55 protein-coding genes and 1 pseudogene (2 of these 56 cut by a window edge) are annotated in these 55,998 nt (G+C 66.0%); 23 read left to right on the forward strand and 33 right to left on the reverse strand.

What is annotated here, in order from left to right; translation table 11 throughout:
• Nucleotides 1-1,271, forward strand: partial view of a polysaccharide biosynthesis protein gene (locus AR323_RS01345; RefSeq protein ID WP_161808701.1) — the 3' portion only. 586 nt of this gene lie to the left of the window's left edge; the window shows 1,271 of its 1,857 coding nt (coding positions 587-1,857); its start codon lies off the left edge, out of view; it ends in the stop codon at nucleotides 1,269-1,271.
• A gap of 16 nt (nucleotides 1,272-1,287) precedes the next feature.
• A complete protein-coding gene (locus AR323_RS01350; RefSeq protein ID WP_057882142.1) occupies nucleotides 1,288-2,301 on the forward strand; it encodes an NAD-dependent epimerase/dehydratase family protein in 1,014 nt (337 codons plus the stop codon).
• Between the two features lie 17 nt (nucleotides 2,302-2,318).
• Here AR323_RS01350 and wecB read toward each other — a convergent pair.
• The 8 genes and pseudogenes from wecB to rsfS all read right to left on the reverse strand — a co-directional run bounded on the left by wecB (nucleotide 2,319) and on the right by rsfS (nucleotide 8,722).
• A pseudogene (gene wecB / locus AR323_RS01355) lies at nucleotides 2,319-3,437 on the reverse strand (non-hydrolyzing UDP-N-acetylglucosamine 2-epimerase).
• Nucleotides 3,438-3,494: 57 nt separating this feature from the next.
• Nucleotides 3,495-4,076, reverse strand: a complete 582-nt coding sequence (locus AR323_RS01360) for a hypothetical protein (RefSeq protein WP_057882143.1) — start codon at nucleotides 4,074-4,076, stop codon at nucleotides 3,495-3,497.
• 100 nt (nucleotides 4,077-4,176) lie between these two features.
• The gene (locus AR323_RS01365; RefSeq protein WP_057882144.1) at nucleotides 4,177-4,674 is read right to left on the reverse strand and encodes a demethoxyubiquinone hydroxylase family protein; all 498 of its coding nucleotides are present in this window, start codon (nucleotides 4,672-4,674) and stop codon (nucleotides 4,177-4,179) included.
• Between the two features lie 10 nt (nucleotides 4,675-4,684).
• Entirely contained in the window at nucleotides 4,685-5,137 is a 453-nt protein-coding gene (locus AR323_RS01370) for a disulfide bond formation protein B (RefSeq protein ID WP_057882567.1), read from the reverse strand.
• Nucleotides 5,138-5,157: 20 nt separating this feature from the next.
• Nucleotides 5,158-6,495 carry a S41 family peptidase gene (locus AR323_RS01375; RefSeq protein ID WP_057882145.1) on the reverse strand — a complete coding sequence of 446 codons (1,338 nt, stop codon included), beginning with the start codon at nucleotides 6,493-6,495 and terminating at the stop codon, nucleotides 5,158-5,160.
• Nucleotides 6,496-6,602: 107 nt separating this feature from the next.
• Nucleotides 6,603-7,811 (reverse strand): murein hydrolase activator EnvC family protein, encoded by a 1,209-nt coding sequence (locus AR323_RS01380; protein ID WP_083495184.1) that lies wholly within the window; start codon nucleotides 7,809-7,811, stop codon nucleotides 6,603-6,605.
• A gap of 19 nt (nucleotides 7,812-7,830) precedes the next feature.
• Entirely contained in the window at nucleotides 7,831-8,253 is a 423-nt protein-coding gene (locus AR323_RS01385; protein ID WP_057882147.1) for a 23S rRNA (pseudouridine(1915)-N(3))-methyltransferase RlmH, read from the reverse strand.
• Nucleotides 8,254-8,293: 40 nt separating this feature from the next.
• Nucleotides 8,294-8,722, reverse strand: a complete 429-nt coding sequence (gene rsfS, locus AR323_RS01390; RefSeq protein WP_057882148.1) for a ribosome silencing factor — start codon at nucleotides 8,720-8,722, stop codon at nucleotides 8,294-8,296.
• Between the two features lie 392 nt (nucleotides 8,723-9,114).
• Between rsfS and rfbA the strand changes: the two genes are divergently transcribed.
• The 3 genes from rfbA to rfbB are packed head-to-tail and all read left to right on the forward strand — an operon-like array spanning nucleotide 9,115 to nucleotide 11,638.
• Entirely contained in the window at nucleotides 9,115-10,026 is a 912-nt protein-coding gene (gene rfbA, locus AR323_RS01395; protein WP_235510413.1) for a glucose-1-phosphate thymidylyltransferase RfbA, read from the forward strand.
• Nucleotides 10,017-10,571, forward strand: coding sequence for a dTDP-4-dehydrorhamnose 3,5-epimerase (gene rfbC / locus AR323_RS01400; RefSeq protein ID WP_057882149.1), 555 nt, complete (start codon nucleotides 10,017-10,019; stop codon nucleotides 10,569-10,571). The genes rfbA and rfbC overlap by 10 nt, the downstream gene beginning before the upstream one ends.
• An 11-nt stretch (nucleotides 10,572-10,582) precedes the next feature.
• Entirely contained in the window at nucleotides 10,583-11,638 is a 1,056-nt protein-coding gene (gene rfbB / locus AR323_RS01405) for a dTDP-glucose 4,6-dehydratase (RefSeq protein ID WP_057882150.1), read from the forward strand.
• Here the strand turns inward: rfbB and AR323_RS01410 are convergent.
• The 3 genes from AR323_RS01410 to AR323_RS01420 all read right to left on the reverse strand — a co-directional run bounded on the left by AR323_RS01410 (nucleotide 11,628) and on the right by AR323_RS01420 (nucleotide 14,860).
• Nucleotides 11,628-12,257, reverse strand: a complete 630-nt coding sequence (locus AR323_RS01410; protein WP_057882151.1) for a nicotinate-nucleotide adenylyltransferase — start codon at nucleotides 12,255-12,257, stop codon at nucleotides 11,628-11,630. The genes rfbB and AR323_RS01410 overlap by 11 nt on opposite strands.
• Nucleotides 12,258-12,260: 3 nt before the next feature.
• A complete protein-coding gene (locus AR323_RS01415) occupies nucleotides 12,261-13,316 on the reverse strand; it encodes an aldo/keto reductase (RefSeq protein WP_057882152.1) in 1,056 nt (351 codons plus the stop codon).
• 272 nt (nucleotides 13,317-13,588) lie between these two features.
• Entirely contained in the window at nucleotides 13,589-14,860 is a 1,272-nt protein-coding gene (locus AR323_RS01420) for a glutamate-5-semialdehyde dehydrogenase (protein ID WP_057882153.1), read from the reverse strand.
• Between the two features lie 235 nt (nucleotides 14,861-15,095).
• Here AR323_RS01420 and AR323_RS01425 point away from each other — a divergent pair, with 235 nt between their 5' ends.
• The 3 genes from AR323_RS01425 (at nucleotide 15,096) to AR323_RS01435 (ending at nucleotide 17,731) form a co-directional block, all read left to right on the forward strand.
• Complete coding sequence (locus tag AR323_RS01425; RefSeq protein WP_057882154.1) at nucleotides 15,096-16,247, forward strand: M23 family metallopeptidase; 1,152 nt, start codon at nucleotides 15,096-15,098, stop codon at nucleotides 16,245-16,247.
• Nucleotides 16,195-16,662 (forward strand): bactofilin family protein, encoded by a 468-nt coding sequence (locus AR323_RS01430; RefSeq protein WP_083495185.1) that lies wholly within the window; start codon nucleotides 16,195-16,197, stop codon nucleotides 16,660-16,662. Before AR323_RS01425 ends, AR323_RS01430 begins: the two co-directional genes overlap by 53 nt.
• Nucleotides 16,663-16,729: 67 nt before the next feature.
• Nucleotides 16,730-17,731: an NAD-dependent epimerase/dehydratase family protein gene (locus tag AR323_RS01435; RefSeq protein WP_057882156.1), complete on the forward strand. Its 1,002-nt coding sequence runs from the start codon at nucleotides 16,730-16,732 to the stop codon at nucleotides 17,729-17,731.
• Here the strand turns inward: AR323_RS01435 and AR323_RS01440 are convergent.
• The 4 genes from AR323_RS01440 to AR323_RS01450 form a co-directional block, all read right to left on the reverse strand.
• Nucleotides 17,728-19,416: a long-chain-fatty-acid--CoA ligase gene (locus AR323_RS01440; RefSeq protein WP_057882157.1), complete on the reverse strand. Its 1,689-nt coding sequence runs from the start codon at nucleotides 19,414-19,416 to the stop codon at nucleotides 17,728-17,730. The genes AR323_RS01435 and AR323_RS01440 overlap by 4 nt on opposite strands.
• A gap of 91 nt (nucleotides 19,417-19,507) precedes the next feature.
• Nucleotides 19,508-20,212, reverse strand: coding sequence for a DUF1013 domain-containing protein (locus AR323_RS01445; RefSeq protein WP_057882158.1), 705 nt, complete (start codon nucleotides 20,210-20,212; stop codon nucleotides 19,508-19,510).
• A gap of 88 nt (nucleotides 20,213-20,300) precedes the next feature.
• Nucleotides 20,301-20,456, reverse strand: a complete 156-nt coding sequence (locus AR323_RS14800) for a hypothetical protein (protein ID WP_161808702.1) — start codon at nucleotides 20,454-20,456, stop codon at nucleotides 20,301-20,303.
• A gap of 105 nt (nucleotides 20,457-20,561) precedes the next feature.
• Nucleotides 20,562-21,539, reverse strand: a complete 978-nt coding sequence (locus AR323_RS01450; protein ID WP_083495225.1) for an NAD(P)H-quinone oxidoreductase — start codon at nucleotides 21,537-21,539, stop codon at nucleotides 20,562-20,564.
• Nucleotides 21,540-21,680: 141 nt separating this feature from the next.
• On the opposite strand from AR323_RS01450, the gene AR323_RS01455 reads away from it, so the two are divergent.
• From AR323_RS01455 to AR323_RS01465, 3 genes are all read left to right on the forward strand, one after another.
• Nucleotides 21,681-21,881, forward strand: coding sequence for a DUF1192 domain-containing protein (locus AR323_RS01455; RefSeq protein ID WP_057882160.1), 201 nt, complete (start codon nucleotides 21,681-21,683; stop codon nucleotides 21,879-21,881).
• Between the two features lie 143 nt (nucleotides 21,882-22,024).
• A complete protein-coding gene (clpA, locus tag AR323_RS01460; protein WP_057882161.1) occupies nucleotides 22,025-24,400 on the forward strand; it encodes an ATP-dependent Clp protease ATP-binding subunit ClpA in 2,376 nt (791 codons plus the stop codon).
• 70 nt (nucleotides 24,401-24,470) lie between these two features.
• Entirely contained in the window at nucleotides 24,471-25,475 is a 1,005-nt protein-coding gene (locus AR323_RS01465; protein ID WP_057882162.1) for a ligase-associated DNA damage response exonuclease, read from the forward strand.
• A 1-nt stretch (nucleotide 25,476) separates the two neighbouring features.
• Here the strand turns inward: AR323_RS01465 and AR323_RS01470 are convergent, their stop codons facing one another.
• On the reverse strand, nucleotides 25,477-25,824 hold the full coding sequence (locus AR323_RS01470; RefSeq protein WP_057882163.1) for a hypothetical protein: 348 nt from the start codon (nucleotides 25,822-25,824) through the stop codon (nucleotides 25,477-25,479).
• Between the two features lie 84 nt (nucleotides 25,825-25,908).
• On the opposite strand from AR323_RS01470, the gene AR323_RS01475 reads away from it, so the two are divergent.
• Entirely contained in the window at nucleotides 25,909-27,501 is a 1,593-nt protein-coding gene (locus AR323_RS01475; protein ID WP_057882164.1) for a cisplatin damage response ATP-dependent DNA ligase, read from the forward strand.
• 24 nt (nucleotides 27,502-27,525) lie between these two features.
• A complete protein-coding gene (locus AR323_RS01480) occupies nucleotides 27,526-28,191 on the forward strand; it encodes a YoaK family protein (protein WP_235510415.1) in 666 nt (221 codons plus the stop codon).
• Here AR323_RS01480 and AR323_RS01485 read toward each other — a convergent pair.
• The 6 genes from AR323_RS01485 to AR323_RS01510 are packed head-to-tail and all read right to left on the reverse strand — an operon-like array spanning nucleotide 28,176 to nucleotide 34,473.
• Nucleotides 28,176-28,457 (reverse strand): DUF167 domain-containing protein, encoded by a 282-nt coding sequence (locus AR323_RS01485; protein ID WP_057882166.1) that lies wholly within the window; start codon nucleotides 28,455-28,457, stop codon nucleotides 28,176-28,178. The genes AR323_RS01480 and AR323_RS01485 overlap by 16 nt on opposite strands.
• A 7-nt stretch (nucleotides 28,458-28,464) precedes the next feature.
• On the reverse strand, nucleotides 28,465-29,034 hold the full coding sequence (locus AR323_RS01490; RefSeq protein ID WP_235510416.1) for a gamma carbonic anhydrase family protein: 570 nt from the start codon (nucleotides 29,032-29,034) through the stop codon (nucleotides 28,465-28,467).
• Complete coding sequence (locus tag AR323_RS01495; protein ID WP_057882569.1) at nucleotides 29,031-31,229, reverse strand: spermidine synthase; 2,199 nt, start codon at nucleotides 31,227-31,229, stop codon at nucleotides 29,031-29,033. Before AR323_RS01495 ends, AR323_RS01490 begins: the two co-directional genes overlap by 4 nt.
• Entirely contained in the window at nucleotides 31,226-31,786 is a 561-nt protein-coding gene (locus AR323_RS01500; protein WP_057882168.1) for a GNAT family N-acetyltransferase, read from the reverse strand. The genes AR323_RS01495 and AR323_RS01500 overlap by 4 nt, the downstream gene beginning before the upstream one ends.
• 2 nt (nucleotides 31,787-31,788) lie before the next feature.
• Entirely contained in the window at nucleotides 31,789-32,784 is a 996-nt protein-coding gene (hemB, locus tag AR323_RS01505; protein WP_057882169.1) for a porphobilinogen synthase, read from the reverse strand.
• Nucleotides 32,785-32,829: 45 nt separating this feature from the next.
• Nucleotides 32,830-34,473 carry a M23 family metallopeptidase gene (locus AR323_RS01510; protein ID WP_057882170.1) on the reverse strand — a complete coding sequence of 548 codons (1,644 nt, stop codon included), beginning with the start codon at nucleotides 34,471-34,473 and terminating at the stop codon, nucleotides 32,830-32,832.
• 167 nt (nucleotides 34,474-34,640) lie between these two features.
• Between AR323_RS01510 and AR323_RS01515 the strand changes: the two genes are divergently transcribed.
• The 6 genes from AR323_RS01515 (at nucleotide 34,641) to AR323_RS01540 (ending at nucleotide 39,982) form a co-directional block, all read left to right on the forward strand.
• Complete coding sequence (locus AR323_RS01515; RefSeq protein ID WP_407701062.1) at nucleotides 34,641-37,160, forward strand: helicase-related protein; 2,520 nt, start codon at nucleotides 34,641-34,643, stop codon at nucleotides 37,158-37,160.
• Nucleotides 37,157-37,468 (forward strand): RNA-binding S4 domain-containing protein, encoded by a 312-nt coding sequence (locus AR323_RS01520; RefSeq protein WP_057882171.1) that lies wholly within the window; start codon nucleotides 37,157-37,159, stop codon nucleotides 37,466-37,468. Before AR323_RS01515 ends, AR323_RS01520 begins: the two co-directional genes overlap by 4 nt.
• Complete coding sequence (gene fdxA, locus AR323_RS01525) at nucleotides 37,465-37,803, forward strand: ferredoxin FdxA (RefSeq protein ID WP_057882172.1); 339 nt, start codon at nucleotides 37,465-37,467, stop codon at nucleotides 37,801-37,803. The genes AR323_RS01520 and fdxA overlap by 4 nt, the downstream gene beginning before the upstream one ends.
• A gap of 271 nt (nucleotides 37,804-38,074) precedes the next feature.
• A complete protein-coding gene (locus tag AR323_RS01530) occupies nucleotides 38,075-38,608 on the forward strand; it encodes a CarD family transcriptional regulator (protein ID WP_057882173.1) in 534 nt (177 codons plus the stop codon).
• 127 nt (nucleotides 38,609-38,735) lie between these two features.
• On the forward strand, nucleotides 38,736-39,566 hold the full coding sequence (locus AR323_RS01535; protein ID WP_057882174.1) for a head GIN domain-containing protein: 831 nt from the start codon (nucleotides 38,736-38,738) through the stop codon (nucleotides 39,564-39,566).
• Between the two features lie 65 nt (nucleotides 39,567-39,631).
• Entirely contained in the window at nucleotides 39,632-39,982 is a 351-nt protein-coding gene (locus tag AR323_RS01540; protein ID WP_057882175.1) for a hypothetical protein, read from the forward strand.
• Here AR323_RS01540 and AR323_RS01545 read toward each other — a convergent pair.
• On the reverse strand, nucleotides 39,979-40,920 hold the full coding sequence (locus tag AR323_RS01545) for an L-threonylcarbamoyladenylate synthase (RefSeq protein WP_057882176.1): 942 nt from the start codon (nucleotides 40,918-40,920) through the stop codon (nucleotides 39,979-39,981). The two genes, AR323_RS01540 and AR323_RS01545, sit on opposite strands and share 4 nt — an antisense overlap.
• Nucleotides 40,921-40,986: 66 nt before the next feature.
• Here AR323_RS01545 and AR323_RS01550 point away from each other — a divergent pair, with 66 nt between their 5' ends.
• Both AR323_RS01550 and AR323_RS01555 read left to right on the forward strand, forming a co-directional pair.
• Nucleotides 40,987-42,723 (forward strand): acyl-CoA dehydrogenase family protein, encoded by a 1,737-nt coding sequence (locus AR323_RS01550; protein ID WP_057882177.1) that lies wholly within the window; start codon nucleotides 40,987-40,989, stop codon nucleotides 42,721-42,723.
• A complete protein-coding gene (locus tag AR323_RS01555) occupies nucleotides 42,720-43,538 on the forward strand; it encodes a DUF815 domain-containing protein (protein ID WP_057882178.1) in 819 nt (272 codons plus the stop codon). Before AR323_RS01550 ends, AR323_RS01555 begins: the two co-directional genes overlap by 4 nt.
• Before the next feature lies 1 nt (nucleotide 43,539).
• Here AR323_RS01555 and AR323_RS01560 read toward each other — a convergent pair whose 3' ends face one another.
• Nucleotides 43,540-45,000, reverse strand: coding sequence for a PQQ-dependent sugar dehydrogenase (locus AR323_RS01560; protein WP_057882179.1), 1,461 nt, complete (start codon nucleotides 44,998-45,000; stop codon nucleotides 43,540-43,542).
• A gap of 62 nt (nucleotides 45,001-45,062) precedes the next feature.
• Here AR323_RS01560 and AR323_RS01565 point away from each other — a divergent pair, with 62 nt between their 5' ends.
• Together AR323_RS01565 and AR323_RS01570 are read left to right on the forward strand one after the other, a co-directional pair.
• Nucleotides 45,063-45,545, forward strand: coding sequence for a GAF domain-containing protein (locus AR323_RS01565; protein ID WP_057882180.1), 483 nt, complete (start codon nucleotides 45,063-45,065; stop codon nucleotides 45,543-45,545).
• Nucleotides 45,546-45,666: 121 nt separating this feature from the next.
• Nucleotides 45,667-46,533 (forward strand): hypothetical protein, encoded by an 867-nt coding sequence (locus AR323_RS01570; RefSeq protein ID WP_152980279.1) that lies wholly within the window; start codon nucleotides 45,667-45,669, stop codon nucleotides 46,531-46,533.
• On the opposite strand, the gene AR323_RS01575 is transcribed toward AR323_RS01570, so the two are convergent.
• The 9 genes from AR323_RS01575 to mnmE all read right to left on the reverse strand — a co-directional run.
• Entirely contained in the window at nucleotides 46,520-49,021 is a 2,502-nt protein-coding gene (locus AR323_RS01575) for a fimbria/pilus outer membrane usher protein (RefSeq protein ID WP_083495186.1), read from the reverse strand. The genes AR323_RS01570 and AR323_RS01575 overlap by 14 nt on opposite strands.
• Nucleotides 48,993-49,676, reverse strand: a complete 684-nt coding sequence (locus tag AR323_RS01580; protein WP_164461537.1) for a fimbrial biogenesis chaperone — start codon at nucleotides 49,674-49,676, stop codon at nucleotides 48,993-48,995. Before AR323_RS01580 ends, AR323_RS01575 begins: the two co-directional genes overlap by 29 nt.
• 105 nt (nucleotides 49,677-49,781) lie before the next feature.
• A complete protein-coding gene (locus tag AR323_RS01585) occupies nucleotides 49,782-50,237 on the reverse strand; it encodes a Csu type fimbrial protein (protein WP_057882184.1) in 456 nt (151 codons plus the stop codon).
• A gap of 208 nt (nucleotides 50,238-50,445) precedes the next feature.
• Entirely contained in the window at nucleotides 50,446-50,967 is a 522-nt protein-coding gene (locus AR323_RS01590) for a Csu type fimbrial protein (protein ID WP_057882185.1), read from the reverse strand.
• 81 nt (nucleotides 50,968-51,048) lie between these two features.
• Nucleotides 51,049-52,011: a ParB/RepB/Spo0J family partition protein gene (locus AR323_RS01595; RefSeq protein WP_057882186.1), complete on the reverse strand. Its 963-nt coding sequence runs from the start codon at nucleotides 52,009-52,011 to the stop codon at nucleotides 51,049-51,051.
• Entirely contained in the window at nucleotides 52,008-52,784 is a 777-nt protein-coding gene (locus AR323_RS01600; protein WP_057882187.1) for a ParA family protein, read from the reverse strand. The genes AR323_RS01595 and AR323_RS01600 overlap by 4 nt, the downstream gene beginning before the upstream one ends.
• Entirely contained in the window at nucleotides 52,781-53,356 is a 576-nt protein-coding gene (gene rsmG / locus AR323_RS01605; RefSeq protein ID WP_235510417.1) for a 16S rRNA (guanine(527)-N(7))-methyltransferase RsmG, read from the reverse strand. Before rsmG ends, AR323_RS01600 begins: the two co-directional genes overlap by 4 nt.
• A gap of 56 nt (nucleotides 53,357-53,412) precedes the next feature.
• Nucleotides 53,413-55,263 (reverse strand): tRNA uridine-5-carboxymethylaminomethyl(34) synthesis enzyme MnmG, encoded by a 1,851-nt coding sequence (mnmG, locus tag AR323_RS01610; RefSeq protein ID WP_057882189.1) that lies wholly within the window; start codon nucleotides 55,261-55,263, stop codon nucleotides 53,413-53,415.
• Nucleotides 55,264-55,327: 64 nt separating this feature from the next.
• Nucleotides 55,328-55,998: the 3' portion of a tRNA uridine-5-carboxymethylaminomethyl(34) synthesis GTPase MnmE gene (gene mnmE / locus AR323_RS01615; RefSeq protein WP_057882190.1), read on the reverse strand. Its footprint extends 598 nt past the window's final position; 671 of the gene's 1,269 nt are visible here — the last part of the coding sequence; its start codon lies off the right edge, out of view; it ends in the stop codon at nucleotides 55,328-55,330.

The following is a 55,998-nucleotide window of genomic DNA, read 5'->3' on the forward strand; positions in this document are numbered from 1 at the left end:
GCGTATCCGACATCCTCCTGTCGCTTCCCGAGCTTTCGCGCGCCGAACGCCGGACGATTGTCGACCGCCTGTCGCGATTGCAAGTGCACGTCCAAGTCCTTCCTCCGTTCGTGGATTTGGTTTCCGGCCAGGTTTCGATCAGCGACATGCGCGAGCTCGACATCGACGACCTTCTCGGTCGCGAGCCGGTGCCGCCCATGGAGGATTTGATCGCGGATACATTGGCGGACAAGCGCGTGCTGGTGACAGGAGCCGGCGGATCGATCGGCAGCGACCTCTGTCGGCAAATTCTCGCTGCTAGGCCATGCACGCTGATCCTGGTCGAAAGATCGGAGTACGCGCTGTATGCGATCGACAACGAATTGCGAGCGAACGCGAAGGAAAGCGGAAACGAAGGCATCGTTATCGTTCCTATCCTGGCCTCTGTGACCGACGCGGTTTCGATGGACGAAATTTTTGCCCGCCATCTTCCCGAAACTGTGTTTCACGCCGCAGCGTACAAGCATGTCCCGCTCGTGGAGGCCAATCCCGTGGAGGGCGTCCACAACAACGTCATCGGTACGCGGGTCGCAGCCGAGTGCGCTGGTCGCCACGGAGCCCGGAATTTCATTCTCATCAGTACCGACAAGGCGGTTCGCCCGACAAACGTCATGGGTGCAAGCAAGCGAGCGTCGGAGCTGATCATCCAGGCGCTCGCCGCAACCGATACCGATACGATATTTTCGATGGTTCGTTTCGGGAACGTGCTTGGGTCAAGTGGCTCGGTGGTTCCGCTATTTCGCGCGCAGATAGTCGCCGGCGGTCCGATTACGCTGACCCACCGCGAAGTGATGCGATACTTCATGACAATCCCGGAAGCGGCTCAGCTGGTGTTGCAGGCAGCCGGCTTGGCCCGGGGGGGAGAGGTCTTCGTCCTCGACATGGGGGAATCGGTGAAGATCGGTGACCTCGCGAGATCGATGGTCAATCTGTCCGGGCTTTCGATCCGTGACGAGAACAATCCTACTGGCGATATCGAAATCGTCGAGGTCGGCCTTCGCCCAGGCGAGAAAATGTACGAGGAGCTGCTGATCGGAGACAACCCCGAAGCCACGGCTCACCAGCGTATTCTCAAGGCGACCGAAGCCTCGCTTCCCTGGGACGAGCTCAGGCCGATCCTGGACGAGTTGGCAAAGACACGTGATGAGGGGCGCCTTATCGCGATCCTTCATTGTCTCGTGCCCGGTTTTGCGCACGACGAAACACGCAAACGCTTGCGAGCGCCGGGTTAACAAGACAGGGGGCCGCATGGCCAAAGTTTTCGTCACCGGCAGCGCCGGGTTTATCGGCTATCACTTGTCCCAGCTGTTGCTCGACGAGGGCTTCGCGGTCGTCGGCTACGATGCGATGACCGACTACTACGATGTCCGGATCAAGGAGCGGCGTCACCAGATGCTGCTGCAGAACGAGCGGTTTTCGTGCCACGTCGGCAGGCTGGAGGACTTCGACACCCTCCACGCGCTGATGTTGGTCGAGAAGCCCGACGTGATCGTCCATCTGGCGGCGCAGGCGGGGGTCCGCTACAGCCTAGAGAACCCGCGCGCCTATCTCGACGCGAACATCGTCGGCACGTTCAACGTGATGGAATGCGCACGCGAGCTGGCTGTCGACCACCTTCTGATGGCAAGCACCAGCAGCGTCTACGGCGCCAACGAGGACATGCCGTTCGATGAACTCGAACGGGTCGAGACGCAGATGACTTTCTACGCGGCGACCAAGAAGGCCAACGAATCGATGGCCCACAGCTATGCCCATTTGTGGAACCTGCCGACCACGATGTTCCGCTTCTTCACGGTCTACGGCCCGTGGGGCCGGCCCGACATGGCGCTGTTCAAGTTCACCAAGGGTATTCTCAGCGGAGATCCGATTGACATCTATAACCACGGCGAGATGTACCGCGACTTCACCTACGTCACGGACCTCGTTCGAGGCATCCGCCTGCTGATCGACGTGCCGCCGGTGCGCCCCGAAAGCCGCGAGGACATAGAGCCGGGCGACAGCCTGAGCCCGGTGGCCCCGTTTCGCGTGGTCAACATCGGCAATGGCGACAAGGTCCGCCTGCTCGATTTCGTCGAGGCGATCGAGGAGGAATGCGGGATGTCCGCAAACCGCAACTGCATGGACATGCAAAAGGGCGACGTGCCCGCCACCTGGGCAAACGCCGACCTGCTTAAGCGCTTGACCGGATACGCTCCAAAGACCGACTACCGCGAAGGCGTGAAACGGTTCGTCGGGTGGTATAGGGATTATTACGGCGTGTGACTGCGCCGCTTGGAGCCTCACAATCCCGCATGAAGCGCTACCATGCGCTCGCTAGCCCTGCCGTTGCCGAACGGGTTGTGCGCGCGGGCCATCTCTTCGTAGGCCTTGGCGTCATCGAGAAGTTGCTCCCCCTCGGCGACAATGAGGTCGGCTTCAGTGCCGACCAGTTTCGTGGTGCCCGCCTCGACCCCCTGGGGCCGTTCGGTGGTCTAGCGCATGACCAACACCGGCTTTCCGAGCGCGGGCGTCTCTTCCTGCACCTCGCCGCTGTCCCTTAGCATCGGGGTGCAGATGTGGAGCAGGCGCACGAAGTGCGGGTAATCCAGTGGCTCGATGAGCGCGACATTCTCCTGACCCGCGAGCTGGTCGTTCATCACCGCGCGGACATTCGGGCTGAGGTGGACCGAAAAGATCACCGCGACGTGGTCGAGCGCGGCAAGGCGGCGGACGGCGGACGCAATCGCCTCGATCTGTTCGCCGAAGTTCTCGCGCCGATGGGTGGTCATGCCGTTGATCCGCTTGCCTGCGAACCGTGCTTCGAGCCCGGTGAGCCCTGACGGGAGCGCAGGCTCGCGCTCGATCCGCGCGATCACCCAGTACACGCGACCATACCGGTTTTGCAGGTGACATGGATCGTCGCGAGATGGACGTTTTCGCGCCGCAACGCAGCGACTGCCATTTCGGTCGTTGCGAGGTGCAGAGCGGACAAAGCTGCAGACGATCTTGCGACTCACCTCTTCGGGCCAAGGATGATGGATGTCCCCGCTCCCGAGACCCGTTTCGACGTGGGCTACCCGTTTCTTGCCATAGTGGGCGGCCAGCGCCCCGGCAATCGCGGTTGCCGTGTCACCCTGGACGACCATCCAACCGGGCTTCTCTTCGTCGAGCACGCGGCCGATGCCGGTCAGCAGGTTCGCGGTCAGCCTGTCTAGGTCTGGTCGGGCTGCATCCGATCGAGATCGTGATGCGGCCTGGCACCCGCGATCGCAAGCACCTGGTCGTGCGTGCCGCGGCGCTGACGCGAGATGCACACGCGGCTGGCGAAAGCGAGCATCGACGTCGAGCGCGTGAACCAGCGGGAAGAGCTTGTTTGCCTCGGGATGCGTTCCGAAAACGTGAGGCCCTTGCGCGCGGATGTCATGCGCTGCGCATTAACCAAGAATCGTTAAGGCGCGCCTATCCCTCGCGAAAAATCACCCTTGCGGAGGAACCATGATCGGCTCAGCATCGCCCGGCGTGGTTCGACCGGCTTCGCCGGGAAGCCTACCGGCGCGCTCACGCTCGAGCCGCTCCATGTATTGACGTTCGAGTTCCTCTACCCGCGCCTGCTCTTCAGCCGAAACCGCGTCGATCGTCGACAGGCGCTCTGCGCGCGCGGCCGCGATCAGCTCGGAAAAGCGCACGTCGGCACCTTCGCGTCGGTCGGCGTAGAAGGCGTCGATTAGTTGCTGAGTGCACCCGGTGAACCCGCCCGCACCGGCGGTGGAGCACGACATCGTGCCGAATCTGCCGACCAGGTCGAGCTTCTCGACCCGACGCGCCCAGGCCATGTTCTCGGGGTCGTCGCTGAACCGCAGCGCCTCAGGAATGCGATAACGGTCGTTCTCGGGCATGCGCGCCACGACGAGGATTTCGTCGCCTTCGGCCTGCGGGGCGGGATCGTCGCCATAGACGATGATCATGCGCACCTTGTCACCGCCTTGGTCCTGGGCCGCAGCGGGGGTCGCCAGCACGGCAGCGGCAGCAAGAAGCGGAAAAACAATCTGGCGGATCATCGGGTTCGTCCTCGTGAAAACTGGCATGGAATTGGCCACAACGGCGCTGAACTGCCTATGAAGTGCACGACCATAGCGCATTGATCTGCGGCAGGGTTCCTCAAATCCGCTCCGCCAGCCGGATGGCAACGCGGCAGCCCAGCCTGATCGCGCCGGCGAGTAGCGGATAGGCGACGGCCCGTTCCGCGCCGGCGGCTAGGGCTGCGTCGCGGTGCTCGCGCTCGTCTTCACGGAAGTCGGCGATCATCGCGGCGAGTTCGGGATCGCTGCCGTCCGCCTCGAGCGCATCGAGTTGATCCGAATAGTGCCGATCGATCTCTTCCTCGACCGCCGCTGTGCAAGCCATCGCCGCTTGGGGTCCCATCAAGGCGGTCGCTGCCCCGAGCGCATAGCCCGCCACGTGCCAGAACGGCTGCAGCGCAGTCGGGCGTACGCCGCGCGCAGCCATCAGTGCGTCGAACGCCTCGCGGTGGCGGCGCTCTTGCTCGGCCATCGCGGCAATCTCGCCCGAATGCGGGGCGCGGTCGCCCATCACGGCCAGCTGGCCTGCATATATTCGCTGCGCGCCATACTCACCCGCCTGGTCGACACGGATCATGCGCGCTGTGTCAGGCTTCACGGCCGCGTCTCAGCAGCAAGAGGATCGCGACACCGGCCGCGGTAGAAAGCAGGAAATTAAACCCCGCGAGCGAGATGCCGGCAAGCGTCCAGGGAGCGCGGTCGCACCGTATCAGCGGCGCGTTCATGATCGCGTCGAGCGCGTTGCCGCCCTCGAACTGGACCGTGCTGCAGGCCGTCACACCTTCCCACCAGCCGTATTCCACGCCCGCGTGAAAACCGCCGATGAGGCCGGAAACCACGATGGCCAGCGCCGCCAGCGCGATCCAGGCGCGCGATGGAGACAGAACGGTCGACAGGAGCACGAGGCCAACGGCCGCGAAATGCGGATAGCGCTGCCACCAGCACATTTCGCACGGGAAAAGTCCGAAAACGTACTCGCCGACATAGGCGCCGCCGAGCAGCAGTGCTGGCACCCCGAGCGCGAGCCGCCGGGCAAGCATTTCGCGGGGCCCGGACACGATCAGTCGCGGCGCGCGATCGCATTCGGCGAGGTCCGCCGCAAGGTGTCGAGCGCGTAGGTCAGCTGGAAGTCCTCGATGCCCTTGGCCTTGAGCTGTTCGGCGGTCAGCTGGAAGCGTGGGTCGTCCTTGCGGTCTTTCGTCAGCTCCTCGTCCTTGAGTGCCGCCTCGTTCACCAGATGCCCGCGCAGGTCCGATTCGCGCAGGCGAAACTTCTCGCGTTTGGCGAGATCGGGGTCGCTCAACTGCGGGACGATGATGTCCGGTTCGATCCCGCCTTCCTGAACCGAGTGTCCGCGGGGCGTGAAATAGCGCGCGGTGGTCAGCTTGAGCGCGGCCTCCCGACCGAGCGGCAGCAGGGTCTGCACGCTGCCCTTGCCAAAGCTGCGATCGCCCATGACGACGGCGCGGCGCTGGTCCTGAAGCGCGCCTGCGACGATCTCGCTCGCGGATGCCGAACCGGCGTCGATCAGCACAATAATCGGCACACCCTTGGCCATGTCGCCCTTGTACACGGTCTCGGCCTCGTAGCTCAGCGTTTCGCCGCGTGCGCGGCCGCGCTGCGACACGATCTGTCCCTTGTCGAGGAACAGGTCGGACAGCGCGACGGCTTCGTCGAGCGAGCCGCCGGGATTCTGCCGCATGTCGAGCACCAAGCCGTTCACCCGCCCGGATGCCTCTTTCTTGATCGCCTGCCACGCCGAAAAGACGTCCGATCCGACGTCGCGGCTGAACTCGTTGACCGAAATGTAGCCGATGTTGCCCGGCTTCAGTTCGTGCGTAACGGGTTCCAACTCGATCACGCCGCGGCTGACGGTCAGGTCGAACGGTTCCTCGCGGCCCGTGCGGAAGATAGTCAGGCGGATGCTCGAACCCGCCGGGCCGCGCATCTTGGCGACCGCATCGTCGAGGTCGCCGCCATAAATGAGCTGGCCATCGAGGTGCGTAATATAGTCGCCGGCCTTGATGCCCATCTTGTCGGCGGGACTGCCCTTGAACGGGCTGACCACCTTGACCGCGCCATCCTCCATCACGACCGACAGGCCGAGACCGGAGTAGTTGCCGTCGATCATCGTTTCGAGCCGCTGCAGATCGCCGCCGTCTAGGTAGGCAGAATGCGGGTCCAGGCTGGCGAGCATCCCGTCGATCGCGCCCCTGATCAGCTTGTCGTCGTCAACCGGCTCGACATAGCTGGCCTTGATCCGCTGGTAGACCGCGAACAGCTTGGCGAACTCCGGCCCTGCGCGGCTGTCGACCTGGGCAAGACCCGCGGTAGTCGCGGGCACGAGCGCCACTGCGCTGACGAGCGCGGCGGTGCGGAGGAGGGCGGCAAGCTTCATGGCGTGTCCTCGAATAGCGTTTGCGCCAGTTGTATCGCGCGTGGGGCGTTAACGCCAGATGAGGCGTCGTCGCCGGTCCCTTAACGGGATGTGATGCGGCCCACCCGTTAGCGCAAGTGGTCTACCGGGTTCACCGGCTCTCCGTTAATGCGCAGTTCCAACCCGACGCTCGGGCGCCCGACACCGGCGACCCCCAGCGGCGCGCCGCTCACGATCTGGGACCCGACATCGACGTCCACCCGCGCAAGGCCGGTCACTAGGCTGGTGAAGCCACCCGCATGTTCGACGATGACGATCCGGTTGAACCCGCGAAACGGCCCGGCGAAGGCAACCCGCCCTGCCGCCGGAGCGACGACCTGCGCTCCCGCAGCCGGCGCGAGCGCAATACCTTTCGAGCGTGTGCCGCCTTCCGCCACCTGTCCGAAACCTCGGACGACGCGTCCGGCAACGGGCAACTGAAAACGGGGCGCCTGCGGAGCGGCACTCGCGAGCCGCGGCAGGCCCGATTCGGCGACTTCGCTCGCGCCGGGCGTTTGCGGTCGCAGCAACGGACCCGGGAGTGCTGCCAACTCGGCCCGCAAGACGCCTGCCGCGTCCAGACTGGCGACCAAACCGTCGAGGTCGCGTGCCTCCTCCGCCATCGCAAGAGCACGCTCCGCCTCGCGCGCCGCTGCCCCGCCCGCTTCGCGCAGCGCAAGGCGCTGGCGCGTCTCGACCGCGGCGAGCCGGCTTCTCCGTTCGGCGAGCTCCCGCTCTCCCTCCCTGAGTGCGGCAAACGCCGAGCGCGCTTCGACCTCGACCGACTGCGCTCGGTCCATCTCGCTGCGCAGCGCAGCAGTGCGCCGACGCACTTCTGGCAATGTCGTCTCCAGCAGGGCGCGCAGGTACACCGTCTCGCGCAAGGAACCGGGGCGAAGTATTCCCAGGGCGAGCGGACGACGGGCGAGCTTCTGCAGGCCGGCGGTCAAGCGCACCAGCGGGACGCGTCGCTCAGCAAGTCGCCGTTCGAGCGTGGCCAGTTCGGTCTGCGCAATCCCCATCCGCGCGCGCGCCTCGGCAATCCCCGCTTCGGACTGTTGGATGCGTGCAGCGAGCGCGGCGGCTTCGCGCGCAGTCTTGTCGGCCGCCGCCTGTGCAGATCGAGCCTCGACCTCCAGCCGATTGGCTCGCAGGCCCGCCGCACGGGCCTGGGCACGCGCTTCCGCGAGCGCGGCGCGGGTTTCCGCGGGACTCGCATAGCCGCCACCAAGCTGCGCCACCGCACCGGTGGCAGCGAAGAGGCCGAACGCAGCGATCAGTAGAGGTTTGGCATTCACGGGGGTCCGTTTAACCCGATCAACCGCTGCGATGATAGGGGTGGCCTGCTACGATCGTCGTAGCCCGGTAGAGCTGCTCCATTAGCATAGCCCGCGCGAGCAGGTGCGGCCAGGTCATCGCTCCCATGGCGAGGAGAAGGTCCGCCGCCGACCGCTCGGCTTCCGAATGCCCGTCGGCGGCGCCCAGCACGAACCGGGCCTCGCGCACGCCGTCGTCGCGCCACCGCCCAAGGATCGCCGCGAATTCCTCGGACGACAGCGTTTTGCCCCGCTCGTCCAGCAGCACGGTGCGCGACTGGGCGGGCGCATCGGGCACGCGGCCCCCGGTCTCGGGAAGTTCGGTCAGCCTGATCGGCCAGGTCAGCCGCTTTTCGTAGCGGGCGACGAGGTCGGCCTCAGGCGAACGGGCGATCTTGCCGCGCGCTATGACATGGAGCAGCATCGCCTAGCGCAAACGGAGTGACGTCGGCGCGAAGAAGCGGTCAGGCACTCCCGCCGGCGACCTTGTCGTCGCCGAAGCCCCACATCCGTTCCAGGTTGTAGAAGGTGCGGACTTCGGGCCGGAACAGATGGATGACCACGTCCCCGGCGTCGATCAGCACCCAGTCTGCGGCAGGCAGGCCCTCGATGCGGGCCGAGCCGAATCCGGCAGCCTTGACCTTTTCGGCCAGTTTCTGCGCCATCGAGGCCACCTGGCGGGTCGACCGACCCGAGGCGACGACCATGTAGTCGGCGACCGAGCTCTTGCCCGCGAGGGGGATAGAGACGACTTCCTGCGCCTGATCGTCGTCGAGCTGTGCCATGACGAGCGCGTGCAGCAGGTCGCCCTGGCGTTCCGCTTGGGGTTCGGAGGGCGTCACCGCGGCTCCGGTAGCGCCAGCGGTTGCCGGCATGGATTGCGCCTGATGCATAGGCGGGGGTCAAGCTCCTGTATGGGTAATGCGAGCGGCACGATTGCATCAACGCCGGTCATGGCCGCGAAGTTTCCTGCGCGGAGGCAAACGGTTGCGTGGATGCGTCAAGGAGTGTTGCAGCCGTCGGGCGGGCGGTCCGGCACGGAGCCGGCAACGATCGACAATCGGTCCGCGTCAGCACGAGGGGCCGAAGCACTCCGTCAACCCGCTCGGTTTCAAGACCGTCCAGCGCAAGCGGGCTTCCCGCGGACGGACCGGCACGAGAAATCGGGCCGATAGCGCATGATAGCCTGCGCTGACCCCTATCGCAACGGTTTCGACCGACAACCGACAGACTCGGTTGCCGGATCAACTTCCCGCTGCAATAGCGCGCCTGTCAAAGCAACCTGTTGGCCGAAGGGGCAGGCATCATCTTCGCACGCAAGGGCATCATTCTGGCAGGGGGGTCGGGAACCCGCCTTTATCCGTTGACCAAGGCTGTCTCGAAGCAACTGATGCCGGTCTACGACAAGCCGATGATTCACTACCCGCTGTCGGTCCTGATCATGAGCTGGATCCGCGAGGTCCTGATCATTACCACGCCCAGCGACCAGGCCGCGTTCGAAGTTCTGCTCGGAGATGGCAGCGACCTTGGTATGCGGATTTCCTATGCCGTACAATCTGAGCCCGGCGGGCTGGCCCAGGCTTACCACATCGGCGCGAGCTTCGTTGGATCCGATCCCTCGACCCTCGTGCTGGGCGACAACATTTTTTACGGACACGGTCTGACCGACCTTCTCGAAACCGCATCGGCGAGAGCAGAAGGGGCGACGGTCTTCGGGTACCACGTGGACGATGCGCGCGCCTATGGCGTGGTGTCCTTCGACTCGGTGGGGCGCGCAGAGACCATCGAGGAGAAACCGGAAAGACCGAAATCGAACTACGCCGTCACCGGTCTTTACTTCTATGACGGGAAGGCCGCCGAATTCGCCTCGACCCTCACACCGTCTGCGCGTGGCGAGTTCGAGATCACCGACCTCAATCGCCGCTATCTCGAGGAGGGAACGCTCAATGTCGAACTGATGGGGCGGGGTTTCGCCTGGCTCGACACCGGCACGCATAGCGCCCTGATCGATGCCGCGAACTACGTGCGCATTACCGAGGAGCGGCAGGGTTTGAAGATTTGCTGCCCCGAAGAGCTCGCCTGGCGGCAAGGGTTCATCGATGACGCGCAGCTCGAGCGCATCGCGGGTCCGCTACGCAAGTCGGGATACGGCGAATATCTGTTGCGTCTGCTGGAGCGAGGCGACCGGTGGAAGTGACCCCTACCCCGCTCGGCGGCGCCGTCCTGATTCAACCGCAAGTATTCGGTGACGACCGCGGCTTCTTTCTAGAAAGCTTCAACGAGAGGGAATTCAAAGAAGCCGGGCTGCCCACCCAGTTCGTGCAGGACAATCATTCCCGATCAGGCAAGGGCATTCTGCGCGGCCTACATTTCCAGAATCCAGGATCGCAAGGAAAGCTCGTGCGGGTCGTCATCGGGGCGGTGTGGGACGTGATCGTCGATCTCCGACGCTCGTCCGGCACATTCGGGCAATGGTATGGTGTCGAATTGTCGGCTGCTAACAAGCTGATGCTGTGGGTGCCCGAAGGGTTCGCTCATGGCTTTCTCACTCTCGAGGATGGCACCGACTTCCTCTACAAATGCACCGCACCCTATGCTCCCTTGCTTGAGCACACCCTGGCGTGGAACGATTTCGCGGTCGGGATCGAGTGGCCGCTCGATCGCCTTGGCTCCGCTGCCCCCGTGCTTTCCGCAAAGGATAGCGCCGGACTGTCGCTGCAAGCCTTGCCTCTGTTCGATTGAAGGAACCACCATTGACGAATCTCCTCATCACCGGCGGAGCTGGATTCATCGGTGCGAATTTCGTTCATCACTGGCGAACCGCGCATCCCGCTGATGAAGTCGTCGTTCTCGATCTGCTGACCTACGCCGGCAATCGGGCCAGCATCGATCACGTTGCAGGCGTCGATCTCGTGGTCGGCGACATCGGCGACACGGCCTTGGTCGAACAATTGCTGATCGAGCGGCGCATCGACACGATCGTGCACTTCGCGGCCGAAAGCCATGTCGATCGGTCGATCATCGGGCCCGACGCTTTCATCGACACCAACATCGTCGGCACTCACAGCTTGCTGAAAGCGGCGCGCAAGGCGTGGCTCGACAGCGGAAGCGGCCAGCCGCACCGGTTCCATCATGTTTCCACCGACGAGGTTTTCGGCTCGCTCGGGCCGAACGATCCCGCGTTCAGCGAGACCACGCCCTATGCCCCCAACTCGCCCTATTCGGCTTCCAAGGCGGCGTCAGATCACCTCGTCCGGGCCTACCATCACACCTATGGGCTGCAGGTGACCACGAGCAATTGCTCGAACAATTACGGCCCTTACCAGTTTCCCGAAAAGCTGATCCCGCTGTTCCTGATCAACTGTCTGCACGGCCGGCAGTTGCCGATCTATGGCGACGGCATGAACGTTCGAGACTGGCTCCACGTGTCCGATCATTGCCGGGGGATCGAGCTTGTCATCGAGCGGGGACGGGTCGGCGAAGCCTACAATATCGGCGGCGGCGAAGAACTGCCCAATCTTGCCGTGATCGATCGCATCTGTGCGGCCGTCGACGTTGCATTTGCCGCCGACCCCTCCCTCGCAGGCCGGTTCCCCGATGCACCCGCGGCGCGGGGCGTGCCGACCGAAACGCTGAAGACATTCGTCACCGACCGCGCGGGACACGATCGACGCTATGCGATCGACGAGACCAAGGCGCGCAGCGAACTTGACTATGTGCCACGGTTGTCGTTCGAGGAAGGCCTTGCGCAGACCCTGGCGTGGTACCTCGCCAATGAAGACTGGTGGCGCCCGCTGCTTACCCGATAGCCTTGCCCGTCACCCCGTCGCGCACAGCTAGCGAGGCGTAGCGGTCGGCCCAGCGGGGGTCTTCACGGCGCAGCGCGGTGGCTGAGATCGGGTCGGGATCGAAGCGCAGCCAGACGATGAGCGGCAGCGACTGCGCGCGCCTCTCCGAGAGCGCCGAGGGTGCGGCGCGGTAGCGGCGGAGCCAGGCCATCGCCGGACTCGCCATCGCCTTCGCCTCGTAACCGGGCCGCGCAAACACCGCGATCGGCACAGTGCGTGCGATCGCCCGCCAGTCCTTCCAGAGATGGAACTGCGCCAGGTTGTCCGCGCCCATGATCCACACGAAGCGCCGCCGCGGGTAGCGCCGAACGAGGGCGCGCAGGGTATCGACCGTGAACCGGGTGCCCAGCTGGCGCTCGATCGCGGTGACGCGAATCGGACTGCGCCGTGCAGCCTCACGCGCCGAAGAAACGCGTGCGGAGAGCGACGCCATGCCTTCGGCAGGCTTGAGCGGGTTGCCCGGCGATACCAGCCACCACACTTCGCCCAGTCCCAGCCGGTCGATCGCGGCGAGGCTGATCTGTCGGTGGCCGCGGTGCGCCGGGTTGAAACTGCCCCCCAGGAGGCCGGTGGCCAGCATCCGCTATTTCGGATTGCGCCGGGGAGACACCTTCTCGCCCCGGTATCCGCCCTGAAAGCCCAGCATCCAGCCGGGGTACTCGCGCGGCAAGCGGCTGAGCTTGTCAAGCTCGTCCCACTCGCCCTGGGTGAACTCGACCTCGCAGGCGCCGATGTTGTCGGTCAGTTGATCGGCCCGCTTCGCGCCGACGATCACCGTCGATACCGCGGGCTGGTACAACAGCCACGCGAGCGCGATCTGCGCGACGCTTGCGCCCTTGGCGTCGGCCATCGCCTTCATCGCGTCGACAAGCGAGTAGGCGCGGTCCATCTCGACCGGCGGGAAATCGAAAGCGGCGCGCCGCCCTTCGCCCGCGCTGCGGCCGTCGTCGCCGCGGGTGTACTTACCTGACAGGAGCCCGCCGGCGAGCGGCGACCAGACCATCAGGCCGACCCCTTCGCTCAGCAGCATCGGCACGACCTCGCGCTCGAGATCGCGCCCGGCGATGGTGTAGTAAGCCTGCAGCGAGGCGAACTTTTCCAGCCCCAGCCGCTCGCTGGTGCCCAGCGCCTTCATGATTTGCCAGGCGGCCCAGTTCGACACGCCGATGTAGCGCGCGCGGCCCGAGCGGACGATATCGTCGAGCGCGCGCAAGGCCTCGTCCATCGGGGTCTGCGAATCCCAGCCGTGGATTTGGTAGAGATCGACGTGATCGAGGCCCAGCCGGTCGAGGCTGGCATCGATCTGGTGCATCAGGTGATAGCGGCTGACGCCCGCATCGTTGGGTCCTTCGCCCATCGCGCCCATCGCCTTGGTCGCGATCACGACGTCCGACCGCGGCACGCCGAGGTCCTTCAGCGCCTGGCCGACGAACCGTTCGGACTGGCCGCGGGTATAGACGTTGGCCGTGTCGATGAAGTTGATCCCGGCATCGAGTGCCTGCTTGACCATCGCGGTCGACGCGTCCTGGTCCATCCCCGCGATCTCCGCGAAACGCCCCGGATCGGTTCCGAAGGTCATCGCGCCGAGGCACAATTCCGAGACGATCAGGCCGGTCGAGCCGAGACGATTGTAGCGCATGGAGAATTCCTCAGGACAGGGGACTGCGGATGGAGTGTGTCACAATGAACGGGGGTGCTTTTCGAAAACGCACCAGGCGAGCCCGTGTTCGACAAGCCATTGTTTAACAACTCTAAAACGTGGCGGTTTGCGTTTCGCACGTGTATCGGTTGTCACCTTAGCCGCCGCCTCGGCGTGACCAGGATCGAAACGGGAGTGCGGTAGGCAATTGGCCATCGATACGACCTTGCCGCAATTTTCCGGCGTAGGAAATCGAATCCATCCCCATCCGATCAACCGCGGACTTGCCCTGCTCCGTGCACGAGCCACTTGTAGGTCGTCAGCCCCTCGAGCGCGACGGGCCCGCGCGCATGGAGCCGTCCGGTGGCTATGCCGATCTCCGCCCCCAGCCCGAACTCACCACCGTCGGCGAATTGCGACGAGGCATTGTGCATCACGATCGCCGAATCGACCTCGTGCAGGAATCGTTCGGCAACGCCCGCGTCGGAGGTCACGATCGCATCGGTGTGGTGTGATCCGTGCGCGGCAATGTGCGCCAGCGCGTCGTCCGGCCCATCGACCACCGCGACCGACAGGATCGCGTCGAGGTATTCGGTATCCCAGTCTTCGCTGGTGGCAGGCACGATTCGCGGGTCGATCGCCTGCGCGCGCGCATCACCGCGCAGCTCGCATCCGGCATCGAGCAGGGCTGCGAGCAAGGCTGGCGCATCCGGGAACGCGGCGTCCAGCAGCAACGTCTCCATCGAACCGCAGATGCCCGTGCGGCGCAGCTTCGCGTCGAGCGCGATACGGCACGCCATTTCCGGATCGGCGGCTGCGTGGACGTAGGTGTGGTTGTTGCCGTCGAGGTGCGCGAGCACCGGCACCCGCGCATCGGCCTGGACCCGCGCGACAAGGTTCTTGCCCCCGCGCGGCACGATCATGTCGATCAGGCCCGCGGCCGTAAGCATCGCGCCAACCGCCGCGCGGTCTTGCGTGGGCACGAGCTGGACCGCCGCTGCGGGAACCCCGGCGCTTTCGAGTCCGCGCACCATCGCCGCGTGGATCGCAGCATTCGAACGGACCGCTTCGCTGCCGCCGCGCAGGATCACCGCGTTGCCGGCGCGCACGCACAGCGCTGCGGCATCCGCCGTCACGTTGGGCCGACTTTCGTAGATGATCCCGATGAGGCCTATGGGAATGCGCACCCGTTCCATCACGAGGCCGTTGGGCCGCTCGTCGCGCGAAATCACTTCTCCCGCCGGATCGGCGAGCCTGGCGACGGCTCCAACCGCATCGGCGATTCCCGCAAGGCGATCGGGATCGAGCCGCAGCCGGTCGACCATCGCGGCGCTCAGACCTGCTGCTTCTCCCGCGGCGACATCCGCGGCGTTCGCGGACAGGATCGCGCTTTCGTCGCGGCGCAGGGCATCGGCTGCGGCCAGAAGCGCCCCCGCGCGGTCCGACGACGCCATCCGTGCAAGCGACCCTTGCGCGGAACGGCCGTCGATGGCGAGCCGCTGCACCAGCGTGGTTGCGTACGATGCCGTATCACCTTCTGCCATGCGGCAATCTCTAGCACCCGCGCGCCCCGCGGCCAGCGACTAAAACTAGGGACGGTGCAAACCCCCTTGCACCGATCTGGTTCCCGAATTGATTCGAAAATTTCGCAAAAGTGAACGTTTCGTCCCGGGACTCACTCGATTCGCCCCGAGTCGGGCGTACTCGATTCGACTCCGGGAAAACCCGCATGTAGCCGCCTTGCCGGGATAAGAACGGGACATAGGGGTCAGACCTCACATGAACACAGTCGCCGGCGATTGGTTGAATCGCCTGCGCACCTGGTTTCCCGACCGCGAGTTGATCATGCGGTCGCAGGGACAGGTTCGCTTCATCAAGATCACAGGCAGGGTTCAGATGCTCGTCGCGGGCGCCGTCGTGACGGCTCTCGTCGCCTGGGGTCTATCGCTGGCGGTCATGGGCTGGCTGCAATACCGCGCCGCATCCGATCGCCTGTCGCTGCTCGAGCGCGAGGCGACCGTCGCCAAGTCCGAAGAGCGCGTCGGCGCCTATCGCGCGAATATCGAGGCCGTGGCCGACGATCTGGCCGCCCGCCAGGATTTCCTCGAGGAAATGACCGAGGCGCTGCCCGATGACGTGAAAGTCAGCGACACGGTGACCGATTCCACCGGCGAAGCGGCCAAGACCGTTTCCAAGATTTCGGCGCTGATCCCGGAGGCCGCGGCCCTTGCCGCGATCGAAGCGCGCCAGCTTGCCTACGTCGAGAAGCTGACCCGCTATGCCGATCTGCGCGCCGATCGCAGCGCACGGGCGATCCGCCAGTTTGGGCTCGATCCCAACGCCATGATGCGGGCGGCCAGCCGGGGTGCGATGGGTGGTCCGCTGGAACGGCTCGCTTCGGACAGCGACGGGTCGCTCGATCCCAGGTTCGAGCGCCTTGGCCTCAGCCTGGCGCGGATGGAAGCGCTCGATCGCAGCCTGCAGGGCATCCCGCAGTATCGTCCCGCCCGCAATTCGATGACCAGCAGCTTCGGCGCCCGTCGCGATCCGTTCACCGGCGCCACTGCGATGCACGCCGGGATCGATTTCAGCGGTCCCACCGGGGCGCCGATCTATGCCGCCGCAAAGGGCCGGATCAGTTTCGTCGGGCAAAAGTCCGGCTATGGTAACGTGGTCGAGATCGCCCACGGCAACGGAATGGTCACCCGCTATGCCCACATGTCGAAGTTCGCCTCGCGCGTGGGACAGGAAGTCGCCGCCGGCGACGTGATCGGCGCGATCGGATCGACCGGCCGCTCGACCGGTCCGCACCTTCACTTCGAGGTGCGAATCAACGACCGCGCGGTGAACCCGCGCCCATTCCTGGAGGCAGCCCCCCATGTTCTCAAAGAAGCCCGACGAGTACAGCCAGAGCAGCCCCCCCGTGGCTAGACCTTCGGCCGGCGGATCCACCTTTTCGGTCATCGGCAGCGATGTCGTCATTCGGGGCGACATCGAAGCGACGGTCGACCTCCACGTGGACGGACGGATCGAGGGCGACATCAAGTGCGCCAGCCTGGTGCAGGGCGAAGGCAGCCATGTCGAAGGCGCTATCGTCGCCGAGACCGCCCGCCTGGCAGGCAGCGTCAGCGGATCGATCACCGCGCGCGAGCTCGTCGTGCTGCGCACCGCGCGGATCAACGGCGACGTGCACTACGACGCGCTGACTATCGAGCAGGGCGCCGAGGTCGAAGGCCGCTTCGCGCACCGCGTTCCGGGCCGGACCGCCGCCACCGCGCCAGGCGCGGCAAAGCCGGCAACTGCCTCGCTCGACGACGGCGAACCCAAGCTCACCTTGGCGAGCTGAGCGGAGTAGGCTGAGCAGAGCCAGCTGAACGTTGCCAGTGGCTCCGCGCGGCCCTAATCCGCGCGGCATGAGGATACTCGTCACCGGGGCAGCCGGGTTCATCGGCGCGGCCGTCAGCCAAGCCCTGGTCGCGCGCGGGGATGCCGTCTTCGGGATCGACAACCTCAACGATTACTACCCGGTCAGCCTGAAGCATGACCGCCTTGCGCGCGTCGCGGCTGCGGCCGGGGGGCAGCGATTCGAGTTCCGCCATCTCGATTTCTCCGACGACACCGCGCTGAGCGAGGCGCTGGCCGACCAAGAAATCGACGCGATTGTCCATCTCGGCGCGCAAGCCGGGGTGCGCTATTCAATCGATCACCCGATGGCTTATGCCCGGTCCAACCTGGTGGGTCATCTGGCGCTTCTTGAGGTAGCGCGTCGGCGGCAGGTCCGGCACATGGTCTATGCCAGTTCCAGCTCGGTCTACGGCGGCAATGCGAAACTGCCGTTTTCGGTCGCGGATCGTAGCGATCATCCGGTCTCGCTCTACGCTGCGACCAAGCGCGCCGACGAACTGATGAGCGAATCGTACGCTCACCTTTACAGGATCCCGCTCACCGGCCTGCGGTTCTTCACCGTCTATGGACCGTGGGGACGCCCTGACATGATGCTGTGGAACTTCACCCGGCGCCTGCTCGCCGGCGAACCGCTGCCGGTGTTCAACGAAGGCGACATGTACCGCGACTTCACCTTCATCGACGATATCGTCGGCGGAGTGCTCGCCTGCCTCGATCTCCCTCCCGAGGACGACGGCGGCGAGAAGGCCGGTGGCAGCCGCGCCCCGCACGCGCTCTACAATATCGGCAACAACCGCTCCGAACACCTGATGAAAGTCATCGGCCTGCTCGAGGATGCGTGCGGCCGGACCGCGTCGATCGAAATGCTGCCGATGCAGCCGGGCGACGTCCACAAGACCTATGCCGACATCGATGCGCTGACCGATGCGACCGGCTATCGCCCCGGCACGTCGATCGAGACAGGGGTCCCCGCCTTCGTGCGATGGTATCGCGACTATACCCGAACCTAGCCCGGCAGGACCTCCGCCCGCAGCGCCTTGCGGTCGAGCTTTCCGACCATCGTCTTGGGCAGTTCCGCGCGCAGCTCGACCCCGCTGACCCGCTCGTGCTTTCCGACGCGGGCATTGAGCCACTTGGCCAATTCCTCGCCGGTGGCAGGAGGTACGTCGTCGTTGAGCGTCACCCACGCGCGCGGCATCTCGCCGAGATAGGCGTCGGGCATACCGAGCACGAGCGCTTCCTTGACCGCGGGATGTTCCACCAGCACGGCTTCGACCTGGCTCGGGAAAACCTTGAACCCGCCCACCGCGATCATGTCCTTGATGCGGTCGACGATGGCGATGAAACCATCGGCGTCGATCTGGGCAACGTCGCCGGTGCGCAACCAGCGGGTTCCGTCGAAATCGGCAAAGGCGTCCTTTGCGGCATCGGGCCGGTTCCAGTAGCCCTGCATGATCTGCGGACCGGCGATCACGAGTTCGCCCGGCTCGCCTTGGGGCGGAGGCCTGGAAGGGTCTTCCTTGTCGAGCAGACGCACGCGCGTGTGCGGCAGCACCTGGCCGATCGTGCCCTGCTTGCGCTCGCCCTCATAGGGATTGGTCGAGACGACACCCGAGCTTTCGGTCAGGCCGTAGCCTTCGACCAGCCGCGATCCGGTGCGTTCTTCCCACGTTTCGCGCACCGGAGCCGGCAGCGGCGCGCCCCCCGAAATGCACACCTGGAGCGAGGAGAAATCGGTCTTTGCCAGTTGTGGATGGTCGAGCAGCGCCTGGTACATCGTCGGCACGCCGGGAAATGCGGTCGCTCGCACGCGCTGCAGCGTCTTCAATGCCTGCCCCGCCTCGAACCGCGGCAGCATCGCGATGCAGCCCTTGTTCGCCACGGTGCGGTTGAGCACACAGGTGTTGGCGAACACGTGAAACAGCGGCAGCACGCCGAGGATCACGTCGCGCTCGCCCGTACGCGGATCGATCGCCTGGACCTGAAGCGCGTTGGAGGCGAGGTTCGCGTGAGTCAGCATCGCGCCCTTGGGCCTGCCGGTCGTCCCGCCGGTGTATTGCAGCAGGGCGAGGTCGTCGCGCGTCACGGGTGGCAGTTCTGCGCCGGGTTGGGCGAGCAGATCGTTCCAGCGCAGCACGTCCGCCCGCTGCGGGATCGGCGCCAGCGCCTTGCGCCCGAGAACCTTGAGCGCGATCCGCTTCGGCCACGGTAGCATCGCGCCGAGCGAGCCCACCACGAGCGTTTCGAGAGCCGATCCTTCGAGCACCGCGAGCGCAGTCGGCAGCAGGCTGGCGACATCGACCGTCACCAGCAGCCGCGCGCCCGAATCCGCGACCTGAGCGGAAAGTTCGTCGACCGTGTAAAGCGGCGAAAAATTCACGACCACCGCGCCCGCCATCATCGCGCCGTAGTAGGCGGCGGGGTAGATCGGCACGTTCGGCAGGTAGAGCCCGACGCGGTCGCCCTTGCGGATGCCGCGCGCTGCAAGGCCGGCGGCGACCCGGCGCGCATCCTGCTGCACGTGCGCGTAGTTGTAGGTGCGCCCCATGAAGTCGATCGCGGGAGCGCCGGGTGCTTCCCGTGCGGCACGATCGAGCAGGTCCGGCACGGTCAGTTCTGCGAGCGGCACATCCCAGGCACAGGGGTGCGTATACTGGCCGGGGGCGGGATGATCGGGCGCGTTATTTACATCCATGTCAACAGGATGCGCGAACCCACGCGGTTTGACAACACGTGTTCGTCATCCCCGCCACTGCGGGAATAACGTCTGGAAGTACGCCGGGGGCTTAGCCTTCGCTGGCTTCCTCGGCACGCTTGTTTTCGAGCCAGACGGCTGCCTCGGCCTCCTGCGCGGCTTCGACCGCCGCCTTGGCTGCGGCGTCGCGCTCGGCGCGCAGTTCGGTGATCAGCGCCTCGCGGTCGTTGCCGAGACGGGTCTCGCGCGCAGAGGTGTCTTCTTCCAGGCCCGCCTTCTTGGCCGCCTTGGCCACCATCGCGTCCAACTCGCGCTGCGAACACAGGCCCAACGTCACCGGATCCTTCGCGTTGATGTTCTGGATGTTCCAGTGCGACCGCTCGCGAATCGCGGTGATCGTATTGCGGGTCGTGCCGATCAGCTTCCCGATCTGCGCGTCCGAAACCTCGGGGTGGTTGCGCAGGATCCAGGCGATGCCGTCGGGCTTGTCCTGCCGCTTGGAAACCGGGGTGTAGCGCGGTCCCTTGGTGCGGCTGACCGCGATCGGCGCCTTGTGCATCTTGAGCGAGTACGTGGAGTCGGCCTGACCCTTCTCGATCTCTTCGTTGGTCAGTTCGCCGGCATGGACCGGGTCGCGCCCGGTGTACTTCGCACCGGCGAGATCGTCGGCCATCGCCTGCACTTCGAGGATGTGAAGGCCGCAGAACTCGGCGATCTGCTCGAAAGAGAGCGCAGTGTTGTCGACCAGCCAGGTGGCGGTCGCATGCGGCATCAGCGGCTTGGGTTGGTCGGCCATGAACGTGGGTCCTGAAAATAGAAGGGCCGCCCCTCGCGGGGCGGCCATGTGGGACCGATCTAGGCGTTCGAACGCCCGAGGGCAAGCGTTACGCGGCGGACGGCAGGCCTTCGGCAGCCCCGGCCAGCGCGCGGCGTCCGCGCACGAGGTTGATGATCACGCGCGCGGGCGAGGCCTTGCGCGGAAGCCTGGAGGTCGTTCCGGGGTTGTTGCCGATAAGGCCGGCTTCCCAATCCTGCAGCATGGCGGGCAATCTCTTGCTGTTATCCGACGATGCCCTTTTAACGCGCCAGTGCGAAATCTCCGCGACGGTTCGCGGTCGATTGCGCGACAATGTGACGGGCCGGTTTCAGTCCCCGCCCACGCGCAGCACGATCTTGCCGATGTGGTCGCCGCCCTCCATCCGGGCATGAGCCGCGCCGGCATCGGCGAGGGCGAAGGTCCGGTCCATCACCGGTCGCACCGTTCCGTCGACGATCAGCGGCCAGGCGACTTCGGCGATCTCGTCGGCGAGCAAGGCCTTGAAATCGTCCGACCGCGGGCGGAGGGTCGAGCCGGTCAGCGTCAGCCGCTTGCGCATCACCAGCGCCATGTCGAGCGTCGCCTTCAGGCCGCCGAGCACGGCGATCGTGACGTGACGGCCATCCTCGGCAAGGCAAGCGAGATTGCGCGCGACATAGTCGCCCGACACCATGTCGAGCACCACCTGGACTCCGCGACCTTCGGTGAAGCTCTTCACTTCCTCGACGAAATCCTGCACCTTGTAGTCGATTGCGAGATCGGCGCCGAGGTCGCGGCACGCCTGGCATTTGTCTGCGCTGCCCGCGGTCGCGATCACGGTCAGGCCGAACGCCTTGCCGAGCATGATCGCCATCGTCCCGATCCCGCTGGTACCCCCGTGGACGAGCAAGGTCTCGCCCTCCTTGGCCCAGCCCCGCTCGAAGACGTTGTGCCACACGGTGAACAGCGTTTCCGGCAGCGCGGCAGCCTGATCAAGTGGCAGATCGCCCGGAACGTGCAGGCAGTGCCGCACGTCGGCGAGGCAATACTCGGCATAGCCGCCCCCCGACACGAGCGCGCATACCTGCTGGTTGAGCATTTCCGGCGGAGCACCCTTGCCGATGGCGACCACGGTTCCCGAAACCTCGAGTCCGGGAATCGGCGACGCGCCTGGCGGCGGCGGATAGAATCCCTGGCGCTGGATCACATCGGGCCGGTTGACGCCCGCATAGGCCACCCGGATGAGGACCTGCCCCGTCCCCGGCTGCGGCGTCGGCATCGTTTCGGGTCGAAACACGTCGGGACCGCCCGGCGCGTCGTATCCCATGGCGGTCATGGTTACGGGTATGGCTTCGGCCAAAGTCTGCCCCCTGTTGCCCGAATGCGACAGCGTATTGCGTCGGGCGGGGACCTAGCGGGACCGGCCATTGACAGCAAGCGGCTCAACAAGCGATGATTTCCCCCAGACATGGATGACGATCTGCCCCGCCCGCGCGGCGATGCCGCGTCCCTCCTCGCGAAGGAGGACCTCTCCCCCTATTCGCAGGATGAACTGGCCGAGCGTATAGCCCAGCTCGAAGCGGAAATCGCCCGAGTGGAAAGCCACCGGATAAAGGCCGCGGCGCACCGCAGCGCGGCAGACCAATTATTCGGCAAGCCAGCGTCATGACCGGGAGCGGCCTCGCATTTGCTGGGCCGCATCCCATATCGTTGGCAGACTTCCGCAATGGCGAGCGTAAAAACGCCGTTGACCGCTTCCGTTCATCTCATCGTGCAAGCGGATGCACGCATTTTCCACCGAAAGTGACCTGAATGCCCAGTTTCGCCCAGAACCTCGAGAAGACCCTTCACGCCGCCCTCGCCGGTGCGGCAGAACGGCGCCACGAATACGCGACGCTCGAGCACCTGCTGCTCGCGCTGATCGACGACGAGGACGCGGCCGCGGTCATGCTCGCGTGCGGGGTGGACCTGTCCGAACTGGGCGAAGTCGTTCGCCGCTATCTCGACGAGGAGTACCAGAAGCTCGAGACGAGCGAGGACGCCGATCCGCAGCCGACCGCCGGTTTCCAGCGGGTGATCCAGCGCGCGATCCTGCACGTCCAGTCCTCGGGCAAGGACACCGTGACCGGCGCGAACGTGCTCGTCGCGCTGTTTTCCGAACGCGACAGCTACGCGGTCTATTTCCTTCAGCAGCAGGACATGAGCCGGCTCGATGCGGTCAGCTATATCAGCCACGGAATCGGCAAGGGCGGCAAGCAACTCGACAGCAAGCCGCCGCAGGGCGCCGCGGAAGATGCGCAGCAGGACTCCAAGGGAGAGGCGAAGGGGGGCAAGGACCAGTCCGCGCTCGACCAGTTCACCGTCAATCTCAACGAGAAGGCGAAGAACGGGAAGGTGGATCCGCTGATCGGCCGCGGGCCGGAAGTGGACCGGACCATCCAGATCCTGTGCCGCCGCTCCAAGAACAACCCGCTCTACGTGGGCGATCCGGGCGTGGGCAAGACCGCCATCGCCGAGGGCCTCGCCCGCAAGATCATCGAGGGCGACGTGCCCGAAGTGCTGCAGGACGCGGTCATCTATTCGCTCGACATGGGCGCGTTGCTGGCGGGCACGCGCTATCGCGGCGACTTCGAGGAACGGCTGAAGCAGGTCGTCAACGAGCTCGAGAAGATGCCCGAGGCGGTGCTGTTCATCGACGAGATCCACACCGTCATCGGCGCGGGCGCCACCAGCGGCGGGGCGATGGATGCCTCGAACTTGTTGAAGCCCGCCCTTTCCGGCGGAACGATCCGCTGCATCGGTTCGACCACCTACAAGGAATTCCGCAACCACTTCGAAAAGGATCGCGCGCTGCTGCGCCGGTTCCAGAAGATCGACGTGAACGAACCGACGGTCGAGGACACGATCAAGATCCTCAAGGGCCTGCGTTCGGCGTTCGAGGACCATCACAAGGTCACCTACACGCCCGATGCGATCAAGACCGCGGTCGAGCTGTCGGCGCGCTACATCAACGACCGCAAGCTGCCCGACAAGGCGATCGACGTGATCGACGAGGTCGGCGCGATGCAGATGCTCGTGCCACCTTCGAAGCGGAAGAAGAAGATCACCGCACGCGAGATCGAGCAGGTCATCGCCACGATGGCGCGGATCCCACCCAAGAGCGTGTCGAGCGACGACAAGAAGGCGCTCGAGCACCTCGAGCGCGACCTCAAGCAGGTCGTCTATGGCCAGGACTTCGCGGTCAAGAAGCTGTCGACCGCGATGAAGCTCAGCCGCGCGGGGCTGCGCGACCCGGACAAGCCGATCGGCTCGTTCCTGTTCTCGGGCCCCACCGGCGTCGGCAAGACCGAGGTCGCGCGCCAGCTCGCCAGCATCATGGGCATCCCGCTGCAGCGCTTCGACATGTCGGAATACATGGAGCGGCACAGCGTCAGCCGCCTGATCGGCGCGCCTCCGGGCTATGTCGGCTACGATCAGGGCGGCTTGCTCACCGATGCAATCGACCAGCAGCCGCACTGCGTGCTGCTGCTCGACGAAATCGAAAAGGCGCACCCCGACCTGTTCAACATCCTGCTGCAGGTGATGGATAACGGGCGCCTGACCGATCACCACGGCAAGACGGTCGACTTCCGCAACGTCGTGCTGATCATGACCACCAACGCCGGTGCGTCCGACATGGCGCGCCAGGGCATCGGCTTCGGCGACGTGAGCAAGGAAGACGCGCAGGACGAGGCTGTGAAGCGGATGTTCACTCCTGAATTCCGTAACCGGCTCGATGCGATCGTGCCGTTCACTTACCTCGGCCGCGACACCGTGGCTCGGGTGGTGGACAAGTTCATCCTCCAGCTCGAACTGCAGCTCGCCGAGCAGAACGTGCACATCCAGTTCGATACCGATGCGCGTGGCTGGCTGGCCGAGAAGGGCTACGACAAGCTCTACGGTGCCCGGCCGATGGCGCGCCTGATCCAGGAGAAGATCAAGCAGCCGCTCGCCGAGGAACTGCTCTTCGGCAAGCTGTCGGGAGGCGGCGAGGTCCACGTCAGCCTGAAGGACGGACAGCCATCGTTCGAACTGACCCCGACTGCGCCCAAGGTGCGCCCGCCGTCCAGGAAGAAGCCTGCCCCAAAGGCCAAGCCCGCCGCTAAGGCAAACGAGGGCGCAAAGGGCAAGGACGACGGCGAAGGTTGATCTCTTCGACCGACCGAACTGAGGGGCGCGAGGCGGGAACGCTTCGCGCCCCATTTGCTTGAATCGATCTATGGCGCGCGACTTTGCATGGATCCGGCCCGAGCCGCATGGCATCCATGTCGTCCCCGCGGACAGCTGGATCGACCCTTCGCGCCCGGTGGACCACGCATTGGTCACGCACGGGCACGCCGACCATGCGCGCGGCGGCCACGGCGTCACGGTGGCGACGCCCGAGACACTGGCGATCATGGACCTGCGCTACAACACTCGCGAAGGCGCGACCGCGGTGCCGTATGGCGAGACGATCCGGCTGAAGGGCGGTGTCGATGCAACCTACATCCCGGCCGGTCATGTGCTCGGCAGCGCGCAGATCCTGCTGGAACACGCGGGCGAGCGGGTCGTGGTCACCGGCGACTACAAAAGGCGGCCCGATCCCACCTGCCCGCCGTTCGAGGTCACGCCCTGCGACATCTTCATTACCGAGGCGACTTTCGGCCTGCCGCTGTTCACCCACCCGCCGATCGCCGAGGAAATGGCCAAGCTTCTCGACAGGCTGGCGGCACACCCCGAACGCTGCGTGCTGGTGGGCGCCTATGCACTGGGCAAGGCGCAGCGGGTGATCGCCGAACTGCGCGCGGCGGGTCACCACGAACCGATCTACCTGCATGGCGCACTGGAAAAGATGTGCCGCCTCTACGAGGAGTTCGGGGTCGACTTGGGCGAGCTTGGGCTCGTGTCGGAAGCGACGAAGGACGAGATGCGCGGGCGCGTCGTCGTGTGTCCGCCGTCGGCCTTGAACGATCGCTGGAGCCGCCGCCTGCCCGAGCCGATCACAGCGATGGCATCGGGCTGGATGCGAGTGCGCCAACGCGCGCGCCAGCGGAACGTCGAGCTGCCGCTGATCATCTCTGACCACGCCGACTGGGGCGAACTGACCCGCACGGTGGAGGAAGTGAACCCGCGCGAGACCTGGATCACCCACGGCCGCGAAGAAGCGCTCCTGCGCTGGCACCAATTGCACCAGCGCAAGGCGCGCGCCCTCGCCCTCGTCGGATACGAGGACGAGGATGACTGACCTACTGGATCGCTTCGAGGTCCGCCTTGATCTGGGCGAGCGCCTCGGCACTCACCTGACCGTTCGACATCGGCGCGATCTGGTTCAGCGTCATCGCCTTGAACATCGGGTAATGCTCGTGCGTGGTCAGCCCCGGCAGTTGCGCGTCGAGCACCGCCTTGCCCTTCGGGTTCGCGATGATCGCTTCCACCGGGGTATCGAGCGACAGCTTGCCCTGCGCGGCAGCATGACCGGCGTGAGCGGAGTGATCGGCATGGCCGGCGTGCATCGAATGGTCCTGTGCCGGCGCCGTCTGCGCGAGAGCGGGACCGGAGGCGAGCACGGCGGCGGCGGCAAGAATCCTGATCATCGGCAATCCATCTTCCTGTTAGCGAAGGCGCGCGTCGCACCCTCTTGTCGGCGCTGTCTAGCGGCTGCGATGAACGCCGCATAGATGGATGAACTCGCCGCCCTGATCGACGCACTGGTTTATACCCGCAGTCGCAACGAGAAGCTGCGGCTGATCGCGGAATACCTGCGCGCCACATCGGATCCGGACCGCGGATGGGCGCTGGCGGCGCTGACCGACGGTCTCGATTTTCCGGCGGTCAAGTCGAGCACGATCCGCAACCTGCTGATGGAGCGGATCGACCCGGTCCTGTGGACGCTGTCGCGCGATTTCGTCGGTGATACCGCGGAGACGGCCAGCCTGCTGTGGCCGACTCCCGACGACCCGCCCGATCCCCCCAGCGTGAGCGAGACGGTCGAATTGCTCGCCGCCATGAACCGCAAGTCGGTCCTGTCCGACTTACCGCGCCTGCTCGACCGGCTCGATTCGTCGGGCCGCTATGCACTACTCAAACTCGCCACGGGCGCGATGCGGATCGGCATCTCGAGCCGGCTGGCAAAAGTCGCTTTCGCGCAGGCGTTCGAGGTGCCGGTCGAGGAAGTGGAGGAACACTGGCACGGGCTGTCCCCGCCCTACGAGCCGCTGTTCGCCTGGGCCGCGCATGGCGAGGCGCCGCCCGATACCGCCAACCTGCCGACCTTCCGGCCCTTCATGCTGGCCCACCCGCTCGAAGACACGGTCGTCGACCTCGCCGACTATGCCGCCGAGTGGAAATGGGACGGTATTCGCGTCCAGCTGGTGCGGATGGCGGGAGAGACGCGGCTCTATTCGCGCGGCGGCGACGATATCTCGGCGACTTTTCCGGAACTGCTCGACGTGTTGCCGATGGACGCTGTTCTCGACGGCGAACTGCTGGTACGCGGAAGCCATCAGGGCGGCGAAGTTGGCGGCGCGGCAAGCTTCAACGCGCTGCAACAGCGGCTGGGACGCAAGACGGTTGCCAAGACGATGCTCGCCGAATCGCCCGCGTTCGTGCGGCTTTACGATGCGCTGATCGTCGAGGGCGAGGATCTGCGCGAACGGCCGTGGTTCGAGCGACGTGCCCGACTGGAGGCGCTGATGGAGCGACTGCCTTCGTCGCACTTCGATCTCAGCCAAGTGGTCGAGGCGATCGATTTCGTTCATCTCGCCCGCATCCGCGAGGGCGCGCGCGACGACGCCATCGAGGGCCTGATGCTCAAGCGCCGCGATTCGCCCTACATCGCGGGTCGGCGCGTGGGCCTCTGGTACAAGTGGAAGCGCGATCCGCTGCTGATCGACTGCGTGCTGATGTATGCCCAGCGCGGGTCGGGCAAACGCTCGAGCTTCTACAGCGACTACACGTTCGGCTGCTGGGACGGCGATCCGGACGCGGGCGCCGAACTGCTGCCGGTCGGCAAGGCCTATTCAGGCTTCACCGACGAAGAACTGAAGAAGATCGACCGCCACGTGCGGACACACACCACGAACCGCTTCGGCCCGGTGCGCGAGACCGATCGCACCCTCGTGTTCGAGGTCGCCTTCGATTCTGTTCACGAGAGCAAGCGGCACAAATCCGGCCTCGCGATGCGCTTCCCGCGCATCCATCGAATCCGCTGGGACAAGCCCCCGCACGAAGCCGATCGGATCGAAGCGCTGAAAGCCCTGATCCGCGATTGACGCAGGTGCGCGCGGAGGCGCATCGTGGCGGGCGAACGAATGCGCCAGCTCGATCGCCCTCGCCGCCGCCTCGCGATTGCGATCGCCGCGCTTGCCGGCTTCGTCGATGCGACCGGATTCCTCGCTGCTGGAGGCTATTTCACCTCTTTCATGTCGGGCAACACGACCCGGCTGGGAGTCGATCTCGTCACTGCACCCGCAACAGCGATCGTGCCGGCCGGGATCCTCGTCGCATTCGTGGCCGGCGTCACCGTAGGGGCGATCGTTTCCGAACGGGGGGGAGGCCGCCGCAAGACCGCCGTGATGGCGACCACCGCCGGCCTGCTGCTCCTTGCCGCAACGCTCGATGGTCAGTGGCAGGCCGGTTTCATCGGTGCTTCCGTCCTAGCGATGGGAGCGCTGAACAACGTCTTTCGGCGCGAGGGAGAGGTCGCGGTCGGGGTAACCTATATGACCGGCGCGCTCGTGCGCCTCGGTCAAGGCCTTGCCGCCGCGATTACCCAGCAGCCCACGAGCGGACGCCTGAGCGCGGGACTTCTCTGGCTCGGGCTGGGGAGTGGGGCAATTCTCGGCGCATTCGCATTCACCGCATGGCGCGAGGTGACGCCCTGGATCGCGGTCGGGATCGCTCTGCTGCTGACAATCGTCGCCTGGCGCATCGAGCGCGCCGGCGATCAGCGCGCGATCTGAACGACCTTTTCGCGGGAAGTCGCGCCGCGCAACAGGGCAAGCGAACTGCGCGGCACGTTCAGTGCGCGGGCAAGCAGGGCGAGCACCGCCTCGTTCGCTTCGCCGTCCTTCGGCTTTGCACGGACCCTTATGACCAGGCTTCCGCCGGCGATCTCCAACGCCTCGCTGCGTGCACCGGGAGTGACCCTTACGGTCAGTCTGCCGTGCCCATCGAGCAGGCCGATGAGCGCCTCGGGCGGCGGCCAGTCGACCATGCTTCGCGCCATTTCTGGCCTAAAGGTCGATGTCGGCCACCGCTGCCGCGTGTGCCTTCGCGTTCTCGACATAGTGCGCCACGCCCATGCGCATACCCGCGATCGTCATGTCGTCGAGATCGCGCATCTTGCGTGCCGGGCGGCCGCCCCACAGTTCGCGCGGGGCCATCACTTTCCCCTCGGTCAGCATGGCACCGGCCGCTAGCATGGCATCCGAGCCGATCACCGCCTTGTTCATGGCGATCGCCCCGAGGCCGACGAAGCCGCGGTCTTCGATCCGGCAGCCGTGCAGCATGACCATGTGGCCGACGAGCACGTCGTCGCCGATTAGGAGGGGCGACCCATCGGGATCGCCGGGACGCTCGGGATCGCAGTGGAGCACGCTGCCGTCCTGGATGTTCGTCCGCGCGCCGATCACGATGCGGCTCACGTCGGCGCGGAGAACACAGTTGTACCAGACGCTCGATTGCGGGCCGATCGTCACGTCGCCGACGATAGTGCAGCCGGGCGCGATGAACGCGGACGGGTCGATTTGCGGCGACTTGCCGTGGATCGGGACGATGGTCACGCCGGGTCGGGCAAGGGTCACAGGAAATTGCTCCATTGAAGGACCGGCAGGATAGACGCGTAATCGTCGGTCCACAAAGGGCTGTCGGTCCGCTCGAGCGGAGTCCACTCGGCCCGTCCGACGGCTTCGAGGGCGACAAGGCGCGCTTGCGAACGCGACATCGCAATCCACACCGAACCCGTGCGAGGAGCGCGCGCGCCCATGTCGTCGCGGCGAATGGCGGACAGGCCATTCGCCCGCGCCGCTGCGCCCAGCGCAGGGGCCAGATCGACATAGCGGTTGGATATATGCACGAGCAGCAACCCGTCGGGTTTCAGCGCGCGCAGATAGACCTTGATCGCCTCGTCGGTCATCAGGTGCAGCGGCACTGCGTCGGACGAGAAGGCATCGATCGCGAGCAGGTCGTAACGGCCCGGGGGCGCGGCTTCGAGCTCGATCCGCGCATCGCCGATGACCATCCGCGCGTCTGGCGTGCACCGCTGCACGAAAGTGAACTGACCGTTTCGCGAATATTCCAGCACGGCCGGATCGATCTCGTAGAACGTCCAGCTCTGACCCGGCTTTCGGTAGCAGGCAAGCGTGCCGACCCCCAAGCCGACGATGCCGACGTTGGCCCCGGGTCCCAGCAGCGCGTCGCCCGCACCCAGCGCCAGCCCGACGCCCGAAGTTCGCCCATAATACGTCGTCGGCTCGAGCTCGAGTCCGGGCTTGCGTAACTGTATCCCGTGCAACGTCGTGCCGTGGGCCAGAGTGCGCGCGGTCTCGCCTACGTCGCGCACGGTGTAGACGCCGAAGTAGCTGCGGCTGCGCTCTCCGTTCAGGCTCGCCCGCACGGCCTGCGTTCCGCCGAGCGCAAGCATCGTAAGGGCGAGGATCGCGGCGAAGGCGGTCCGCCAGCGGACCAGCATGAGCGCAAGCAGGACAACCGCCGACAGCAGCCCTTGCACCAGCAGGACAGTGGGCGATTCCGCCGCGCTGGCCCGCGCAAGCGCCGCGATCGCCAGCAGCGCTGCGCCGAGGATCGTCGCCATGACCAGCCGCGTGCGCTCGGGTGTCCAGCCGAACCGGGCGGTCCATTGCGCGTAGCCGGGCAGGGGCACGAGCACCGCAGCGGCCACGATCAGCAGCGGATGCTCCCATGTCCAGTCGAACAGGACCGGGGCGATCAGCGCGGTCACCGCTCCGCCAAGAGCGCCGCCCGCCGACATGACCAAGTAGAACAGCGTCAACCGCGAGGGGTGCGGACGGCTTTCGTAAAGCCGTCCATGCAGTGCCACGGCGACGACGAACAGGAGGGCCGCGCTGACCAGCGCAGCCGGGATAGAGCCGCTCTGCGAGATGAGGATGGTGATCGCGCCCAACACAATCACCAGCGCCGCGGCATAGCGCTTGAACTCGCGCGCCACTCGCTGCCGTTCGGAAAACGCGATCGAGAAGGACAGCAGGTAGATGCCCAGGGGGATCACCCACAGGAGCGGCATGGCGACGATATCGGTGGTAAGGTACGTCGTCGTCGAGAGCATCAACCCCGAAGGAACTGCGGCGAGCACCAGCCACAGCGCAATGCGCCGCCAGCCGATCGCTTCGCCCTGATCCTCATCGAGTCTGTCCTCGACCTTCGTCTGGTCCACGGTCGGCAGCGCGCGGCTCGTCAGGACGACCAGAATGACCAGCACGGCGAAGCCGCCGGCCCAGGCCGCGCTTTGCAGGGCGATCGGCAGCAGCGGTTCGAACACCAGCGGATAGGCGATCAATCCTGCGAAGCTGCCGAGGTTGCTCGCCGCATAGAGCGGATAAGGATCGCCCGCGCGCGGGTCGGAAGCGTACCACCGCTGCATCAGTGGGGCCTGCGCCGAGACCGCGAAAAACAGCGGGCCGATCGTGGCGAGGAACAGCAGAGGCACCCAGACCACTTCCGCGCCCGGTGCCGCGGGCGGGAGGTCGGCCAGCGCGATCGGCAGCGTGAGCGCGGCCAGCAGCAGCACAGCCAGATGGACCAGCGCCTGCTTCTTCAGCGCAACTCGGCCCAGCGCATGGGCATAGGCATATCCCCCGAGCAGCAGAGCCTGATAGACCAGCATCGCGCTGTTCCAGACGTTGGGCGCCCCGCCCAGACGAGGCAGCGCCATCCGCGCGACCATCGGCTGCACCAGGAACAGCAGGAAGCTGCCGAGCAGTATCGTGCAGACAAACAGCGTGCGCCGGTTCGCCATCATGCGCGCGCGCTCCACAATGCGCGGTCGATCGAGTGAACGATATGGTCGCGGATCGGCGGATCGAACCGGGTGTCGGCGTAATCGAGGTCCGCCCTGCGGCGCATTCCCAGTCGCTTCATCAGCCCCCAGCTCGCCTCGTTCTCGATGATGGTCAGCGCCACGACTTCATCCGCGCCGAACCGATCGAAGGCCGCATCGAGGGCTGCCACTGCAGCCTCCCTTGCATAACCCTGCCCCCACGCATCCTCGCGCAGGCGCCAGCCGACTTCCATTTCGCCGGTCACCGACGATCCGGGCGCGTCGGCGAGCTTCAGGCCGCAGAAGCCGAGAATTTCGCCATCGATCTTTCGCTCGACCGGCCAGAAGCAGAAGCCGTTGCGCGCTGCGCAGCCCTCCACCCGCGTCCGGGTCGCTGCTTCACCATCCCCATCGAGCACGCCACCCAGCCACCGCATGACAGCCGGCGTATTCGTGCCCGCGAAGAAACGCGGCCAATCCTCCGCGCGCCAATCCCGCAGCACCAGTCGCTCGGTTTCGAGCCGGACCGGGGCCGCCACTGTCAGTTGCCGAGCAACCGCGCCGCGTGCGCGGCATGATAGGTCAGCACGCCGGAGCAACCGGCACGCTTGAAGGCCATGAGAGTTTCGAGAACCAGCGCGTCGCGGTCGCCCGCACCCGCCGCGGCGGCAGCCTCGATCATCGCGTATTCGCCGCTAACCTGATAGGCGAAGACCGGCACCTCGAACCGTTCCTTCACCCGGCGCACGATATCGAGATAGGGCAACCCGGGTTTGACCATCACACTGTCCGCGCCTTCGGCCAGATCCAGCGCGACTTCGCGCAGTGCCTCTTCGCCGTTGGCCGGGTCCATCTGGTAGCTCTTCTTGTCGCCCTTGAGCAGGCCGCCCGATCCCACCGCGTCGCGGAAAGGTCCGTAGAACGCGCTCGCGTACTTGGCCGCATAGGCCATGATCTGGACGTTGGGGTGGCCGTTCATCTCTAGCGCCATGCGGATCGCGCGAACACGCCCGTCCATCATGTCGGACGGCGCGATCACATCGGCTCCCGCAGCCGCCTGGTTGATCGCCTGGTCGACGAGCACGGCGACCGTATCGTCGTTCGTCACGTAGCCGGCCGCGTCGAGCAAACCGTCCTGTCCGTGGCTGGTGTAGGGGTCGAGCGCCACGTCGGTCAGCACCCCGATGTCGCTTCCGCAGGCATCCTTGATCGCCTTGATCGCGCGGCACATCAGGTTGTCGGGGTTGAACGCTTCGGCCCCGTCGTCGCTGCGGCGGTCCGCCTGCGTGTTGGGAAACAGCGCCACGCACGGGATGCCGAGGCTTACCGCCTCTTTGGCGCGCGCAGCAATGCCATCGGCCGACCAGCGCGAGACGCCGGGCAATGATGCGATCGGCTCTTCGACCCCTGACCCTTCGGTAACGAACAGCGGCCAGATGAGGTCGGCGGGGGTGAGCACCGTTTCGCGGTGCAGGGCGCGGCTCCAGCCCCAGGCGCGGGTGCGGCGAAGGCGAAGGTTGGGATAGGCTGCGGTCATGCCCTGCGCTGTTGCCGCAATGCGCGCCGCCGCGCAATCGCGCGCTTAGAGCGCGGGCTTGCCGGCCTCTACCCGGTCGATCTCTCGCAGCGGTTGCGCAGGTCCGGTCTCGGCCCGGCTCGGGACGAGGTCCTCGAGCGCGGCGCCGGTTTCAACGGTCTTCAGCTGGGTCAGCACGGCGCGGAAACGCTGGAGGCTTTCTCCGGACAGTAGCGCGCGGGTGACGAACTGGACCGAAGCCGGATCGACCGCGCGACCGCCGCGATACATTTCATAGTGCAGGTGCGGCCCCGTCGACAGCCCGGTCGACCCGACATAACCGATCACCTGACCGCGCCGAACCGATTGGCCCGTCGACACGGCCATGCGGCTCATATGGCAATAGCGCGTCTGTATGCCCCCGGAGTGATTGAGACGCACCGCATTGCCGCAACCGCCCGCACGCCCCGCCGACGAGACGACACCATCGGTGACGGCGACGATGGGCGTGCCGTGGCCAGCCTTGAAATCCATGCCCGCGTGGCGGCGGAAGAAGCCGAGGATCGGATGTCGCCGCATGCCGAAGCGCGAGCTGACCGCGCCCGGCACCGGAGCGAGAAGCCCGCTGCGCTGTTCGCCCACGCCCGACGCCTCGTAGAAACGGCCATCACTGCCCCAGCGCATCAACTGGGTCTTGGGTTTGCCGCCCCTGTCGATGCCTGCATAGAGCAGCTGCCCCGCCTGCCGCTCGCCCGTCGCGGCGCGCTTGTAGGACAGGATCATGTCGAAGGTATCGGTCGGGCGCACGCCGGATTCGATATCGATCTGCTCGCCGAGCGCCTTCAGATACTGCTGCACGGCGCTCGCCGGTGCACCGGCGGCGCGCATCGACCGGTAAAGGCTGCTGCCCGCCACGCCGCGAATGCGCAGTGGGGTGTTGTCGACCCGGATCGCCTTGCGCTCGAGCGCCAGCCCGCCCTCGCCGCGCTCGATCGCGAGGGCCAGGTCGAACCGCGCGCGGAACGCCAGGGCGTCGAGTGGACGCGGCGCGCCCGGTTCCGGGCGGCGGCCCAGGGTGATGTCGATCTGCGTGCCCGGTGCGATCTCGCCCAGCGGCATCGCCTGCGACACGAGGCCGGATACCCGTGCTAGGTCGGCGCCGCCGATGCCGGCACGCTGAAGCATGCGGGTGAAACTGTCGCCCGAAGCTAGCGTCGCGGTCACCTGGATCGACGGGCGTTCGGGCGCGGACTTGAGCGGCACGACACGGCTCGTCGCGCCCATCTGGCGGCCGCTATCCCCGCCGAGTGCGAGCGGCATGATCATCTGGCTGCGAAACTCATCGCGCACGGCGTCGTCCACGCGGGTTGCGGGTGCAGCTTCCAGCGGGGCAAAACCAGGCCACAGCGCGATGCTGAAGGCGGTCAGGCCGACGAACGTGCCGAGACCCCGGAACCAGCGGCGGCTGCCGATCGCCTGCGCCAGGTCTGGCGCCAGATCGACCGCGGCCAGCTTTTCCTCGGCTTTCCAGCGCAGCGCGTCCCACCGTTCGGCCAATCCGCGAACGCGGCGCAGCACCTGTGGTGCACGCTCCTGCTCGATCTGCGCGTGCGTAAGCGCCGCGGCGCGCCACGCAGGCACGCCATCGGCAGGGCCGTGGCCCGATTCATCGCACTCGCGCGGCTGGAACAACGCGCCCTCCACTTTCATAGGGTCGCGTCCGGAAGATCCCTTTCCCGGTGGCGACCCGTGGCCTGCAACCGGGCCACGCAGGGTCCAGTGCCGGGTTTCCCTGCCCGATTGAAGTTAACGTCGACCTAAAATCGGACGATTCGAGTCTGTTGCGCGGCAAACTGTGGGATCGGCCCGGTGACCGGTTGGCATCAGGCAGGGGCGATGCCACATTGATCGGCGTGACAATCAAGGCGGTCCTCGGGCCGACAAACACCGGCAAGACCCACCTCGCCATCGAGCGGATGTGCGGCCATTCGTCGGGCGCGATCGGATTTCCGCTGCGCCTGCTGGCGCGCGAGGTCTATGACCGGGTGGTCGCGATCAAGGGCGAGAAGTCGGTTGCGCTTATCACCGGCGAGGAACGGATCGAGCCGCGCGACGCTCGCTACCTCTGCTGCACGGTGGAAGCGATGCCGCGCGCGAACGGCTTGCGCGGAGACGGGCTGGCCTTCGTCGCGCTGGACGAAGCGCAATTGGCCGCCGATCGCGAGCGCGGCCACGTGTTCACCGACCGCCTGCTCAACGCGCGTGGGCGCGAGGAGACGATGCTGCTCGGGTCCTCGACGCTGGAGCCGATGGTTCGCCAGCTTCTGCCGAAAGCGGAGATCGTCACCCGACCGCGCTTTTCCACGCTCAGCTATGCCGGAACGACCAAACTCAGCCGTTTGCCACCGCGCAGCGCGATCGTCGCCTTCTCGACCGAGCAGGTCTATGCCGTCGCCGAGATGCTCCGGCGGTTTCGGGGCGGCGCGGCGGTCGTGATGGGTGGGCTCAGTCCCGAAACGCGCAATCGGCAGGTCGCGTTGTTCCAGTCGGGCGAGGTCGATTACATCGTCGCCACCGATGCGATCGGCATGGGCCTCAACCTCGATGTCCGCCACGTGGCCTTCGCCGGGCTGTCCAAATTCGACGGAGTGCGCCAGCGGCGGCTGACTCCGTCGGAGATGGCCCAGATTGCGGGACGAGCCGGGCGCCACCAGACTGACGGCACCTTCGGCACGCTCGCTGGCGCGGCGGGCGAGACGCCGGCCTTCACCGACGAGGAAGTCTACGCAATCGAGGAGCATCGTTTCGCGCCGCTGACGGGCCTTTACTGGCGCGAGGCCGAACCCAGGTTCGATAATGTCGCGACGCTGATCGCCGATCTCGAAGCACCGCCTGCGGAGCCGGGGCTGGTACGCGCGCCCGAGGCGATCGATCTGGCGGTCCTCAAGCGCTTGGCGGAAGATCCGCTGGCGGCCGACATCCGCGGCGCGGCACTCGTAAGGCGGTTCTGGGAAGCCTGCTGCCTGCCGGACTTCCGCCAGAGCGGGGCCGATACCCACGCGCGGTTCGTTGCCAGGCTATGGCAGGACCTGCGCCAAGGCCATCTCGGCGCCGATTTCGTCGCTGCGCGGATCGCGGAACTCGACCGTCCGCAGGGCGATATCGACACGTTGCAGGGGCGAATCGCTGCGATCCGCAGCTGGTCTTACATCGCACAGCGACCCGACTGGGTGCTGGCGCGCGACGAGATGGCTGCTCGCGCCCGCGCGGTCGAGGCGCGGCTGTCCGATGCGCTCCACGCGCGGCTGACCGAACGGTTCGTCAACCGGCGCACGGCGATCCTGATGAAGAGCCTGGGCACCGATCCCGCGCTCCTGCCCGTCGCGCTAGGCACCGATGACGTCGTGACGGTGGAAGGCGAGCCGATCGGCCATCTCGAAGGGTTCCGGTTCGTCGTCGATCCGCTGGCCAATCATGCCGATCGCCGGATGCTGCTCGCCGCGGGTGAGAAGGCATTGCCACGCCTGCTGGCCCAGCGCGCCCGGGCGCTCGCCGCCGACACCTCGGCGCTCGAACTGGCGCAGGGGACCGTCCGCTGGCTGGGGCGCGACCTGGTGCGTATCGAACGCGCAGCCTCGCCCGTCGATCGCGTCCTCGTTCCCGCACGCGACCTAGCTGTCGTGCCCGATGGCGAGCGACGCGGGGTGCTCGAAGCCGTCGATCGGTGGCTGGCGGACCGGCTGGCCGCGCTTGCCCCGTTGGCCACTCTCGAATCGGCATCGCGCGATCCGGCACTTGGCAGCCAGGCCCGCGCACTGCTCCTCAACCTCGTCGCCGGACACGGTACGATCGCGCGCGACAAGGCGGGCATCGAACATTTGCCGCGCGAGCTCCGCCCGGTCCTGCGCCGCCTTGGCGTCATCGTCGGCGCGCTCGACGTGTTCGCGCCAGCCTTGCTCAAGCCGGCTGCACGCCAGGCGTTTCATGCCGCGGGGATCGATCGGCGACCGCTGGCGCCGACGATGCCGCCGGTTCTGGCCTCGCCGCGCAACATCCCCGCTGGATATCGGCCTGCCGGCGCGCAGGCGGTGCGGGTCGATGTCGCCGACAAGCTGGTTCGCGCGGCGCACGATGCGCGCACCGCGACGAGAGCGAGGTCGTTCGTGCTCGACCCGGCGCTGGCGATCTCGACCGGATTGAAGTCGGAGAGCTGGACACGGCTGCTCGGCAGTGCCGGCTTCAGGCTGCAGCGCGCGCGCAAGCTGGCGGCGAACGCATTTGGCCCGCCTGCGCCCGACCGCTGGACCTGGCGACCTTCCCGGCGCGAAGCCCCGGCCCCGCGCCCCAAGGTGCGCGTAGGCAGTGCGTTCGCCGCGCTGGCGGATCTCGTCACTTGAGGATCGACAAGCTGCTGTGGCAGCTGCGGCTGACCAAGACCCGCTCGCAGGCCCAGGCGCTGGTGCTCGCGGGACACATGCGGCGCAACGGGGGGCGCATTTTGCGCGCGAGCCAGGACGTTGCGGTGGGCGATACCCTCACCGTGCCGCTGCCCGGGGGCGTGCGCGTGATCGAGGTTCTCGCCCTGCCCGTCCGGCGGGGACCCGCCGCCGAAGCACAGGCCTGTTACCGCGCGCTTGACCCGCAGCCGTTTCCCGCGATAGCTGCGACCGGACACGAAACGCCTGAGAGGGGCCAGCCGCAATGACCTACGTCGTCACCGACGCGTGCATCAAGTGCAAGTACACCGACTGCGTAGAGGTCTGTCCGGTGGACTGCTTCTACGAAGGGGAGACGATGCTCGTCATCAACCCTTCGGAGTGTATCGACTGCGGCGTGTGCGAACCGGAATGCCCGGCCGAGGCAATCCTGCCCGATACCGAGGACGGCCTCGAGAAGTGGCTCGAGCTGAACACCAAGTTCTCCGCCGAATGGCCGAACATCACCCAGAAGAAGGACCCGCCCGAGGACGCCGACGAGCACAAGGGCGAAGACGGCAAGTTCGAGAAGTTCTTCACTCCCGAGCCCGGCGAAGGCGACTGACCACCCCGGGGGACAGCTGAATTATCGGTTCGTTAGCCATCCCACTCCGCGCGTCGCCGTGCGGGGTGGAAATTTTGTTGCGATTGTGTTATATAATCCGTCAAGCACGCCGGTGAGCGATTCCCGGCGGTGAAGCGAACGGTCAGAAAGGCGTCGGCACACCCGCGAAATAGACTGGTTTTTTCCCGACCGCGCCCGGCAACTCCGGGTCCGGTCGATAGGAAATTCGTCGCTTTTCGCCCGTCCCGTCGCCCGCACGAAAGGAATTTTGATGGCTAGCCAGGCCCCTGCTTTCGAAGTCGGCGATTACGTGGTTTACCCCAAGCACGGCGTTGGCCGTGTGGTCGAGCTGCAGAGCGAGGAAATCGCCGGAATGAAGCTCGATCTCTATGTCCTGCGGTTCGAAAAGGAGCGCATGACGCTCCGCGTTCCGGTCAACAAGATTGAATCGATCGGCATGCGCAAGCTGTCGAGCGACAAGACGCTTCGCGAAGCGATGGAAACCCTCAAAGGCAAGCCGAAAGTCAAGCGCACCATGTGGTCGCGCCGCGCGCAGGAATACGAAGCGAAGATCAACTCGGGCGACCTGGTGTCGATCGCCGAAGTGACTCGCGACCTGTTCCGTCCCGAAGACCAGCCCGAACAGTCGTATTCGGAGCGCCAGATCTTCGAAGCGGCCTCGTCGCGCCTCGCCCGCGAGCTGGCGGCGATGGAAAAGACCGACGAGCCGACCGCGCTCGGCAAAATTCTCGACGTGCTGCGCGAACATGCGCCCCAGTACTACGAGACCACCGAAGAGGCCTGATTCGACCAAGCGTCGATCGGTGCCGACGAAGGGCCGCCCGCAGGGGCGGCCCTTTCTTTTTGCGGGATTGCTCCGGGATGCTTGCTGTATTATGTAGGTAATACGCAATGAAAGCGAGGCAATCGTTATGCTGCACCGACTCATCAAGGGTATCGCACCCGTTTTCGCGATGGCCGCCGCCTTCGCGGCGACGGGTTGCGACGGGAATATCACTGTCAACGGCACCAAGGGCGTGCCTCTGTCCGAGCTCGACCTTACCGGGACCCCGCCCACGGGCATAATCCTGGCAGGTCCCGATTCGGTCGTCGTGACAACGGGCGATACGCTCGCAATCGACGTCACCGGCGATCCGGCTGCGGTCGAAGCGCTGCACTTCTCGATCGAGGACAATACGCTCGGCATCATGCGCGTGAAGGACACGCCGAGCGATGCCGGCAAGGCACGGGTCGCGGTCACGTTGCCATCGCTTGAAAAAGTGACGCTGGCAGGATCGGGCACGATCGAGACGCCTTCGCTGTCGGGCAAGGCCGAAGTGACGATCGCCGGTAGCGGTACCGCTCGCACTGCGTCGGTCGATGCGTCCGCGGTGAAAGTGACGATCGCCGGGACCGGCACCTATGCCGCCGGTGGCCGGGCTGATTCGCTGGAACTGACCATCGCCGGTTCGGGCCAGGCCGACATGGCAGGTCTGCGTGTCGACACGGCCGAAGTCACCATCGCGGGATCGGGCAGCGCAACCTTCGCGTCGGATGGCACGGTCGATGCTACCGTGATGGGCTCGGGCGAGGTCACGGTGTCGGGCAGCGCCCGCTGCACGATCAAGTCGATGGGTTCGGGCAAGCTGAACTGCCAGTCCGGCACGACGACCAGCGCAGCCTCTGGCGAACCCGCGCCGCCGCCGACGCCCGAGGCGCCGGAACCTCCCACCGCGCCCGAGGCACCGAAGGCCCCAGAATAGTTCATCGCAAGGTAACACCCTTCCCCCTAGGGCCGCGCACCTGTGTCACTCCAAAGGAGCGCACGATGCGCGGCCCTACCCTTATCCTCCTGCCCCTCGCGGCATTCGGCCTGTCGGGCTGCCTGGCGAAAACCGCGTTCGACGTAGCGACGGCTCCGGTCCGCGTTGCGTCGAAGGCGGTCGATCTCGCCACCACCAGCCAGTCCGAAGCAGACGAGAAGCGCGGCCGGGAAATCCGCCGGCGTGAAGAGCGTATCGGCAAGCTCAGCCGCCAGCGCGAGAAGTTGCAGCAACAGTGCATCGACGGCAATCGCCGCGCCTGCGACGACGCGGCTTCGATCCATGCGGAAATCCAGGCGATGCTGCCGCAGGTTCCCTACGAACCTGGAATGGATAATCCCAAAGCCGATCGCTAGGACGCAGCGCGGCGCAATCGGTCGTTGATCGCGCGCCCTATCCCAATTCCGGGAATCGGCGCGACGGCCACTAGGGGATGCGCGCTGTCAGCTGCAAGATGCAGGCATTCGTACAGTCGGGCCGCAGCCTCGGCCAGATCGCCGGCTTCCGACAGGGAGCAGTCGCCCCCGACATTACCGAACCCGATCATGAACTCGTCCGATTGCGCCTCTCGCGCTTCGAGCCGCACGGGCTTTCCGGGCGAATAGTGTTGCGCCAACTGGCCCGGCGCCTCGATCCGCGCCTCGGTTATGGCGAGCGGTGCGCCAAGCAACGATTCGATCTCCTCCCACAGGATCGGGCCTTCGCGCAGGAGCTGCCAGCCGGTCTCGCGCAGGGCGACGATCGTCGATTCGAGCCCGCGTGCGGATGGCCCACCGTCGAGGACCGCCGCGATCCGCGCGTCCAGCGTGCGAAGCACGTGGTCTGCGCTCGTCGGACTCACACCGCCGCTCCGATTGGCCGAGGGCGCGGCGAACGGCAGAACGGCTTCGGCCAATACCGCCCGCATCAGCGGATGCGCGGGGCAGCGCAGCGCGATGGTCGGCAGGCCCGCAGTGACCGCAGCGGCCACGGCCGCATCGGGGGCGAGTGGCAAGACCATCGTCAACGGCCCGGGCCAGAACCGCGCCGCAAGCTGTCGCGCCCGATCGTCGAACATCGCGAGCCGCTCCGCCGCGGCGACGTCCGGCACATGGACGATCAGCGGATTGAAATCGGGCCGCCCCTTGGCGCGGTAGATTGCCGCCACGGCCTCCGCACGGTCCGCCCGTCCGGCCAGGCCATAGACCGTCTCGGTCGGCAGCGCGACGAGCCGGCCCGATTCGATCAGCGCAGCCGCGCGGGCGATCCCCGCCGCGTCGCCCGCCAGCCGTTCCGTAGCGTGCTTGTCGCCCATCCCTGCGCGCTATAAGCGAAGGCCCGAACCTCACAAGCCCGCCTGCCAAAACGGAGACCCGCGCGCATGTACCGCCCCGCCACCGCCGACCAGTTGCTCGCGCTTGAGGTCTGCGCCGGGATCGGTGAACTTGCCGAAAGCGAGCGTTTCGCTGCAGCGGAACCCGACATGGTCTCGGCCATCGTCGAGGGCATTGGGCAATTCGCCGCAGGCGAGTGGGCGCCGCTCAACCGGGTGGGCGATCTGGAAGGCGCCCGGCTGGAGAACGGGTTCGTGCGCCTGCCGGACGGTTTTGCCGAAGCCTATGCCCATTACGTCGAGCAGGGCTGGAATGCGATCGCAGCCCCGGCGGAATTCGGCGGGCAGGGCCTGCCGTTTTCGCTCGGCGTCAACGTGCTCGAAAACCTCGGCACCGCCAATTTCGCATTCAATCTGCTGCCGATGCTGACGACCGGGGCGATCGACGCGCTCGAACAGCACGGCTCGGACGCGCAGAAGGCGCTCTACCTGCCGAAAATGATCAGCGGCGAATGGTCGGGGACGATGAACCTCACCGAGCCGCAGGCCGGCAGCGACCTAGGCGCCCTGCGCGCCACCGCGTCACCGATCGAGGACGGCGATCATGCCGGGAAATACCGGATCGCCGGCACCAAGATCTACATCACGTGGGGCGATCACGAACTGGCCCGCAACGTCATCCACCTCGTCCTCGCTCGCCTGCCCGACGCGCCCGAGGGGAGCCGCGGCATCTCGCTTTTCGTGGTGCCGAAATACCTGGTCAATCCGGATGGTTCGCTGGGTCCGCGCAACGATGTGAAGTGCGTCAGTCTCGAGCACAAGCTGGGCATTCACGCTTCGCCCACGTGCGTGATGAGCTACGGCGACAGCAACGAGTGCATCGGCGAACTCGTGGGCGCACCGCACCGAGGGCTGATGGCGATGTTCACGATGATGAACAATGCGCGGATCAACGTCGGAAACCAGGGCGTCCAGATCGGCGAGCGGGCTACGCAGGCGGCGATGGCCTATGCGAAGGACCGCGTGCAATCGGTTCGCGCCGGTTCTCCCGATCGCAGTCCTGTGCCGATCATCGAGCATCCCGATGTGCGGCGAATGCTTCTGCGCATGAGATCGCTGACCGAAGCCGCGCGGGCCCTGCTCTACTACACCGCGGGGCAGGTCGATCGCGGTACGTTAGGCGACGAATCGGCGGCGGCGCGGGGCGAATGTCTTGTCCCCATGCTCAAGGCCTGGGGCACCGACATCGGCGTCGAAGTCGCGAGCATCGGCGTGCAGGTCCACGGCGGCATGGGTTTCGTCGAGGAAACCGGCGCGGCGCAGCACTATCGCGATGCGCGGATCGCGCCGATCTATGAAGGGACGAACGGCATTCAGGCCGCCGATCTCGTCACACGCAAGCTCGGGCTCGATGGCGGCAAAGCACTCGACGCCCTGTTCTCCGATGTCGAGCGCGACGCCGCCAGCGAACCGCGCCTGGCCGAACTCGCGCGCGCCTGCCGCGACACGGCACGGTGGATGCGCGACGACGCTTCGCTCGACGATCGCCTGGTGGGCAGCGTTCCGTTTACCGCGATGGCGGCGGTCGCTGTCGCTGGATGGCAGCTTGCGCGGCAGGCGGACGCCGTCGCGGCCGGTGCCGCACCCTCGCTCACCGCCAGCAAGCCAGTCACCGCGCGATACTTCCTGGATCACGTCGTGCCCGAAGCGATGGGCATGGCAGCGGCGGCGCGCGGCGGTGCGGGCCTGTTCTACGCCCTATCTGCGGAGGCGCTGTCGGCATGACCGATCCGCTGGAGCGGATCGCCGCGGCGCTCGAGCGAATCGCACCCGCGACGCCGTCCGACACCGACTGGATGACCGCCCCCGCCTATGTCTGGGACGGCAACTCGGCGCGGTCCGTTGCTGCCATCGAAGCGCCGCCGCTCGAACGGCTGATCGGGATTAACGCGCAGAAGCAGGCAGTGAGCGAGAACGTCGCCCGGCTGGCCGCGGGCGCGGCGGCGCACGACATGCTGCTGTGGGGAGCGCGGGGCATGGGCAAGAGCGCACTCGTCCGCTCCGCGACCGTTGCCGCGCAGGCGTCTGGCCCGACGCGGCTCGCGCTCGTCCAAGTGGCGGCCGATGCGCTTCCCGGCCTCCCCGCGCTGTTCGCATTGCTTGGTGAGCGCCAACGCAACTTCCTTGTCTACCTCGACGACCTGGGTTTTGCCGAGGGCGACAGCGTCGGCCCGCGTCACTTGCGCTCGTGGCTGGAAGGCGGGGTCGAGGCGCGCCCGGGGAACGTGCGTCTGGCCGTCACCAGCAATCGGCGCGCGATCGTCCCGCGCCATCTGGCGGAACAGGACGATCCGGTGAACCCGCGCGACGCGATCGACGACCTGCAGGCACTCGCCGATCGGTTCGGCCTGTCGGTCGGCTTCCACAACGCGGGGCAGGACGATTACCTCGCGATCGTCGCGGCATATGCCGATCCGCTCGGGCTGACCTGGGAACGGGCCGATGCGCTGGAATGGGCCAAGCGGCGCGGCGCGCGCTCGGGACGCACCGCGTGGCAGTACATTACCGAGCTCGCCGGACGCGCCGGGGTTCGCCTCTGACTTAGGGCACCTGCTCGCGCGCGAAGTCCTCGCCGAAGGTCGCGGTGCCTCCGCGCAGTTCGCGCCGCGGGGGTAGCCTGTCGCCGGTAACGCGTTCGATCGCCGCCGCAGGTGCCGCGCCCGGCGCGGTAACCCGCCAGACGATGCCGGCGGTGTCGTCGGTCACCAGCAGCGAGCCGTCGCCGGCAAAGGCGACCCAGGTCGGCCGTCCGCGCGTGGTTTTGCCGTCGTCCGATAGGAACCCGGTGAGCAGCGGCACAGGCTTTCCGGTAGGGTTGCCGCGCGCGTCGAAGGCGACATAGACGACGTCGTATCCCGACTTGGGCTCGCGGTTCCAGGATCCGTGCCGTGCGATTACCGCGCCGCTGCCAAACCGATTGCCAAGGGTCGAACCGTCGCCGGTGAACGCCAGTCCCAACGCCGCAACGTGTGGGCCGAGCGCGTACTGCGGGATGCGGATGTAATCGGGGTTGAAGCCCTCGGGCGTCGGGTGGTCGACCCGGTCGTCGAAGTTGTTGCGCCACCAGACCCAGGGCCAGCCATATTGCGCGCCGATCGGCACGTTGGTGAGGTAATCGGGTACGAGGTCGGACCCGACCATGTCCCGCTCGTTCACCGTCGTCCACAGCTCGCCGCTCCATGGAGAGATGGCTAGACCGTTGGCATTGCGCAGACCGCTGGCGAACTGGCGCTGCTGCCCGGTTTCTAGGTTGTAGTCCCAGATTGCGGCGCGGCCCTTTTCGATTTCCATGCCCTTTTCGCCGACATTGGAAGCCGATCCGACGGCGATGAATATCCGCTTTCCGTCGGCCGAAAGCGCGATGTTGCGCATCCAGTGATTGCCGCCCGGCGGCAGGTCCATCAGCTTCTTCGGCGTGCCAGTCAGCGCCGTCGCGCCTTCCTCGTACGGGAAGGCGAGCAGCGCGTCGTGATTGGCGACGTAAAGCGTGCCATTCTGCCAGGCCAGGCCCGAGGGCGACGACAGCGCGGAGTGCGAGAGGAGCGTCTTCTGTTCGGCGCGCCCGTCGCCGTCGGCATCCCGCAACAGGGCGATCTTGTTCGCGCTTTCGCCGCCCGCGCCGGCCCGCTTGAACAGCAGCCCGGCGATGAAATCCTCGATGCCGCCCGATCCTTGCGACGGCGGCCGGTTGGTCAGCGCGACCAGTACGTCGCCGTTGGGCATGATATACATCGTCCGCGGATGGTCGAGCCCGTCGGCAAAGCGCGTGACCGCCAAGCCTTCGGCTGCCACAGGCACCGCATTCGCGGGCCAGCCGGTCGGTTCCGCGATCCCCACGGTCGGGAAGGATTCGTAACGCGGCCGCAATAGCACGGGATCGGCGCCGGCGACCTGGGACACCGACTGGCGCGCCCGGTCGGGAGTTAAGAGGTAGGCGAGAAACCCGATACCCACGAGGATACCGAGCAAAACGCCGATGAGGATCTTGCGGCCTGTGCTCATGGACGATTGGTTACGCCACGCGCACGCTTGCGGCAACGCCATGCTTCGCTAGAGCGCGGATCATGTACGATTTTCGCGCCGACGACGCCCTTTCCAAGCCAGAACTGTACCGCCAGCTCGTCCAGGCAGCCGAGGCGCTGACTTCGGGCGAGCCCGATGCGGTCGCGAACATGGCCAACGTGGCCGCGCTGATGTGGGAGTTCCTCCCCGACATCAACTGGGCGGGATTCTACCGGGTGGTCGACGGCGAGCTAGTCCTGGGCCCATTCGCCGGTCGCCCGGCCTGCATCCGGATTCCTTTCGGCGCAGGTGTATGCGGTGCCGCGGCGGCTAGCGGGAGGACCCAGCTCGTCGAAGACGTTCATGCATTCCCCGGCCATATCGCTTGCGATGCGGCGAGCCTCAGCGAACTGGTGGTTCCCATCATCCGCGATGGCAATGTGGTGGCGGTCATCGATCTCGACAGCCCGCAGCACGCGCGTTTCGATATGGATGATGCCGCGGGGATCGAACGGCTCGCCGGGATGCTGGCCGACCGCATCTAGCCGACCCGTTTCGGGACACGACCATCCGGCCCGCTTGGGCGCAAACGTAAGGTAATGCTAAATTTTCCGTTAACGCGCATCGACTCACCCGCAGTCTCGCGCGACAACGGGGAATGAGCGCATGACCGCGAGCCGATCGATCACTCTTACGCTGGCAACAAGCACGCTGGCCTTTACGTCCCCCGCCCTTGCCCAGCAGTATGGAAGTGGCGCGGTGTATCAGAGCAACCCGGTGATCCAGCCGCTACCGGTGCTCGATCCGCCGCCGCCGCCGCCCGCGCCTCCACTGCCTCCGCCGCCACCGGCGCCTGAGCCCGTCGAAACCTTCGAGGAGGAGGCCTACACGGCGCCGCCCATCCGGTCCGATCATGCGAATGGCTATCCGGATCACTACCGGCAGGCACCCTATCCCGGATCGTACCCCGGAGCTTATCCGGGCCAGTATCCCTATCCGATGGCCCAGCATTCGGCGCCGCAGCACTTCGATCGAGAAGCATGGCTGGCCGATTGTCGCGAGCGCACCCGCGGTGTCGACCGCAAGGATCGTGGAGGCGTGATTGGCGGCCTGCTCGGCGCCGTGGCCGGCGGGGTGATCGGCAATCGCGCATGGGGTTCGGAACGGCTTGCTGGCACGCTGCTGGGCGCCGGCGTCGGCGGGCTTGCCGGGATCGCGATCGGAGCGGCAGTCGGGGCGGCGGGCGAGCGTCGCCGCGAAGACGAATGCGCCTGGCATCTCGACCGGCACATGGCCTCGTTCCCACAGGGACCGGCATATGGCTACCCAAGTTACGGCTATGGCTACCCGGCGATCGCGTATGTGCCCGTGCTGGTCCAGGTCCCGCAGCGCGCGATCGTACGCGAGTATGTCACCGAGGAATGGGTCGACGGTCCCGCACGGTCTGAGACGATCACGGAAACCACGGTCGTTCGCCAACCCGCGTCCGCACCGCGGGCGGACAAGCGAATCAAGCTCATCAAGGGGAGATAGCAGCCAGCGCTCCGCGTCGGGGAGAGTCGCGCCGCGCTCGATCGGAGCGTGCCGTCTTGCGCTTCGCTTTGGCAGGGGCGGTGTCGTCTCGCTCGATCTCACCGGCCGCGATCGTCATCGTTCGACATACCAGCGGACCCTGGCCCTCGTCCGTCAGGTCGATCCCGGCAAGATCGACCACGCACCCGCTTCCCGGTGCGCCCACGATCAGCCGGTCGTCGGCAGCGCCGGCGTTGACCTCGACATAACCGTCGAAGCCGGTCAGCGACCTTTCGCCCGATGGCTGGGCCAGTACGCGCAGTCCCGGCGCGAGCGGCGCACCGGCACCGTCCACGATGACCCGCATCACCGGCACGAACCGGATCGCGTCGATCTCGACCAGCGCGAATGCGCGCTCGGGCACGCGAATCACGTGTTCGGTCTCCCGCACCAGCGCGTCGGCCGGCAGTTGCTTGTCGTCGACGTTGATGCGGACCGGAAAGCGCGGCGTGATGTCCTGAACGAGCAGTCGGCCCTTGGCGTTCGTCTTGCCGACATAGCGGTTTTCCAGCGTGATCGGCACCCCGGCGACCTTTCCGGCTTGGACAAGGGCAAAGCCGGTCTGCGAACGGTTGCGCGCATAGACGGTTCCACCAGCAAGCAGCAGCGATCCGCGCGCATTCCCGCGCAGAGCGGCGCGTCCCGAAACCACTTCGGCCTGGGCATCGAGCTGCATCATGCGGCCCCGCCAGCCAACCTGGCCGCTGAATGCGTGATCGCCTTCGTCGGTCCTGGCCGAAAGGCCGAAACCGATGTCGCCTTCTTTCTCCGCGTCACGGGAATAGTAGAGCGCGGCAGACCGCTCCTCGTTACCGTAATTGCCCAGAGCTGCGACTCGGTTGCGTCCACCGAACGAGAAGGAAAGGCCGGCCGATACCGATCTTTCGGTAATGCCGTTCGATCGGCGATAGTCCGCGGCCACGATGGCACGCGCTCCACCCCATACCGGGATTTGCATGCTGGCGACGGCAGAATCGATCTTTCTCGCCTCGCGCGCAAAGCGCGGGTCGGCGCGTTCCTCGGATCGGACCACGCCCACTTGGAGGCGCAAATCGGAGAACGGGCGATAAAACGCGTTCGCAAACATGCGCTTGGGCGGAGCCGGATCGCCCAGTCGACTGGCGACATCGCGGTAATCGGCGTCCGGCAAAGTTGCGCCGGCGACCAGGCCCAACTTCGTGCCGATCGATTCGACGCCGAGATTGAGCAATTTGCCGCTGCCTGCATCCGAATCGCGGCTGTAACGCGCTTCGAAAGTTGCCTTAGCCAACTTCGCGATCAGGAAATCGGCGCGCGCACCCACGTTGACGAGGCCGGCGGTCCATTCACCGCTGGCCTCGATCGTCAGTCCGCTGGACAGACCCTTTCGATAGTAGAGCGAGGCTGCGGCCGGACCGTAGTCCGCGCTGGCCTGCCCGTATCTTCGTCGGACGAAACCGGCATTCACCGCGTAGGCGGAGCGCCCGGGGGCAAGCAGGTCGCGCGAAATGTAGAACCGCGCGGTCTGGATCGTTTCGCGCCCTAGCGAATCGCGAAGGACTGCCGTCACTTCTCCCCGCCCGAGCGGCGCGGGAATGTTCTGGACGGTGAAGTCGCCCGGCTCGAGCTTGGCGATCTCGCGCCGCTGGTCCGCATTGACGAGATCGATCGTCGTGGGAACGGCCACCGAACCGGTAAAGGCGGGCAGCGGCAGCGAAACGAGATCCGGACGCAGGTCGAAATCGGTGCCCAGCTTCACGCCGGCCATCCGTACGGACCTCTGCGACTGGTTGCCGGCGCTGGTAAAGTCACCCGCCGTCGCCACCAGACCCTTGCGATCCCACAGGAATTCGACCCGCGAATCGAGCCGGATGGCATCCATGCCGCCGTTGTTCGACGAACCGAGAACGCGCGCGCTCGTCGATGCCGACAGGTTACCCCTGACGATCGCGGCATCGAACAGACCGCCCACCGTCAAATCGCGGCGGCTGACCGACGCGGTCATGTCGTAATCGAGCCGAAAGGCGGTGAGAGGCGTGCTTTCGCTCGGACCGTAGTTGAGCGCGCTCAGGTCGCGAAAGTTGGCTCCGTCGTTCTTGCGAAAGAGCGCCACGGTAAGCCGCTGACGGAAGGAATCGAATTTCCACTGGTAGAGCTTCAGCGTGTCGAGGCGAATCTGGCCCGTTGCGCCTTCCGGAACCGGCAGCCCGGCCGCGCGGGCATCGTCGGCGTCGATGCTTACGGCGTCGCCGCGTCCTTCGATCGCGACCATGCGCCCCTTGGCGCGCCCGTCGACGATCACTTCGCTCATGAGAGGACCGGTTGGCAGCGCCTGGGCGGCATCCACGGTCATCGTCTTGGGGAGCGCGAACGGATCGCTCTGCGCGTGGGCCGAGGGAGAGGCGAGGCCTGCAAGGCCCGCCGCGAGGGCTAGAAGCGGTCTAGCTGCACGCAGATATGGGCTGCGCATCGACCGTCTGGCCGTCGATCTGCGCAACGATTTTCACCGCGCCGAGAGAACAGCCCCTTCCGATCGGCCAGGCGATCGTCGAACTGCCATGGACGTAGCGCAGGGTGTTTTCGCCCAGTTGCACGTCCTCACCGCCAAGTGTCTGCATCGCCACGTTCGCGATCCGCGCCGTCGCACCGCCGGTATTGGCGAGCTCCAGCCGGTCGTCCTTGAGCCGCCAGGCGAAGCTGGGGGCGCTGGCCGTGTCGCGATCGACGAGCACGGGAAGGGAGAAGCGGATGCGCGTCGCGGCTTGGCCGCTCTGCACCGACTTGGGGTCCGGCAGCTGGTCGACAACCAGCCTGAACCGCTTTTCCCCCGGATTGCTGCCAGCCTTGCGCAGGATGCGCACGATCTGGGTTTCGCCGGGGGGGATCATGGAAATGGACGGGGAAATGGTTAGCTCGCTCGTCGGCGCATAGGCGTCCACGCCATCCACCTGGTTCCAGGCGAAAAGACGAGCCTGGACGGCCATGTCACGCGACGAGGTATTGCTCAGGTAAACAGTCGCCCCCGTGGCGCCGCTATCGATTTCCGTGCGAAGCGGAGCGATCGAAAGGCTGGCGCCACCGGATGCGGCAATTTGCGCGGTCTCGGCCTCGTCGGAGGCCGCCACTGCGGATGGAATCCCAACCAGCGATCCGCCGATCCCCAATGCTGCAGCAAGGCTGAAGACGGTAGTGGATCGGCGAATCATTGGCAGGGGCTTTCCGTAGGTGGATCAGTAGGTCAGCGAGACAACGACGAGGTCGGAATAGCTGCCGGCTGCGACCGGTCCGGTCGGCTGAAGCGTACCCGCCAGAAGCTGGGTCTGGTCTGCACCGGTACCATTGGCGTTGGTGCTCCCGGCCGATCCATTCAGAAGAATGCTGTACGGCACGAAGAGATCTCCGGCGGTATTGACCATGCGGCGCGAACCGCTGGTGCCTTCATTCTCACCCATCCCGACGCTCAGTGCGTACGGAGTGCCGATGGTGCAGTTGACGGTGGCGGCTCCACTCGCGGTGGCAGTGGTCACGTCGGTGACGGTACCGAAATCGAGTACGGCTGGCGTCGTCAGCGTGCAGTTATTCAGCACGTTGAGCGTCACTTCCATGTCCGCGGTCTTCTCGGCGGCGAACGAAGGCGTCGCGGCGAGCGCGGCAGCCAGAGCGGCGGTTACGACAATCTTACGCATGTGAAAGGTCCCCCTAGGTCTCGGCCGATTGGCCGGGGTGCGCCTTAACGCCGTAAGTCTTGAGAATTCGCTAAACCGTTGCGCGGCCGTTAGCTCTCTCGTCCGGTTTCGTACCTAGGGAGTTGATGGTTAATTCGGCGTAAACGCTAACGTTACGTCGGCCTTACGAGCATCTACGGGGCTGGCTTCGGCCGGCCCGGAAGCGATCTCAGTATTCTAGGACCACCGTGACCGTGTCGCGATATTCGCTGGCACGCACGTTCTTTAGGTCGGCCGAGCCATAGACCGGTAGGGTCACCGTGCCGGTGAGAGGCATTATTCCCACCGCGCTGTTCGTGGGCGCGTTGCCCCACGGAACGACGCGGGCCGCATCGCGATAGATGCGATAAGGGACGTACCAAACCTGGCCATTGGCCTGCCCACCCCACATGCGGCGTTCGGTGCCGTCGAAATGGTCGCCGTTATCGATGCCGACGCGGTAGTTCACGCCTGGCGTGCATTGCAGGGTGATCGCCGTCGCGGCTTGCGCCGATTTGGCTCCCTTTACGGGGAATCCGAAATCGAGGCGATCGGTCTGGACCCGGCACGTCGAGACGACGTTGAGGAAAACTTCCACCGTGGCCGTCTTTTCCTTCGCCGCAGCAGGTGTCGCGTGCATCGTCGCCACCGCGCCCACCGCAACGGCGAGCACGCGCAGACGCTTGATGCAGAAAAGACGTTCGGCCCCCATGGAAGCGGGCGTTAGAGGAAAATACTTACCGGCTCTTTAAGCGTGACTGCAAACCTTGTGCCGACACCCGCCCTCGCCTGGTCAAATGTCACCGCCCGTAAGCCTCTGACAAACAAGGTCTAACTGGTCGAGTGTACGATACCTGATGGTCACCGCACCCGACCGCGGATCGTCGTCGGTCTTGATCCGTACCGTCAGACCCAGGAATTCCTCGAGATGGCGCTGGACCGCGGCAATATCCGCGTCCTTGGCAGGATCGCGCGCCACACGCGCCTTCCGTCGGCCCGAGTCCTTCGCGCTCGACCGACGGACTAGCGATTCGACCTCGCGCACCGACAGGTTGTCCCGAGCCGCGCGCGCACCAAGCATCACCGCATCGGGGTGACCGATCAAGGCGCGGGCATGACCCATCGACAGTTTCGATTCCTCGACGAGGTCGAGCACGGGTTCGGGAAGCTGGAGCAGTCGCTGCAGGTTGGCGACGTGGCTGCGCGATTTGTCGACCAACGTGGCAATTTCGGCTTGGCTCATCCCTTCCGATTCGGCGAGCTGGGCATAGGCCCTGCCCTCCTCGACCGGGTTGAGATCCTCGCGCTGCAGGTTCTCGATCAGAGCCAGCGCCATGACCTCGCGCTCGTCGAGCTCGCGGACAAGGGCGGGGATTTCGTGCAGGCGCGCTTTTTGCGCCGCACGCCAGCGCCGCTCACCCGCGACGAGCTGGTAGCGACCGCCACCGAGTGGGCGGACGATGATCGGCTGGATCACCCCGCGCTGCCCAATCGAAGCCGCCAGTTCCTCGAGCGCAGCCTCGTCGAAGCGCCGCCGCGGCTGACCGGGAAGCGGCTCGATCGCCGAAACGGGAAGATTGGCGAGCCCGGTTCTGGACGAATTAGATTTTGAATCAATGCTTTGGTCGATTACGAGCGGCTCTTCCCGGCGCGTTTCGCCCAGCAATGCCCCCAAGCCCTTCCCCAGTCGCTTGCGGGTGTCGTCCTTTGGACGGTCGGGAATCGAGAAGCGAATCGGGTCAGCCGGATCGCTCATGCAGCTTTCCTTTCGGCGGGCAGGCGACCGATCAGTTCGCGCGCGAGCGCCATGTACGCGCGGCTGCCGGTGCAATTATGGTCGTAGACCAGCGCGGGGAGCCCGTGACTTGGCGCCTCCGACAACCGCACGTTGCGTGGGATGACCGATTCGAAGACGAGCGGACCCAAGCACGCGCGCACGTCGTCCGCCACCTGGTCGGTCAGGCGATTGCGGCGATCGAACATCGTCAGCACGACGCCGATGATGCCGAGATCGGCATTGAACCGCTGCTGCACCCGCTCGACGGTGAGCAGCAGCTGCGACAATCCCTCCAGCGCAAAGAACTCGCACTGGAGAGGCACGAGCAGAGTATCCGCGGCGCTCAATGCGTTGAGCGTCAGAAGACCCAGCGACGGCGGACAGTCGATAAAGGCGATGTCGTGCCCGTGATGACCGTCGAGCACGCTGCTGAGCCGAGCGGTGCGGTCTTCCACGTTGACGAGCTCGACTTCGGCACCCGAAAGGTCGACGGTCGCCGGAACGATGTCGAGCAAAGGGATTCCGGTCGGGGCGATACAGTCGGCCAAAGGCGCGCCATCGACCAGTAGATCGTAGCTCGACCGCTCGCGGTCATCGCTTCGGACGCCCATCCCCGTGGACGCGTTCCCCTGCGGATCGAGATCGATTAGCAAGGTTTTCCAACCCGTTGCAGCCATCGCCGTGGCGATGTTGATTGCCGTGGTGGTCTTGCCCACCCCGCCCTTTTGGTTGGCCACTGCGATCGTGATCATTTTCCAGCGGCCTCCGTTAAGTCTCGACCCACGACGATGCCGGCATCTGCATCCGTCACCGACTGTTCCACGTGAAACATATGACGCAACGTCTTCGGCAAGTCAGCGACTTCCTGCGCCCCGGACCGTCCCTTCGGCAACAACCACAGCGTGTCTTTTGTGGAAAAGCGGCGGGCCATGGCAATGAGTTTCGGCAAGGGAGCGAAGGCGCGCGCCGTCAGAATACCTGCTTTGGCATCGGGCAAAGCCTCCACCCGCGCACCGAAAACGGTGCAATTCGCGAGGTTGAGTGCTTCAACGCAGCGATTGAGCCAGTCGATACGGAGTCGGCGCGACTCGACCAATCGGACCTCGATATCCGGGCGCATCGCCGCCAGGACGAGCCCGGGAAAGCCAGCCCCGCTTCCCAGGTCCATCAGAGAACCCGCGGGTGGGTCTGGCATGAGATCGAGGAGCTGGGCACTGTCCGCGATGTGCCGCCGCCAGATCGAATCGACCGAAGTCGCCGAGACGAGGTTTTGGCGGGCGTTTTCTTCCTTGAGCAGCGCTACGAGCCTATCAAGCCGTTCCATCGCTGCTGCGTCACACCGCTGGGAGACGAAATCCCGCGCTTCACCCTCTCCCGATATCATGTCGCGCCCGCAGGCACGCGCCTGACTTGGACCAGCACCGCGGCGAGTGCTGTCGGCGTGACACCCCTGACCCTTGAAGCAGCGGCAATCGTTTCTGGCGACGCGGCGGATAGCCGCTCGATCATCTCGTTCGAGAGGCCGGGTACGCTATCGAAAGCAAACGCAGGGGGGATGCGGACATTCTCAGATGCGCGCAGTTCGCGCAGCTCTCCCTCTTGACGGGCGACGTAGGGGGCATAGGCGGCATCCTCGAGAAGCTCGACCCCCACCTCGTCGTCCAGGAATCCAGCGGGAAGAAAGTCCGACAGCGCGGCGGGGTCGACGTCGTGGTTCAGCCAATCGCGAAGCGGACTGGCGCTTTTGTCGCGCCGCACGCCAAGGCCACGCTCGGCCAGTTCCTTTCCGGTGACCTTGCGATCGAGTTCGCTGTTCCACGTGGAACGCTGCGCGGTGCGGTTTTCGAACCACTGCTCTCGCTCGAGGCCCACGCACCCCGCTGCAATTGCCAGCGGCGTGAGCCGGGTCGAGGCATTGCTAGCGCGAAGCCGCAGGCGATACTCCGCCCGGGCCGTCAACATGCGATAGGGTTCGGTCACTCCGTGAAGGGTCAGGTCGTCGACCATCACCGCGAGGTAAGAATTGGCCCGATCGATAGGAACCGGACCACGCCCCAACACGACGCTTGCGGCTCCCATACCGGCTACCAGGCCCTGCGCCGCCGCTTCCTCGTATCCTGTCGTGCCGTTGATCTGCCCGGCGGTGTAGAGGCCAGGTATCGATCGCACCTGTAGCGTACGGTCGAGCGCGCGCGGATCGATGTGGTCGTATTCCACCGCGTAACCCGGAACGACGATCTCGACCGCCTCCAGCCCGGGCATTGATCGCACCATAGCGTGCTGCACGTCGGTCGGCAGCGAGGTGCTGATACCGTTGGGGTAGACCAGGTGCGTGTCCAGCCCCTCCGGTTCGAGGAAGACCTGATGGCCGTCGCGGTCGCCGAAGCGGTGAATCTTGTCCTCGATCGATGGGCAGTATCGCGGACCCTGAGCGTCGATCGCCCCGCTGAAAAGCGGCGAGCGGTCGAGCGATCCGCGAATGATATCATGCGTTTGCGCGTTGGTGCGCGTGATCGCGCAGGCCAGTTGCGGATTGAGCCGAATGGTTGTCAGAGGCGACATCGTCCATGCATCGGCGTCCGACGGCTGTTCTTCGAGCGCGGCCCAATCGATCGTGCGCCCGTCGAGGCGTGGCGGGGTTCCGGTCTTGAGCCGCGCCATCGGAAGCGCCGCTTCGCGGAGCTGCTCGGCGAGTCGATGGGCCGCCTGCTCACCGATCCGGCCGCCGGTCAGCCGCTCCTCGCCGCGGAACAGCCGCCCCCCCAGGAACGTCCCAGTGCACAGGATGACCGCCCGCGCGGAAAGCTTGGCGCCGTTCGCAAGCACCAAGCCCGAGACGCGCCCGGCATTCAACTGCAGCTCAGCCGCCTCGCCTTCGACGATTGTCAGGTCACCCTGCTCTGCCAGGAGTTGCTGAACCTTGTCGCGAAACAGGCGTCGGTCCGCCTGGATGCGCGGCCCCCATACCGCGCTTCCCTTCGAACGATTGAGCATCCGGTAGTGGATTGCAGCGGCATCGGCGGCGCGCGCGATGATGCCGTCGAACGCGTCGACCTCGCGAACCAGGTGTCCCTTGCCCAGCCCGCCGACCGCCGGATTACAGCTCATCGCGCCGACGGTGTGGCGATCGAACGTCACGAGCGCGACCCGCGTGCCACTGCGCGCGGCGACCGCAGCCGCTTCCACCCCGGCGTGACCGCCGCCAACCACTATGATGTCGAAGTCATTCATTGCGCCGCCGCGCCTTATCGAACCTGTGCTGCGTGGTCAAAAAGGGCGTGTTTCACGTGAAACATCATTTGCCGATGCAGAAGCGACCGAAGAGCGTATCGAGCATATCTTCAGTCGAAGCTCGTCCGGTGATCCCATCAAGCGCCACCCTTGCCCGACGTAGTCTCTCCGCGAGAAGGAGGGGCACGCTTGCCGTTGAGGCCGACAATTCGTCGAAGGCGTCCCGCAACGCCTCGCGCTGCCGATCATGAAGGACAACTTCGCCGGGGATAGGCAAGAGCGAGCGCCCTCGGTCGGCAATCGCGGTCCACAACTCCCCGACGCCCTCTCCGGTCGCAGCGGAGACGACCGCATCGGCGGCCGACTTCATCGTTCCCTCGAGGTCCGACTTGGCGCTCACTTCGAACGCGCCGGCCGGGCCTTTCCCCTCGGGGCCGAGCCAGAGAACGATATCCGCCCGCTGGAACTCGGCTTCGGCCCGCGCGATCCCAAGCGCTTCGATATGGTCCGCGCCCTCTCCCCTGACGCCTGCCGTATCCACCAGGATGAACGGCATTCCGGAAACGGCCACTGGCCGCTCGATCACGTCGCGCGTCGTGCCCGGGGTGGCCGTCACGATCGCCGCATCCGAGCCGATCAAGGCATTGAACAAGCTGGATTTCCCGGCATTCGGCGGGCCACCCAGCACGACACGGATGCCGTCCCGCAACCGCTCGGCGGTCGGTTTTTCCAGCC

It is taken from the genome of Tsuneonella troitsensis (assembly GCF_001441535.1).
Classification (GTDB): domain Bacteria; phylum Pseudomonadota; class Alphaproteobacteria; order Sphingomonadales; family Sphingomonadaceae; genus Tsuneonella; species Tsuneonella troitsensis.

Coding starts and splice junctions, on each gene's coding strand:
- AR323_RS01450 (WP_083495225.1), bottom strand. CDS start 21,539: ATGGGATACGACGCGCCGGGCGGTCCCGACGTGTTTCGACCCGAAACG.
- AR323_RS01430 (WP_083495185.1), top strand. CDS start 16,195: ATGTTCTCAAAGAAGCCCGACGAGTACAGCCAGAGCAGCCCCCCCGTG.
- AR323_RS01455 (WP_057882160.1), top strand. CDS start 21,681: ATGGATGACGATCTGCCCCGCCCGCGCGGCGATGCCGCGTCCCTCCTC.
- AR323_RS01465 (WP_057882162.1), top strand. CDS start 24,471: ATGGCGCGCGACTTTGCATGGATCCGGCCCGAGCCGCATGGCATCCAT.
- AR323_RS01350 (WP_057882142.1), top strand. CDS start 1,288: ATGGCCAAAGTTTTCGTCACCGGCAGCGCCGGGTTTATCGGCTATCAC.
- AR323_RS01545 (WP_057882176.1), bottom strand. CDS start 40,920: ATGGGCGACAAGCACGCTACGGAACGGCTGGCGGGCGACGCGGCGGGG.
- AR323_RS01565 (WP_057882180.1), top strand. CDS start 45,063: ATGTACGATTTTCGCGCCGACGACGCCCTTTCCAAGCCAGAACTGTAC.
- mnmG (WP_057882189.1), bottom strand. CDS start 55,263: ATGAATGACTTCGACATCATAGTGGTTGGCGGCGGTCACGCCGGGGTG.
- AR323_RS01370 (WP_057882567.1), bottom strand. CDS start 5,137: ATGCTTGCCCGGCGGCTCGCGCTCGGGGTGCCAGCACTGCTGCTCGGC.
- AR323_RS01425 (WP_057882154.1), top strand. CDS start 15,096: ATGAACACAGTCGCCGGCGATTGGTTGAATCGCCTGCGCACCTGGTTT.
- clpA (WP_057882161.1), top strand. CDS start 22,025: ATGCCCAGTTTCGCCCAGAACCTCGAGAAGACCCTTCACGCCGCCCTC.
- AR323_RS01595 (WP_057882186.1), bottom strand. CDS start 52,011: ATGAGCGATCCGGCTGACCCGATTCGCTTCTCGATTCCCGACCGTCCA.
- AR323_RS01410 (WP_057882151.1), bottom strand. CDS start 12,257: ATGCTGGCCACCGGCCTCCTGGGGGGCAGTTTCAACCCGGCGCACCGC.
- AR323_RS01475 (WP_057882164.1), top strand. CDS start 25,909: ATGGATGAACTCGCCGCCCTGATCGACGCACTGGTTTATACCCGCAGT.
- rsmG (WP_235510417.1), bottom strand. CDS start 53,356: ATGGAACGGCTTGATAGGCTCGTAGCGCTGCTCAAGGAAGAAAACGCC.
- AR323_RS01375 (WP_057882145.1), bottom strand. CDS start 6,495: ATGAAGCTTGCCGCCCTCCTCCGCACCGCCGCGCTCGTCAGCGCAGTG.
- AR323_RS14800 (WP_161808702.1), bottom strand. CDS start 20,456: ATGCTGCAGGATTGGGAAGCCGGCCTTATCGGCAACAACCCCGGAACG.
- AR323_RS01470 (WP_057882163.1), bottom strand. CDS start 25,824: ATGATCAGGATTCTTGCCGCCGCCGCCGTGCTCGCCTCCGGTCCCGCT.
- AR323_RS01420 (WP_057882153.1), bottom strand. CDS start 14,860: ATGGCAGAAGGTGATACGGCATCGTACGCAACCACGCTGGTGCAGCGG.
- AR323_RS01600 (WP_057882187.1), bottom strand. CDS start 52,784: ATGATCACGATCGCAGTGGCCAACCAAAAGGGCGGGGTGGGCAAGACC.
- AR323_RS01575 (WP_083495186.1), bottom strand. CDS start 49,021: ATGCGCAGCCCATATCTGCGTGCAGCTAGACCGCTTCTAGCCCTCGCG.
- AR323_RS01590 (WP_057882185.1), bottom strand. CDS start 50,967: ATGGGGGCCGAACGTCTTTTCTGCATCAAGCGTCTGCGCGTGCTCGCC.
- AR323_RS01440 (WP_057882157.1), bottom strand. CDS start 19,416: ATGGATGTAAATAACGCGCCCGATCATCCCGCCCCCGGCCAGTATACG.
- AR323_RS01415 (WP_057882152.1), bottom strand. CDS start 13,316: ATGCGCTACAATCGTCTCGGCTCGACCGGCCTGATCGTCTCGGAATTG.
- AR323_RS01550 (WP_057882177.1), top strand. CDS start 40,987: ATGTACCGCCCCGCCACCGCCGACCAGTTGCTCGCGCTTGAGGTCTGC.
- AR323_RS01495 (WP_057882569.1), bottom strand. CDS start 31,229: ATGATGGCGAACCGGCGCACGCTGTTTGTCTGCACGATACTGCTCGGC.
- AR323_RS01555 (WP_057882178.1), top strand. CDS start 42,720: ATGACCGATCCGCTGGAGCGGATCGCCGCGGCGCTCGAGCGAATCGCA.
- AR323_RS01485 (WP_057882166.1), bottom strand. CDS start 28,457: ATGGCGCGAAGCATGGTCGACTGGCCGCCGCCCGAGGCGCTCATCGGC.
- AR323_RS01445 (WP_057882158.1), bottom strand. CDS start 20,212: ATGGCCGACCAACCCAAGCCGCTGATGCCGCATGCGACCGCCACCTGG.
- AR323_RS01385 (WP_057882147.1), bottom strand. CDS start 8,253: ATGCTGCTCCATGTCATAGCGCGCGGCAAGATCGCCCGTTCGCCTGAG.
- AR323_RS01535 (WP_057882174.1), top strand. CDS start 38,736: ATGCTGCACCGACTCATCAAGGGTATCGCACCCGTTTTCGCGATGGCC.
- AR323_RS01435 (WP_057882156.1), top strand. CDS start 16,730: ATGAGGATACTCGTCACCGGGGCAGCCGGGTTCATCGGCGCGGCCGTC.
- AR323_RS01560 (WP_057882179.1), bottom strand. CDS start 45,000: ATGAGCACAGGCCGCAAGATCCTCATCGGCGTTTTGCTCGGTATCCTC.
- AR323_RS01585 (WP_057882184.1), bottom strand. CDS start 50,237: ATGCGTAAGATTGTCGTAACCGCCGCTCTGGCTGCCGCGCTCGCCGCG.
- AR323_RS01540 (WP_057882175.1), top strand. CDS start 39,632: ATGCGCGGCCCTACCCTTATCCTCCTGCCCCTCGCGGCATTCGGCCTG.
- fdxA (WP_057882172.1), top strand. CDS start 37,465: ATGACCTACGTCGTCACCGACGCGTGCATCAAGTGCAAGTACACCGAC.
- AR323_RS01570 (WP_152980279.1), top strand. CDS start 45,667: ATGACCGCGAGCCGATCGATCACTCTTACGCTGGCAACAAGCACGCTG.
- AR323_RS01510 (WP_057882170.1), bottom strand. CDS start 34,473: ATGAAAGTGGAGGGCGCGTTGTTCCAGCCGCGCGAGTGCGATGAATCG.
- rsfS (WP_057882148.1), bottom strand. CDS start 8,722: ATGCATCAGGCGCAATCCATGCCGGCAACCGCTGGCGCTACCGGAGCC.
- AR323_RS01365 (WP_057882144.1), bottom strand. CDS start 4,674: ATGATCCGTGTCGACCAGGCGGGTGAGTATGGCGCGCAGCGAATATAT.
- AR323_RS01530 (WP_057882173.1), top strand. CDS start 38,075: ATGGCTAGCCAGGCCCCTGCTTTCGAAGTCGGCGATTACGTGGTTTAC.
- hemB (WP_057882169.1), bottom strand. CDS start 32,784: ATGACCGCAGCCTATCCCAACCTTCGCCTTCGCCGCACCCGCGCCTGG.
- AR323_RS01360 (WP_057882143.1), bottom strand. CDS start 4,076: ATGATCCGCCAGATTGTTTTTCCGCTTCTTGCTGCCGCTGCCGTGCTG.